This window comes from Asticcacaulis tiandongensis, assembly GCF_006475605.1.
Classification (GTDB): domain Bacteria; phylum Pseudomonadota; class Alphaproteobacteria; order Caulobacterales; family Caulobacteraceae; genus Asticcacaulis; species Asticcacaulis tiandongensis.
This window is the reverse complement of record NZ_SSBC01000010.1, coordinates 1-57,671: the sequence shown is the minus strand read 5'-3', so window position 1 is coordinate 57,671 and position 57,671 is coordinate 1. Positions and strand designations below refer to the sequence as shown.

General features: G+C 56.6%; 51 protein-coding genes and 1 tRNA gene (1 of these 52 running past the window's edge). 23 read left to right on the top strand and 29 right to left on the bottom strand.

The genetic code is table 11. The features are described from left to right. Window positions 1-353, bottom strand: the 5' portion of a protein-coding gene (locus E5201_RS04265) for an ABC transporter ATP-binding protein (protein ID WP_140984771.1). It extends 1,504 nt beyond the left edge of the window; 353 of the gene's 1,857 nt are visible here — the first part of the coding sequence; it begins with the start codon at window positions 351-353; its stop codon lies off the left edge, out of view. Window positions 354-631: 278 nt separating this feature from the next. Here E5201_RS04265 and E5201_RS04260 point away from each other — a divergent pair, with 278 nt between their 5' ends. Next, the gene (locus E5201_RS04260) at window positions 632-1,249 is read left to right on the top strand and encodes a fused DSP-PTPase phosphatase/NAD kinase-like protein (RefSeq protein WP_246050575.1); all 618 of its coding nucleotides are present in this window, start codon (window positions 632-634) and stop codon (window positions 1,247-1,249) included. Window positions 1,250-1,405: 156 nt separating this feature from the next. On the opposite strand, the gene E5201_RS04255 is transcribed toward E5201_RS04260, so the two are convergent. Genes E5201_RS04255 through E5201_RS04245 form a run of 3 tightly spaced genes read right to left on the bottom strand, consistent with a single transcriptional unit; the run spans window position 1,406 to window position 3,836 of the window. Continuing rightward, complete coding sequence (locus E5201_RS04255) at window positions 1,406-1,636, bottom strand: DUF4170 domain-containing protein (protein ID WP_140984769.1); 231 nt, start codon at window positions 1,634-1,636, stop codon at window positions 1,406-1,408. 12 nt (window positions 1,637-1,648) lie between these two features. Next, entirely contained in the window at window positions 1,649-2,455 is an 807-nt protein-coding gene (locus E5201_RS04250) for an inositol monophosphatase family protein (protein WP_140984768.1), read from the bottom strand. Window position 2,456: 1 nt separating this feature from the next. Further along, window positions 2,457-3,836: a TldD/PmbA family protein gene (locus E5201_RS04245; RefSeq protein ID WP_140984767.1), complete on the bottom strand. Its 1,380-nt coding sequence runs from the start codon at window positions 3,834-3,836 to the stop codon at window positions 2,457-2,459. Between the two features lie 161 nt (window positions 3,837-3,997). On the opposite strand from E5201_RS04245, the gene E5201_RS04240 reads away from it, so the two are divergent. The 6 genes from E5201_RS04240 to tipF all read left to right on the top strand — a co-directional run bounded on the left by E5201_RS04240 (window position 3,998) and on the right by tipF (window position 10,687). Next, a complete protein-coding gene (locus E5201_RS04240; RefSeq protein ID WP_140984766.1) occupies window positions 3,998-5,932 on the top strand; it encodes a putative bifunctional diguanylate cyclase/phosphodiesterase in 1,935 nt (644 codons plus the stop codon). A 40-nt stretch (window positions 5,933-5,972) separates the two neighbouring features. Beyond that, complete coding sequence (gene xseA / locus E5201_RS04235; RefSeq protein WP_140984765.1) at window positions 5,973-7,514, top strand: exodeoxyribonuclease VII large subunit; 1,542 nt, start codon at window positions 5,973-5,975, stop codon at window positions 7,512-7,514. A gap of 48 nt (window positions 7,515-7,562) precedes the next feature. After that, the gene (locus tag E5201_RS04230; protein ID WP_140984764.1) at window positions 7,563-7,778 is read left to right on the top strand and encodes a DUF2093 domain-containing protein; all 216 of its coding nucleotides are present in this window, start codon (window positions 7,563-7,565) and stop codon (window positions 7,776-7,778) included. Window positions 7,779-7,816: 38 nt separating this feature from the next. Then, a complete protein-coding gene (locus tag E5201_RS04225; protein WP_246050393.1) occupies window positions 7,817-8,614 on the top strand; it encodes a M23 family metallopeptidase in 798 nt (265 codons plus the stop codon). A gap of 165 nt (window positions 8,615-8,779) precedes the next feature. Continuing rightward, window positions 8,780-9,274: a response regulator gene (locus E5201_RS04220; RefSeq protein ID WP_140984762.1), complete on the top strand. Its 495-nt coding sequence runs from the start codon at window positions 8,780-8,782 to the stop codon at window positions 9,272-9,274. A 108-nt stretch (window positions 9,275-9,382) separates the two neighbouring features. After that, on the top strand, window positions 9,383-10,687 hold the full coding sequence (gene tipF, locus E5201_RS04215) for a flagella assembly cyclic-di-GMP phosphodiesterase TipF (RefSeq protein WP_140984761.1): 1,305 nt from the start codon (window positions 9,383-9,385) through the stop codon (window positions 10,685-10,687). Between the two features lie 11 nt (window positions 10,688-10,698). Here tipF and E5201_RS04210 read toward each other — a convergent pair whose 3' ends face one another. Beyond that, window positions 10,699-12,246, bottom strand: a complete 1,548-nt coding sequence (locus E5201_RS04210; RefSeq protein ID WP_140984760.1) for a tryptophan halogenase family protein — start codon at window positions 12,244-12,246, stop codon at window positions 10,699-10,701. A gap of 247 nt (window positions 12,247-12,493) precedes the next feature. Between E5201_RS04210 and E5201_RS04205 the strand changes: the two genes are divergently transcribed. Next, complete coding sequence (locus E5201_RS04205; protein ID WP_140984759.1) at window positions 12,494-13,735, top strand: ROK family transcriptional regulator; 1,242 nt, start codon at window positions 12,494-12,496, stop codon at window positions 13,733-13,735. A 3-nt stretch (window positions 13,736-13,738) separates the two neighbouring features. On the opposite strand, the gene E5201_RS04200 is transcribed toward E5201_RS04205, so the two are convergent. The 5 genes from E5201_RS04200 to E5201_RS04180 all read right to left on the bottom strand — a co-directional run bounded on the left by E5201_RS04200 (window position 13,739) and on the right by E5201_RS04180 (window position 19,205). Continuing rightward, a complete protein-coding gene (locus tag E5201_RS04200) occupies window positions 13,739-14,245 on the bottom strand; it encodes a hypothetical protein (protein ID WP_246050392.1) in 507 nt (168 codons plus the stop codon). A 66-nt stretch (window positions 14,246-14,311) separates the two neighbouring features. Next, entirely contained in the window at window positions 14,312-15,775 is a 1,464-nt protein-coding gene (locus E5201_RS04195) for a carboxylesterase/lipase family protein (protein ID WP_246050391.1), read from the bottom strand. Between the two features lie 41 nt (window positions 15,776-15,816). Continuing rightward, window positions 15,817-16,743 carry an ROK family protein gene (locus tag E5201_RS04190; protein ID WP_140984757.1) on the bottom strand — a complete coding sequence of 309 codons (927 nt, stop codon included), beginning with the start codon at window positions 16,741-16,743 and terminating at the stop codon, window positions 15,817-15,819. Window positions 16,744-16,838: 95 nt separating this feature from the next. Further along, window positions 16,839-18,191 carry a sugar MFS transporter gene (locus E5201_RS04185; protein ID WP_140984756.1) on the bottom strand — a complete coding sequence of 451 codons (1,353 nt, stop codon included), beginning with the start codon at window positions 18,189-18,191 and terminating at the stop codon, window positions 16,839-16,841. 279 nt (window positions 18,192-18,470) lie between these two features. Continuing rightward, window positions 18,471-19,205 carry a TVP38/TMEM64 family protein gene (locus E5201_RS04180; RefSeq protein ID WP_140984755.1) on the bottom strand — a complete coding sequence of 245 codons (735 nt, stop codon included), beginning with the start codon at window positions 19,203-19,205 and terminating at the stop codon, window positions 18,471-18,473. Between the two features lie 197 nt (window positions 19,206-19,402). Here E5201_RS04180 and E5201_RS04175 point away from each other — a divergent pair, with 197 nt between their 5' ends. Together E5201_RS04175 and E5201_RS04170 are read left to right on the top strand one after the other, a co-directional pair. Next, complete coding sequence (locus tag E5201_RS04175) at window positions 19,403-20,608, top strand: pyridoxal phosphate-dependent aminotransferase (RefSeq protein WP_140984754.1); 1,206 nt, start codon at window positions 19,403-19,405, stop codon at window positions 20,606-20,608. 35 nt (window positions 20,609-20,643) lie between these two features. Next, window positions 20,644-21,738 carry a glycosyltransferase family 4 protein gene (locus E5201_RS04170; RefSeq protein ID WP_140984753.1) on the top strand — a complete coding sequence of 365 codons (1,095 nt, stop codon included), beginning with the start codon at window positions 20,644-20,646 and terminating at the stop codon, window positions 21,736-21,738. Here E5201_RS04170 and arfB read toward each other — a convergent pair. Next, a complete protein-coding gene (gene arfB / locus E5201_RS04165; RefSeq protein ID WP_140984752.1) occupies window positions 21,716-22,147 on the bottom strand; it encodes an alternative ribosome rescue aminoacyl-tRNA hydrolase ArfB in 432 nt (143 codons plus the stop codon). The genes E5201_RS04170 and arfB overlap by 23 nt on opposite strands. Window positions 22,148-22,220: 73 nt before the next feature. Further along, on the bottom strand, window positions 22,221-22,691 hold the full coding sequence (locus tag E5201_RS04160) for a Dps family protein (RefSeq protein ID WP_140984751.1): 471 nt from the start codon (window positions 22,689-22,691) through the stop codon (window positions 22,221-22,223). Between the two features lie 278 nt (window positions 22,692-22,969). Between E5201_RS04160 and nadA the strand changes: the two genes are divergently transcribed. From nadA to nadC, 3 genes are all read left to right on the top strand, one after another. Beyond that, window positions 22,970-24,094 carry a quinolinate synthase NadA gene (gene nadA / locus E5201_RS04155; RefSeq protein ID WP_140984750.1) on the top strand — a complete coding sequence of 375 codons (1,125 nt, stop codon included), beginning with the start codon at window positions 22,970-22,972 and terminating at the stop codon, window positions 24,092-24,094. 114 nt (window positions 24,095-24,208) lie between these two features. After that, window positions 24,209-25,738 carry an L-aspartate oxidase gene (locus tag E5201_RS04150; RefSeq protein ID WP_140984749.1) on the top strand — a complete coding sequence of 510 codons (1,530 nt, stop codon included), beginning with the start codon at window positions 24,209-24,211 and terminating at the stop codon, window positions 25,736-25,738. Then, window positions 25,738-26,586 carry a carboxylating nicotinate-nucleotide diphosphorylase gene (gene nadC / locus E5201_RS04145; RefSeq protein ID WP_140984748.1) on the top strand — a complete coding sequence of 283 codons (849 nt, stop codon included), beginning with the start codon at window positions 25,738-25,740 and terminating at the stop codon, window positions 26,584-26,586. The genes E5201_RS04150 and nadC overlap by 1 nt, the downstream gene beginning before the upstream one ends. A gap of 5 nt (window positions 26,587-26,591) precedes the next feature. On the opposite strand, the gene E5201_RS04140 is transcribed toward nadC, so the two are convergent. Then, entirely contained in the window at window positions 26,592-27,668 is a 1,077-nt protein-coding gene (locus E5201_RS04140; RefSeq protein ID WP_140984747.1) for an acyltransferase family protein, read from the bottom strand. A 348-nt stretch (window positions 27,669-28,016) separates the two neighbouring features. Here E5201_RS04140 and E5201_RS04135 point away from each other — a divergent pair, with 348 nt between their 5' ends. The 8 genes from E5201_RS04135 to E5201_RS04100 all read left to right on the top strand — a co-directional run bounded on the left by E5201_RS04135 (window position 28,017) and on the right by E5201_RS04100 (window position 39,082). Continuing rightward, on the top strand, window positions 28,017-30,344 hold the full coding sequence (locus E5201_RS04135) for a glycosyltransferase family 4 protein (protein ID WP_246050390.1): 2,328 nt from the start codon (window positions 28,017-28,019) through the stop codon (window positions 30,342-30,344). Window positions 30,345-30,417: 73 nt separating this feature from the next. After that, window positions 30,418-31,710, top strand: a complete 1,293-nt coding sequence (locus tag E5201_RS04130) for a glycoside hydrolase family 130 protein (RefSeq protein ID WP_140984745.1) — start codon at window positions 30,418-30,420, stop codon at window positions 31,708-31,710. Window positions 31,711-31,795: 85 nt separating this feature from the next. Continuing rightward, window positions 31,796-32,797 (top strand): SDR family oxidoreductase, encoded by a 1,002-nt coding sequence (locus tag E5201_RS04125; protein ID WP_140984744.1) that lies wholly within the window; start codon window positions 31,796-31,798, stop codon window positions 32,795-32,797. 11 nt (window positions 32,798-32,808) lie between these two features. Continuing rightward, the gene (ku, locus tag E5201_RS04120; protein ID WP_140984743.1) at window positions 32,809-33,708 is read left to right on the top strand and encodes a non-homologous end joining protein Ku; all 900 of its coding nucleotides are present in this window, start codon (window positions 32,809-32,811) and stop codon (window positions 33,706-33,708) included. Window positions 33,709-33,711: 3 nt separating this feature from the next. Continuing rightward, on the top strand, window positions 33,712-36,261 hold the full coding sequence (gene ligD / locus E5201_RS04115; RefSeq protein ID WP_140984742.1) for a DNA ligase D: 2,550 nt from the start codon (window positions 33,712-33,714) through the stop codon (window positions 36,259-36,261). Between the two features lie 147 nt (window positions 36,262-36,408). Beyond that, on the top strand, window positions 36,409-38,037 hold the full coding sequence (locus E5201_RS04110) for an ABC-F family ATP-binding cassette domain-containing protein (protein ID WP_140984741.1): 1,629 nt from the start codon (window positions 36,409-36,411) through the stop codon (window positions 38,035-38,037). Window positions 38,038-38,068: 31 nt separating this feature from the next. Then, the gene (locus E5201_RS04105; protein WP_140984740.1) at window positions 38,069-38,410 is read left to right on the top strand and encodes a DUF2322 family protein; all 342 of its coding nucleotides are present in this window, start codon (window positions 38,069-38,071) and stop codon (window positions 38,408-38,410) included. A gap of 117 nt (window positions 38,411-38,527) precedes the next feature. Continuing rightward, window positions 38,528-39,082 (top strand): DUF4334 domain-containing protein, encoded by a 555-nt coding sequence (locus E5201_RS04100; protein ID WP_140984739.1) that lies wholly within the window; start codon window positions 38,528-38,530, stop codon window positions 39,080-39,082. Between the two features lie 19 nt (window positions 39,083-39,101). Here the strand turns inward: E5201_RS04100 and E5201_RS04095 are convergent, their stop codons facing one another. From E5201_RS04095 to E5201_RS04070, 6 genes are all read right to left on the bottom strand, one after another. Then, the gene (locus tag E5201_RS04095) at window positions 39,102-39,701 is read right to left on the bottom strand and encodes an NADPH-dependent FMN reductase (RefSeq protein ID WP_140984738.1); all 600 of its coding nucleotides are present in this window, start codon (window positions 39,699-39,701) and stop codon (window positions 39,102-39,104) included. Window positions 39,702-39,711: 10 nt separating this feature from the next. Next, window positions 39,712-40,770 carry an ABC transporter substrate-binding protein gene (locus E5201_RS04090; RefSeq protein WP_140984737.1) on the bottom strand — a complete coding sequence of 353 codons (1,059 nt, stop codon included), beginning with the start codon at window positions 40,768-40,770 and terminating at the stop codon, window positions 39,712-39,714. A gap of 86 nt (window positions 40,771-40,856) precedes the next feature. Then, a complete protein-coding gene (locus E5201_RS04085; RefSeq protein ID WP_140984736.1) occupies window positions 40,857-41,288 on the bottom strand; it encodes an RrF2 family transcriptional regulator in 432 nt (143 codons plus the stop codon). Between the two features lie 89 nt (window positions 41,289-41,377). Next, the gene (locus E5201_RS04080; protein WP_140984735.1) at window positions 41,378-42,175 is read right to left on the bottom strand and encodes a sulfurtransferase; all 798 of its coding nucleotides are present in this window, start codon (window positions 42,173-42,175) and stop codon (window positions 41,378-41,380) included. Window positions 42,176-42,186: 11 nt separating this feature from the next. Continuing rightward, entirely contained in the window at window positions 42,187-43,578 is a 1,392-nt protein-coding gene (locus E5201_RS04075) for an NtaA/DmoA family FMN-dependent monooxygenase (RefSeq protein ID WP_140984734.1), read from the bottom strand. A 9-nt stretch (window positions 43,579-43,587) separates the two neighbouring features. Continuing rightward, on the bottom strand, window positions 43,588-44,742 hold the full coding sequence (locus tag E5201_RS04070; RefSeq protein ID WP_140984733.1) for an LLM class flavin-dependent oxidoreductase: 1,155 nt from the start codon (window positions 44,740-44,742) through the stop codon (window positions 43,588-43,590). A gap of 174 nt (window positions 44,743-44,916) precedes the next feature. Here E5201_RS04070 and E5201_RS04065 point away from each other — a divergent pair, with 174 nt between their 5' ends. After that, on the top strand, window positions 44,917-45,888 hold the full coding sequence (locus tag E5201_RS04065) for an aldo/keto reductase (protein WP_140984732.1): 972 nt from the start codon (window positions 44,917-44,919) through the stop codon (window positions 45,886-45,888). Between the two features lie 47 nt (window positions 45,889-45,935). Here the strand turns inward: E5201_RS04065 and E5201_RS04060 are convergent, their stop codons facing one another. From E5201_RS04060 to E5201_RS04020, 9 genes are all read right to left on the bottom strand, one after another. After that, window positions 45,936-47,246, bottom strand: coding sequence for an MFS transporter (locus E5201_RS04060; protein WP_140984731.1), 1,311 nt, complete (start codon window positions 47,244-47,246; stop codon window positions 45,936-45,938). Next, a complete protein-coding gene (locus tag E5201_RS04055) occupies window positions 47,246-47,578 on the bottom strand; it encodes a tautomerase family protein (protein ID WP_140984730.1) in 333 nt (110 codons plus the stop codon). The genes E5201_RS04060 and E5201_RS04055 overlap by 1 nt, the downstream gene beginning before the upstream one ends. Before the next feature lie 11 nt (window positions 47,579-47,589). Continuing rightward, window positions 47,590-48,582, bottom strand: a complete 993-nt coding sequence (locus E5201_RS04050) for an ABC transporter ATP-binding protein (protein ID WP_140984729.1) — start codon at window positions 48,580-48,582, stop codon at window positions 47,590-47,592. Continuing rightward, complete coding sequence (locus E5201_RS04045) at window positions 48,579-49,580, bottom strand: ABC transporter ATP-binding protein (protein ID WP_140984728.1); 1,002 nt, start codon at window positions 49,578-49,580, stop codon at window positions 48,579-48,581. Before E5201_RS04045 ends, E5201_RS04050 begins: the two co-directional genes overlap by 4 nt. Beyond that, entirely contained in the window at window positions 49,577-50,404 is an 828-nt protein-coding gene (locus E5201_RS04040; RefSeq protein WP_140984727.1) for an ABC transporter permease, read from the bottom strand. The genes E5201_RS04045 and E5201_RS04040 overlap by 4 nt, the downstream gene beginning before the upstream one ends. 4 nt (window positions 50,405-50,408) lie before the next feature. Then, on the bottom strand, window positions 50,409-51,473 hold the full coding sequence (locus E5201_RS04035) for an ABC transporter permease (protein WP_281280200.1): 1,065 nt from the start codon (window positions 51,471-51,473) through the stop codon (window positions 50,409-50,411). Between the two features lie 10 nt (window positions 51,474-51,483). Continuing rightward, window positions 51,484-52,515 (bottom strand): aldo/keto reductase, encoded by a 1,032-nt coding sequence (locus tag E5201_RS04030; protein WP_140984726.1) that lies wholly within the window; start codon window positions 52,513-52,515, stop codon window positions 51,484-51,486. A gap of 135 nt (window positions 52,516-52,650) precedes the next feature. Continuing rightward, entirely contained in the window at window positions 52,651-54,855 is a 2,205-nt protein-coding gene (locus tag E5201_RS04025; RefSeq protein ID WP_140984725.1) for a TonB-dependent receptor, read from the bottom strand. A gap of 349 nt (window positions 54,856-55,204) precedes the next feature. Then, complete coding sequence (locus E5201_RS04020) at window positions 55,205-56,797, bottom strand: ABC transporter substrate-binding protein (protein WP_181404536.1); 1,593 nt, start codon at window positions 56,795-56,797, stop codon at window positions 55,205-55,207. Window positions 56,798-57,125: 328 nt separating this feature from the next. Between E5201_RS04020 and E5201_RS04015 the strand changes: the two genes are divergently transcribed. Beyond that, the gene (locus E5201_RS04015; protein WP_140984723.1) at window positions 57,126-57,311 is read left to right on the top strand and encodes a YodC family protein; all 186 of its coding nucleotides are present in this window, start codon (window positions 57,126-57,128) and stop codon (window positions 57,309-57,311) included. Between the two features lie 234 nt (window positions 57,312-57,545). On the opposite strand, the gene E5201_RS04010 is transcribed toward E5201_RS04015, so the two are convergent. Then, window positions 57,546-57,622: transfer RNA gene (locus E5201_RS04010), tRNA-Met, on the bottom strand. Window positions 57,623-57,671 lie beyond the last annotated feature (49 nt).

The following is a 57,671-nucleotide window of genomic DNA, read 5'->3' as shown; positions in this document are numbered from 1 at the left end:
CCGACGCGATTGACAGATGTGGCCAGCCCCAGTTGTGCCCCCAGCCGGAACAGCGTGGCGGCGATCATGATCACCGGCACCCACAGCAACGGATTGGCTGACACAAAGGCCGGTACATCTGAGGCAGCCGGAGAGCCGCTTTCACCAAACAAAAGCTCGACACCGGGCTTAAGGCACCAGATCAGAAACTGCGTTGTGACGACTACGCCCAAGGCGCACACAAAGGCCAGACTGAGATAGCCCCCGAAGGCCGTCAAATAATCACGCCATACACGATGTATGATCGCCTTTGATGTCAGCGGATCGTGCAATACCGGCTCGTCAGCCTGTGTGGCGGGTGGCGTCTGGGTCATTCAACCATACGAAACAATGAAAACCAATGTGACTATATAGGCTTATCACGCCTGTGTTCAAACCTTTTGCGCGGGCGCTCAGCCGGCTTATCCAGAGAAACCCTTCTGGTAGTGATGTTTTCGGGGGTTTGTAATCCCGTCACGAAATAGATATATGAGGCGATCAAGCCGAAGACCAGACACTAAGGACAACCGTAATCGTGAAGCTGATCAAAAAGACAAAAAAGCCGCGTAAGGTGTATGACACAGCCACGGCTTGGGGTCGTTTCAAGACACGCATGGCCTTTTTGTGGGAAGATCACGCCTATCTGCGCCTGAGCTTTACCAATGCGCACTGGATCGACCAAAAGATGCTGCGCACCAATCAGCCCTGGCCATTTCAGCTTAAATGGTTTCAGAGGCACGACGGCATAAAAACCGTCATTAATCTGCGCGGCGGGCACGGCTCTTTTCAGGCCCTTGAGACGTGGGCCTGTCAGCATTTGGGCCTGACACTCGAGAAATTCACCGTCACGTCTCGTGACGTCCCTTCTGCCGAAGCCATTCTGGCGGCAAAGGCCTTGTTTGACCGCATTGAATATCCGGCCCTGATGCATTGTAAATCGGGTGCTGACCGCGCAGGCATCATGTCCGTACTTTACCGACACCTGCATCTCGGGCACCCCATGCGTGAAGCGGTTTCCGAACTTGGCCTTCGCACCCTGCATATGAAGGCCGGTAAAACAGGCGTGCTCGATTACATCTTTGAGCGATATTTCCAGGAAGGCGAACCCGCAGGCCTCACCTTCCTTGAATGGACCCAAAGCCCTGCCTATGATCCGGTGCAGATCAAGGCCGATTTCAAGGCCTCATGGTGGGGCACATTGCTGACCGAAAAAATCTTCCGTCGCGAATAGCAGGTCCTCGCGCTCAAACAGCGAAGCGGTAACGCATAAAAATACTCCCTGTACCCGTGTTCGTTTCGCTCCATGCCACCCCCTCATCGCAAAGATAGGGAGGGGAGAAGGATGCGTTAACCTCTGGGCAAATGGGTGCAGGGCCTAAGGCCCTGCTCAGTCGTTGGCGGGGTTAAGCAGCTTGTGTGCGTGAATGACATAATAGCGCATCAGGGCATTATCAACGGTTGATTGCGCCTTTGAGCGCCAGGCCTTTTTCGCTTCTTCATAGCTGGCATAGGCTCCGACGAACTCGACCGCCGTCAGGTCTTTAAAGCTGGTTGATGTTGGGGCAGACAGTTCGCCCCCAATGACGAGATGCAGGAGTTGCGGGGTCGTTTCGGTCATGTTCGTACTCCTTCAGAGGGTTTCCAGATGCGCACAGCGTCTGAGAATTTCGGGATAGAGAATTGAATTAGAACAGATCAAAGAGGTTTTCAGCGTATCGCTACGGTTGAAATCATAACGCTGGCCCAGATGGTTGGACACCTTCGCGCCGGCTTCTTCGGCAATCAGGGTCGCCGCCGCCACATCCCAGTCGCGCTTGGGCGTCAGGGCAAGTGTGAAATCAGCCCGTCCGGCTGCCACCGCTACCATGCGATAGGCAACGGACGGACGCGAAGACATTTCTATCTTCGGCCAGTCCTCTTTCCAGATATCGCGGAAAAAGATGCGGCCATCACCGATACCCTGTGCATATTCCAGTTCAGCCGTCCGGGTGGCCCTGACCGGTTCGCCATTAAGCCAGGCCCCGCCCCCCAGAGCGGCGCTGTACATTTCCTGTGCATCCGGCGCGTAGACGACCGCGGCCACCGGCCTGTGATCGCGCACCAGCGCCAGCGCAATGGTCCAGTAAGGGCTGCCCTTGGAAAAGCCGATGGTGCCGTCAATCGGATCGAGCACAAACAGATTATCGCGCTTAAGACGATCTTCGGTATCGGGGCTTTCCTCACTTTGCCAGCCATAGTCGGGCCGTGCCTCAAGCAAGGCTTCCTTCAGCCACAGGTTAACCTCAAGATCGGCATTGGTAACAATCGACCCGTCCGACTTATAGCTGATGATCAGCCCCTGAGCCTTAAGATGTTGCGCCAGTGCCCCTGCCCGTCGCGCCTTATCCACCAGCAGGGCCAGTTCGGCATTCAGGTCATGTCCGGGGGCGTAAGCCATCCTATTTCCCCCCAAGGCTGAGGCTATCGACCAAAATAGACGGCGTATCGAGCGTGCCACGTATCTCAAGATCGCTCAGGGGTTCAAGACGGCTGAAAATATCAATCAGATTGCCTGCCACCGTCAGTTCATTGACCGGATACTGTACTTCGCCGTTCTCGAACCAGAAGCCGGAGGCACCGGCCGACCAGTCACCGGTATCTCCATTAACACTGGGTCCGAACATCGAGGTAATGATGACGCCCTTGCCAGCGGCGGCCTGAGCATCAGCGAGTGACCGCTTACCCGCCTCAAGCACCACATTATGCGCCGATACCCCTGCCGGATTAGCCAGGGATCGCGAAGCATGCCCGGTGGAGACCATCCCCAACTGGCGCGCACTGGCTGTGTTGAGCAACCAGGTCGTCAGCACGCCGTTTTCGATCAGGTGCCTGACGGATGCCGTCACCCCTTCATCGTCATAATAGCCGGAGCCCAACCCCCGCACCCGCAGGGGATCATCGATGATGTTGATTTGTGAACCGAATACGGCCTGCCCCAGACGATCTTTCAGATAGCTGGAACCGCGCGCCACCGAAGGGCCGGAAACAGCCCCAAGAAACAGCCCGATCAGGGATTTAGCCGAACGGGCCTCAAAAATAACCGACGCCTTCTGTGAATCAATTTTGCGCGCGCCTAACGCCTTCATAGTGCGTTCGCCCGCAATGCGTCCGGTGTCTTCCGGGGACGGCAAATCCGCATAATGACGGGTCGAGCGCCCCTCACCGTCACGTTCCATCCCGCCATTGGCATCGGTGGCGATCAGACGCGCCGACTGGAAAAACAGGCTTGAGGCCTGCGCACCGGAAAACCCGTCAGACGTCTGCATAAACCAGCGTGACTGCACCCGTCCGGCACTGGCACTATCGCTTTGCAGGGCCTGATCAAGCGCTACGCCTGCGGCTTCAGCACTTAAGGCGCGGTCTTTCAGGGTTTCAGCGTTCAGTTCCGTCGAGTCGAAAATATCGAGGCCATCGGAATGGCCGCTATAGAGCAAAGCCTTGTCTGCCAGACCGGTATAGGCGTCATCGGGCGCGATCCTGGCCATGGCGACACAGCGTTCCACCAGCCGCTCAAGCGTGCGTGGTGAAAATTCGGATACCGACACCACCGCCTGCTTCTGACCGACAAATACGCGCAAGCCCAAATCGGACGTCTCATCGCTTTCGATGGTTTCCACCGCCCCCTTGCGCACACCTATGCTTAAGGAGCGGCTTTCGCCAAATACAGCTTCGGCGGCATCGGCACCGGCTTTGCAAGCGGCGTCGATGACCTGTCCGGTTAACTCAGCCGGAGATGGACGTGAAGATGAGGCGGGGGTGTTATTTTGCGTCTGCAGCATAAACCCTATGTAGGCCCCGCTTGCCCGACAAGGCAAGTCTCATCCGCAACAAAATTACATCGCACTTCTGCCTGTCATAAAGTTATCAGATCGGATTAGCATAATATTCATGGCTTGCTTTTATGCCTAAGACAGAAACCTATTCTTTTCAGGCCCTTTGTATGCGTAGCCGTTCTGTTTTTTCAGCCCTGCTTCCCCCCTCTACAGCCGGTTGGCTCAGCAGAACCTTTAGCATTAATGTCGCCCCTGAAGACGCGGTCGAATTCGACCGTCAGAGCGTCAAGGCGATCCGCCCGTTTGTTCGGGCTGCAAGTCTGTGCATTATGCTCTATTATGCCATTGTCTCGGCGGTTAATCTCGTCTGGGAAGATGGCCTGTCGTTCTGGATATTGAATGTCCTGAGCATACCGGCGACCATAATCAGCGCCCTGCTATATCCCTACATCCAAAAGGCAGACACAGCTCAGAAGCTGCAAATCGCCTCGCTGATCCTGACTATGCTTATGTATGCCAATGCTCTGGGGAACCAGATTGTCTATTACGAAGCCCCCAGTCTGGTCTATTTTGTCCTGATCCTGATTGTCTATGCGATCATGTCTCCCAGCCTTAAGGGCTTCGTGCCCTGTGCGCTTATATCCATAGGCACCATGCTGGTGCTGGCGGCACAGGACAGCCTTAATATGCTGCATCAGTTTCTGTGGATTGCTCTGGCCGGGACTATAGCCTCTCTCGCTCTGGCTACCACCATGCGCATGAACCTTTTACGGACCGTCCATGCGCGTCTGATTGCCGAAAAAATGGCTCAGCATGACGCCCTGACCGGCCTGCCCAATCGCCGCCAGTTCTTTGATGAACTGAACCGCAGGATACGCAAGAAAAACCCGTTCGATCTGGTGGTCATCGATCTCGATGGCTTCAAACCGGTCAATGACGTCTACGGTCATGCCACGGGCGACCTGTTGCTGATCGAGGTCGGTCAGAGACTTCAGCATATTTGCCGAGAACGGGGACTGGTTGCGCGACTGGGCGGAGATGAATTCGCCCTTATCCTCAATCCGCACGATTCTGATGACAGCCTGCATCAGTTCACCAGCCACCTGTGTGACACTCTGCGCGAAACCTATATCCTGAGCGGCGGGATACAGGCGCGGATTTCAGCGTCTGCCGGTTATCTGCATGCCGACACATCCAAAGGCCATTCCGGCTCACAGCTTCTGGAGCGGGCTGATTATGCGCTCTACTATGCCAAGCAGAATTTACGCGGCGCACCGGTGTTATTCACCGAACGCCACGAAGCCGAAATGCGTGATTTCAGCCTCATCGACCAGACCTTGCGCGCTTGCGATCTTGAGGCCGAGCTCTATGTTGTTTTCCAGCCACAATATGATCTGGTCAGGCAGAAGACAATCGGTTTCGAGGCGCTGGCGCGATGGCAAAACCCAAAGCTCGGTGAGGTTTCGCCCGATGTTTTTATTCGCGCCGCCGAACGCTCCGGTCTTATCAGCGATATAACTCAGCGGCTTTTACATAAGGCCTTTGCCGCCGTTCAGGACTGGCCGGAAGATGTCAGCATCTCATTTAACCTGTCAACGCGAGACCTCCGCTCTGCCCGCAGCATTACCCGCATCTGCCAGGCGGTTACCCAAAGCGGCATCACGCCGCGGCGTATTGAATTCGAAATCACCGAAACGGTTATGCTGACCGATTTTGAACCGGCTCTGGAAGCGGTCAATCGCCTCAAGGCCTTAGGTGTGCGCATTGCCCTTGATGATTTCGGTTCGGGCTATTCAAGTCTTGGCTACATACATCAGTTGCCGGTCGATAAGATCAAGATTGACCGCACCTTTGTCACCCAGCTTCTGAAACATGACTCCGCGCGCAAGATTGTGCGGGCGATCTTAAGCCTGTGTAGCACGCTTGGGCTTACGCATGTGGTTGAAGGGGTTGAATCCGAGGCGGAATGCGAACTGCTGCGCAAAAACGGCGCGCGCTTTATTCAGGGCTATCTGATCGCCCGCCCCATGGCCTCAGATCAGGTGTTGGGATATTTGCGCACAGAGGGAATACAGATGCCCCAACTCGCTGACGGAAGATAGCGGACTGGACAGACCTAAGCGGGCAGGCTTAAACAGGGCCATGCCCAATGACCTGATCCCACCCGCTTCTGATGGTTCCGCTTCTGGTGGAAATGCCCCGCCCTATTCGGTTTCCGAACTGGCAGGCGCGTTAAAGCGTACGATTGAAACTACCTATGATCACGTGCGCCTGCGGGGGGAAATTTCCAAGGTCACACGCCATTCATCAGGCCATGTCTACCTGACCCTTAAGGACGACCGCGCTGCCATTGACGGAGTCATCTGGAAAGGCAATGTCAGCCGTCTCAAGGCCCAGCCCGAATCGGGCCTTGAGGTCATTGTCACTGGCAAAATCACCACCTTTCCGGCCTCATCGAAATATCAGATAGTCATCGAATCGCTTGAGGCCGCCGGTATCGGTGCGCTGCTGGCCCAGCTTGAGCAGACCAAAAAGCGCCTGCACGGCGAAGGTCTTTTTGCCAATGAGCGTAAAAAGCCCCTGCCCTTCGCGCCACAAACCATCGGCGTCATTACATCTCCGACCGGCGCCGTCATTCGCGACATCCTGCACCGCATCCGCGACCGCTGGCCCTGTCGTGTCATTGTCTGGCCGGTGATTGTGCAGGGCGATGGGGCAGCACCTCAGGTTATCCGCGCTATTCAGGGCTTTAATAGCGGCGAAGCCCCCAGACCCGACGTGTTGATTGTCGCACGTGGCGGCGGCTCTGTCGAAGACCTGTGGCCCTTTAACGATGAAGCTCTGGCCCGTGCGGTCGCCGCATCCACTATTCCGGTCATTTCCGCCGTAGGGCACGAAACGGACACCACATTGATCGATTATGTGTCCGACCGCCGTGCACCTACTCCTACGGGCGCTGCCGAAATCGCCACACCGGTGCTGAATGAACTGAGGGGCTTCCTGCTTGATCTTGAGCGCCGCCGTCTGGGATGTTTTGAGCGCTATCTGACCCAGCGCCGTGAGCGCGTGTCCCTCCTGAGTCGCGCATTGCCTAAGCCGGTTGAATTGCTTGAGGCCGCCCAGCAAAGGCTTGATTATGTCAGCCATCGTCTGGGGGGCGGCTTGCTTAAAAATCTCAACGCCCACGACAATGTTTTTGGTCGCATTTCCGGCAGGCTTAATGCGTCCCTGCTCGAACGCCCGCGCCTCATCAAAACCGAGCGCCTGACGACGCTATCAGCCCGTCTTGAGGCGGCAACCACCCGCAAGGTGTCTCATGCCCGTCAGCAGGCGCGTCTGCCTGATCTTGAAATACGCCTTCAGGCCGCCTTCCGGCGTATGCTGGAGCAGAAGTCCGAGCGGCTTAAACGCCTTGAGCAGTTGCGCCTGAGCCTTGACCCTGATCGCCCCCTGAACCTCGGCTTTGCCCGCGTCAACCGGAAAGGCGGAGGGCTTGTGACCTCACCGCAAAAGGTCGAGACCGGTGATGTGCTCGAACTGACCTTCAAAGGCAATGCCACGCTTGAGGTTACAGCAACCGAAGGGGCAACCTCGCCTAAATCAGGCCCCCCCCCCAAACCGGCCCCCAAACCCGCTGTTTCGAAATCCCCCGATAAAGCGCCGGATCAGGGCACCCTGTTTTAACCCCCTTTTGTCCTTGAACCTTAAGGTTTCGGGGCTTATCTTATCCTTATGAATATGCACACGCCAACACCCCTGCCTAATCAGGCCACCCTCCATTATGGCGACGGCGAATACGCCGTTCTGAAACCTGGAAAATTTGTCATTTGCGCCGTCTCCGGCAAGCAAATCCCGCTGGAGGCCCTGCGCTACTGGGACCCGCGCGCACAGGAAGCCTATGCCGGCCCCGAAGAAGCCACCCAGAGATGGAAGAGCCTGAAGTCCTGAAGCGCGCACCTCATCTCAATCGGCGACATCTGTGCCTGATGGCTGTTGCGGCAGCTACACCGGCGGCCGCACGGGCTGACCTGTTCAATTTCAGACGCTTCGATCTGAGGGGGCGGTTTGTTCAGGGCGGCTACGCCAAAGGGACGGCGGAACCACGGCGTGAAATATGGGTTGACGGTAAGCCGCAAGGTCTTACCTCTGCAGAAGGCCATTTCATTATAGGCTTTGATCGCGACGCCCCGGAACTCTGTACGCTTGAGATCAAGGGCGAGAAACCCCTGTTCATTGATATTGATAAGACGGAATACAGCATTCAACGTGTGGATGGCCTGCCGCCATCAACCGTTACCCCTTCAGACCCTGCCCTTTTGCAACGCATTGCACGCGAGCGCGCGCTCAAGGACGAAGCCTTCGCCAGCCGTGAAGATGCCGACTGGTTTATGGGTCGCTTTTCCAAACCGCTTGAGAAATATCGCATTTCAGGTCGCTTTGGTAATCAGCGCATTCTGAACGGCGAACCGCGCAGCCCGCACTACGGCATTGATCTGGCGGCGCCGACCGGCACGCCGGTATTCGCCCCGCAAACCGCGCGTGTGGTTCTGGCGGAGCCTGATCTGCATTTCGAAGGCGGACTTATCCTGCTGGATCATGGGCAGGGTCTGATTTCAATGTATCTGCACCTGTCAGCTATTGATGTGAAAAAAGGCGACATCGTCCCAAAGGGTGCGCAAATCGGTCGCGTCGGTGCCACAGGCCGCGCGACAGGTCCCCATCTGTGCTGGCGGCTCAAATGGCGGGATCGCGCCCTTGACCCGTCCCTTATGTCCGGTATCTGACAACCGCATACGCTCCGGATCGTTTTCTTATTCTTCATACCCGTTTTAGGCTTGATCCCCATGCCGCTTTTGTCGTAAGCGCTGAAGGATAGTAAGCGTACACAAAAACAACGCCTTTATACAAAAACCGCCTTATCAAGCGCGGTTGTCAGGTTTTCCTATCCTATGGCCGATTACGGGACTTTGAAAATCCTGCTGATTGAAGACAATCAGCACATGCGGTCTATAGTCACCGCCATCCTGAAGGGATCAGGCATCCGTGACGTCCGCGATGCCAGAGACGGTGCCGAAGGGCTTGAGATACTGCGGCAGTATCCGGCCGACATCGCTCTGGTTGATTTCAATATGTTCCCGATTGATGGGGTCGAATTTACCCGCATGCTGCGCAATGCCAGTGATTCGTCTAATCCCTATCTGCCGGTCATCATGATCACCGGTCATTCCGAACGCTCCCGCGTCGTCGAAGCTCGTGATGCCGGTGTCAATGAGTTCGTGGTCAAGCCGCTGACAGCACGCGCCCTCCTCAGCCGTATCGACACCATTATCATGCGCCCCCGCCCCTTTATCCGTTGCAGTTCCTATTTCGGGCCCGACCGGCGACGTAAGGCCGACCCTACCTATGGCGGGCCGTTCCGCAGGTCCACCGATCAGGCCGCGTAAACCATCTGTTAACAAAGCTTAACAAATGATTGGCGCGAGAGACAAATCGCCCCATAGTCGATCCAAGCGATTCTGCCCGCCACATGCGCATTTCGGGAAAGCGGCTCCATGGCCAGACTGACCTCTGCCCTGCTAATGGGTACCTATCTTGTCCTCTCCCTGTTCGTCGCCACCATGCTGTGGCGCGGCGGATCGGATATTGGGGCCTGCATAGGTGCCCTGTTTGGTACGCTGGGCCTGTCGATAGCCTTTCATAGCCTTGTCACCCAATATCTGTCCGAGCGTCGGCTGCGTAAGGATATTGATCTGGTTCGTGATGCCCACCGCCTGATGGTCGATGCCATAGACAATACGCAAAAAGATATGATCGAACTGGCTGATCGCGTCCAGAATCAGCGGGTTACCAACACAGATGAACTGACCGGCGAAGTAAAAATGCTGGAAAATCTGGTGATGAAGCTCGGCGAAAGCATCGAGGATCGTCTGGCCGACTGGCGTACAGGCACTGCACAAGCGGCCCCTGCGGCCCTGTCTCAGGCGCCGCTGTCGCGTCATGAACAGCAGGCCTTGGCCCTGATTGAAACGGTACGCGAAGCCCTGATCCAGAATCGCGTTGACCTTTATCTGCAGCCAGCGGTTTCGCTGCCTCAGCGCAAGACCCTGTTCTACGAAAGCTTTTCGCGTCTGCGCGATTCAACTGGTCGTGTTTTGATGCCCGCTGAATATCTTAGCGTGGCCGAGCCCGAAGGTCTGGTACCGTCTATAGACAATCTGCTGCTGTTCCGTTGCGTGCAGATCGTACGTCGTCTGGCCAAGCAGGATCGTCGTATCGGTATTTTCTGCAATATCTCGCTCACCAGCCTGCGTGACGAGGTATTCTTCCCGCAGTTTCTTGAATTCCTCAATGAAAACCGTGATCTGTCCGATTCACTGATCTTTGAACTGGGTCAGGACGCTTTCAATTCACGCGGCGCACTTGAAGCGCGTCACATGGCGCGACTGGCCGATATGGGCTTCAAGTTCTCTATCGATAAGGTCACCAGCATCGATTTCGATCTGCATGACCTGCAACGCTCCGATGTGCGCTATGTCAAAATCGGTGCGGACATGTTGCTTGAGCAGTTGCTGAATATCGAAGGCAAACCGACATTAAGGTTCCTCAAGGACATCCATGCCGGTGACTATGCCAGCCTGCTGTCGCGTTATGGCATCGACATTATTGCCGAGAAAATCGAATCCGAGCGCCAGGTCGTCGATATTCTCGATCTCGATATTGCCTATGCGCAGGGACATCTTTTTGGCGAACCGCGCGCCATCAAGGAACAGGTTCTGGCTGAAACCGACCCGCCTGCCGGTTTCCTCAAAGCCACCCTGCCCCCGGCCCAGAGACGGCCTGAGAGACTGCGTGCATGAGAGGTTGGGGCCTAAGCCTTCTGAGGTGACGGCGGCGCAACAAACGGTGCCGGACAGTATTTCCTGAGGAATTCATCCAGCGTCGGCATCTGATCACTGGTTTCGGCACAGACCCGACGCATATAGTCCAGATGCTGCTTCATGCGTGCCCCATCCAGCGTATTGGCAACAGGATCATAGGCCTTGGGCATAAGCCCCTGCCCCAGCATGATCGCCACCCAGTTTTCCTCACGAAACACCGTCTGATCCGGATAGATGGCCAGGCCGCGTTCGCGGAACAGGTCAAATTTGAATTTCAGACTGTCGGGGATATCCATGTGGCGGACATAGTCCCACAGGGCCTCTCCCTTACGCTCATTGAGCACATAGTGAGCCATGACGAAATCCCTGACTTGTTCAACCTCGGCAACCATGATCTCATTGTAGAGCTTAGCCGATGTTTCATCGATTTTAGCAATCGGAAAGGTCGCCGCCAGCTTGATCAGGCCATGCTGGATCAGGTGGATGGTCGTCGATTCCAACGGCTCAAGGAAACCAAGGGAAAGGCCGATCGCTACGCAGTTTTTCACTCGCGCCACGCGACGTCTTCCGGCGGTAAAGCGCAGGAACCATGGATCGACCAGTGACCGCCCCTCAAGACTTTGTACAAGAGTATGCGCGGCTTCATCCTCGCTGATCTCAGCGTCATTGAACACATAGCCCGTGCCGGTGCGGTGCTGCAGCGGGATACGCCATATCCAGCCCGCCTTTTTGGCCGTTGCCCGCGTATAGGGCGGCGGTGGCCCGACCCGCTCATCGGTGGTCGCGACAGCGCGGTTACAGGGCAGGTAATGCGACCAGTCCTGAAAATTGACGCCCATCGTCTGCCCCAGCAGAAGCGACCGGAAGCCCGTGCAGTCAATAAACAGATCGCCCTTGAGTTCGGAACCGTCCGTCAGCACCAGATGGCTGATGGTGCCATCATGGGGATCAAGCTCGGCAGTCTTGATGGTGCCCTCAAGCCGCCTGACGCCCCGCGCCTCGGCAAAGCCGCGTAGGAACTGGGCATAGAGGTTGGCATCGAAATGATAGGCATAGTTGACATTCGGCACACCAGAGCGCGGATCATTATTTGGTAGCCGGAACTTGCCCTTATAGGCCGCCTGAGCGGATAGGGAATAGTCCGAAATATCGGCCTTAAGCCCCGCCTGTCGCGCCCTCAGCCAATAGGCATGAAAGGACACCCCGTTAATCGGCGCACCAAAGGCCCCGAACGGGTGGATATAGCGATGGCCTTCGCGCTGCCAGCCGACAAAATCAATGCCCAGCTTAATCGAACCTTGCGTCCGGCGCATGAAATCGGCTTCATTTACGCCCAATATCTGATTGAAGAAAATAATCGGCGGAATGGTCGCCTCGCCCACCCCTACGGTGCGGATATCCGGCGACTCGATAAGGGTGATGCGCATAGGACTGGCGCTGCCCTCGGAATTGAATATCCGCGACAGAAACGCCGCCGACATCCAGCCCGCTGTTCCGCCGCCGACAATGACAATATCCTTAATTCCGGTTTGAGCCATGCCCTGTTACCCTGTCCCGATATTTATCTTTCCGAACAATGGAAGCAAAAACAAGCAGATGTCAAATCGACGACAACAAACCGTCGATTTATAATTTTAAATATATTTAATCAACTGAGCCTTGTCAGATGACTTGAAGCTAAGGGCGAAATAGCTTACATGCCGTAAGAAGAAGCCACAGAATTATTTTATAAATGGCTGAATTTGTTACCCTGAAACGCTATAGTGACAACAGGAAGTTCACGTAATGAGTGCTGATGAACGCCCGAGCGCCGGCCAGACAGCCATACGAGCTGTGACCTATGGCGAGGGACTGTCCGGCACCAATCTCGAACGCGCGGGCGACCACAATCAACGCGTAACCTTACAGGCTATTCGCGCCAATGGCCCCGTCACCCGAGCCGATCTGGCGGAAATCACGGGCCTTACCGCGCCAGCCATCGCCAATATTACGCGTCGCCTGCTTAATGAGGGCATGATCCTTAAGGCCGGGCGTTTACTGGGCGGACGCGGTCAACCGGCCACCAAGCTGGTGGTTAATCCGAACGGCGCCTTTTCTATCGGGCTGAATATTGACCGCGACCACATCACCATTGTGGCGCTCGATTTCACCGGACAGGTACGCGCCCGCCAGAGCCGCGAAGTCCATTTTGCCATGCCCGACGAGGTGGTGCGCTTCGTAGAGTCCGCGCTGACGCAAATCCGGGCTGAAAAGGCCATCGATTTTGACCGACTGATCGGTATGGGCATAGGCATGCCGGACGATCTGGGCCGCGTGCGTTTACCGAACCGGCCCGAAGCCTATGAGGTCTGGTCGGATATTAATATATCTGAACTGTTCGCCCCGCTCGTCAATGTGCCGATCATTCAGGAAAACGACGCTGCCGCTGCTTCCATCGGTGAGATGCAGTTTGGTCATGGCCTGCAAACCCATAGCTTTATCTACACGCTGATCAGCGCTGGTCTGGGGGGCGGGCTGGTGATCAATGGTCACTATTTCCGCGGTGCTGATGGTCGAAGCGGTGAAATCGGCTTCCTGCCGGTATCGGTGATGTCTGACGACGGACACAAAACCGCGACACTTCAGGATGAAGTCTCCCTCTCGGCGCTTTACGCCCGTTTAAACGCCGCAGATATTCCCGTATCCACACCTCAGGATCTTGAGGGCCTTTCGGGCAAAGGGTTGACGGTCATTGATCAGTGGATTTCAGATGCGGCCGCGCATCTGCATGCGCCCTTCCTGACCTTAAGCTGCGCCATCAACCCTGAGGCCCATTATATCGGCGGCCGCGTTCCCGCCGCGTTTCTGGAAGAACTGTGCGCCCGTCTGAATGCGGCCTACGGGCAATTGTCGGATACCCGTATTCCGAAGATTGCCGAGGTCAAGCGGGCAGCTCTGGCGGTCGATGCCGCCGCACGGGGTGCCGGTATACTTCCGTTCAATGAACGCTTTCTACCGACACGCGAAGCTCTGATGAAGACGGCTTAGAGCCTACTGTAGCAACACCAGATTGATATAGTAAGACGGCTGAGCGTCCGCCGTTTTATTATTGATGAAGATCGTGTCGAAATCACCTGTAATCTTCAGGTCTTTTAGCGCCACATCATATCGCACCCATTGCCCCTTTTTGGCTTTGAGCGTCACTTCTGCGCCATAATCCTTTTCGCCCAGACGTGCACTCAGCTTAAGTTCCTGACGCCCCTTATCGCCACCGTGCAGCAATATGGTCAGGGTCGTATAGGCATCCCCCTTAACCGGCGTACCGGTCTGGAAAGCAAACGCATTCCAGCCTTCCATGGTGACCTTGACCGGTTTCTGTCCGTCAAAATCCACGGTTTCCTGTTTTGACCACCCCCCAATCCACCAGCCGGATTTAGGCCCGTCGGCATAGATCAGTGTGGGCTGAGCCTGAGCCACCGCCCCAAAGCTCAAACCGCCAAAACCGAGAGCAGCAACACCGGCCATCACATGTCGCCGGTTAATATTCACTGTTGTCATGGTCTTCACTCCCCTTGTTAATGCCGGTCTATATTGTCCGGTCATGAAATCCCTTGCGGGAACTCTCTATGGCTTGTCGAGCCAGTTGCATACAGGCGACCTTAGTCTGTGCGCAGCTTTGGGTCCTTCGGCAGTGAAGGCCATGTAGGTTTTATCGTTGCCATAGACCGGCCACACGGCACCTGTGGCTTCCGGTGTGCCGGTTTTAGCAAAAGCGACCCAATAGTCACGCAGGGGCGGCCATCCTGCTCCTCGTGGCGCATCGAAGACGAACGGCAGTTCAGACCCATGCCTGACCGGGCCGGTTTCATCCGGCCGATGCACCTCAAGCTGATACAGATAGGTCGGGCCCGTATGATGGCGCGCTACCCAGTCCGCCGGACAACGGAAATTAACGTCGGTGGCAATGGCCAATCCGGCAACGCCATATAACGGATCGTACTTTTTGCCTAACAGGCCTAGGCCATAGAACCTCATCGCCCTGTTGGCATGATCTCCGTAAGCCTCTCTGACCATAGCCCGCCAGGCAGGCAAGCCCCCCTCTTCACCGCCAAATTCGCGCGCTGATACACCGATAATCAGCGGTACCTTTGCCTGCGTGCCTTTTCGGAAAACGATTTCCGGTGCTTCCGGCAGGACCTTTCCATCCACAGTTGCCTGAAGCCAGATAAAGCCTTTATCGTCAATCGGCGGCTGAAGTTCATCTGCGGCGGCCTGAAGCGTTTTCGCGTCAGCCTGACGCAAATCTGACAGGGCCGCTGCACCATCAGGCGCATGAGCACTATACCGGGCCGCCAGTGTCGCGCCCAACGCCTCGTTTTCTGCCAGCGTGCGCACAGGCAAACCAAATTGCGGCAGGCCGGATTGCATGATTGCCTTATGGAACAGGCCTTTGGCTTTGGGTGCGCTCAGCAAAAGGCCGACATCCTGCGATCCGGCACTATGACCAAACAGGGTGACATTTTCAGGATCGCCGCCAAAGGCCGCAATATTCGCCTGAACCCATTTAAGCGCCGCAATCTGATCCATCAGGGCATAGTTACCTGAATATCCGCCCTGTTCGGCACTTAGCGCCGGATGGGATAAAAATCCGAACACACCCAGACGATATTGCACACTGACCAGCACCACGCCCGTTTCCGGTATGGCCGAATAGACCTGCCCCGTCCCCGCACCGGCGCGATTAGCCCCGCCATGAATATAGACCATGACCGGCAAAGGCTTTTCCGGTTTTAAATCCGACGTGGCGACCTCAAGATAAAGGCAGTCTTCGGAACTGGTTTCGGCGTCTTTTGCGTTCCAGCCATAGGAGACCTGCAAACAAGGCGCCGCACTGTCACGTGCTTCCCGCAACCCTTGCCATTTTTGCGGCGGCTGAGGCGCCTGCCAGCGTAAGCCCTCGGTCGGTGGCGCGGCAAAGGGAATGGCTTTGAAAATATGTACCCCGTTGTCACGGGTCTGGCCTTCAATAAGCCCTTCGGTCACGTGTACACGCGGCGTTTCAGCCGCCGCGAGTGGGGGTAAAAGCATAAGGAGCAAACCTGTGACCCAGCCCCGCATGCCCATTCCCCTTAATCGTTCTGCGCCCAGAGATAGGCTGCGCCCCGCACGCCGGAACTGTCACCCCATTGTGCCGGTACGAGCTTCGCGTCCCACGTATCCGAAAAGACATAGGGGCGGATAAGATCGGGCAAGCGCTGATAGATTTCCGGCACATTGCTCAGGCCGCCACCAAAGACAAACACTTCGGGGTCAAGCACATTGATCAGGGCCGCGAGGCCGCGTCCCAGCCGCCCAAGCAACCGGTCAAAGGCGGCCTGAGCCTCCGCATCACCAGCCCGCATGGCGTCGATAATAGCTTCGCTTTTGAGGTCGCGCCCTGAAACTTCGCGGAAATCACGGGCAAAGCCGGAACCGGACACCCATTCTTCCATCGTACCATAAAGCCCTGACCAGCTGCGCGGGCCTGGCACCTCTTCGGGATTTGGCCAGGGCAAGGGCATGTGGCCCCATTCACCGGCGATGCCATTGGCCCCTTCGACAAGTCGACCATTAATCACCAGACCACCACCGCAACCCGTGCCGATAATGATGGCGAAAACGCTTTGCGCGCCTTTGGCAGCACCGTCCACGGCTTCGCTCAAGGCCAGACAATTGGCATCATTGGCCAGACGAATCGGGCGACCCAGCACCTTCTCAAGGTCTTCCCGAAAGGTGCGACCATTCAGGTATAAGGAATTGGAATTGCGCATGAGTCCCGTGCGCGGGGATACAGAACCGGGCGAGCCTATGCCCACGCTGCCGGTTACGTTTTGTAATGAAGGGTCTGCGGTACGGGCCTCGGCCTCAACAGCCAGAACCAGATCACGGACAATGCATAAGGCATCGTCATAGTTACCGGGGTTGGCTTCCCGCTTACGGGCCAGAAACTTTCCGTCACGGGAAAGCGCAGCGGCTTCAATCTTGGTGCCGCCGAAATCAACGCCGATATAGAGCATTTCACATCCTGAGCGCGGGGTATAGGCGTTTATTATGTAAGCACTTAGTACCGGCAACCCCGCCCCCGCAGCAGAGGTTGCCGGCCCTTAGTCTTTTAGTGTCCTGACGACACGCCCTCTTCGATGGCATGGGTCGGGGCCTTAGGTGCCGCAAACGCAAACCACAGAACATAGACGTAGCACAGCAGAGGCGCGATGAAACCGAACGAACGGCTGCCGGTCAGGTCGGTAATGAAACCGAAGATCAACGGCAGAACGGCCCCACCAACGATGGCGCAGACCAGAAGACCGGACGTTGCCGAAGTCGGCGCCGTCGAGCGTTCCAGAGTCAGGGTGAAGATGGTCGGGAACATGATCGAGTTGAAGAAACCGATCAGAACCGCCGCAGCCCCCGGAATAATACCAGTGGTCAGAGGCAGGTTAACCCCAAGCAGGTTGACCGTCGAATTCAGGTCTTCGGGTACAAGCGCATTGGTGCCGATAACCACAGCCGACAGTGCAATGGCACCGACCGCGAAGATACCGAGCAGGACATAGCCCTTGACGAATTTCAGCAAGGCCGAACCGAAGAAACGACCGATCATAGCGAACAGCATATAGAAGGTGATCAGCTTACCGGCGTCCTGAGCGCCAACAGCCAGAACGTTCTTTTGCTCAAGGAACAACAGAAGGTTAAGCGAGATAGCCACTTCGGCACCAACATAAAGGAAGATACCAATAGCGCCGAGATTGGCCCATTTCGAAGTCAGAGCCGAGAACGGTGATACCAGTGTGCCCATTTTCGGGGCCGCGTCGGTAATACGCTGACGGATAAGCCAGATGGCACCGATAAAAACAGTCAGGGCTACCGCAATCAGCAGGTACACATTGTTCACGAAGCTGAAGGTTTCCTGACGCAGGGCTTCGGTGACAACGACGCCTTCCTGATAGATATCGCCTTTCAGGAGGAATACAGCCCCGAAATACATACCGCAGGCGGCACCTAGTGAGTTAAAGGCCTGGGACAGGTTAAGACGGAAGTGCGAATCCTTTACATTGCCCAGAGAGGCAATGAGCGGGTTGGCCGCAACCTGCAAAAGCGTAACACCGGACGCCATGGTGAACAGGGCGACAAGGAAGACAGGATAATACTGCACCTTGGTGGCGACGATCGCCAGCAAACAGCCTGCAACAATCCCGCCAAGCCCCAGAATGATAGACTTGGCGTAGCCGAATTTCGACAGGAAAGCGGCTGACGGGAAAGACGCGATCCCGTAGGCAATAAAGAAAGCGAAACCGGTCAGATTGGCTTCGACATTGTTAAGCGTGAATACGGTCTTCATCGCCTTCAGCAGCGGATCGAGAAGATTCGTTACGAAAGCCCAGATGAAAAATAGCGCGGTGACGTATATTACAGCGAGCACCAGGCCGCTGCCGCCACTCTTTGCGGTGCTTGAAGGTTCAGACATGTACCCTACCTGTAGGTTATGGTGACTAAGAGGTTATCTTTAGGCCCGCACCGATTAAATAAATCAAATTTCAAAAAACGCGTTTTGCCGCATTTTTGCAATCGAAAAATGAACCGGGCGATCTTTTTTTGCATTTGCGAGTCAAATTTAGCATAAAGCTTTTGATTTGTCTGACAAAATTACAGCCTCAATAATCACAGAAATGACAGCGATGTCATCAAGTTTCTGCAAAGAGGTGTAATCTCAGATAAAAATTTTCTCCGGCCAGAGGTCGGCGAATCAGGCGCGATTACGACGCCAGCGCTCCACCAGATGACGTGCCCCGATCACAATCCCCAGCCATATTACCGCAATCAGCAGGATCAGAAGCCCCACCTTCCAGTCACCACCGGCTGAGATATGCGCCAGCGAAGACCCAAACAACGCCACCAGCACATTTTTCGGTATAACCCCCAGGGCACAGCCACTGAGAAACGCCCAGAACGATGCGTGGGACACGCCAAAGGCCATATTAACGACAATAAACGGCCCGGACGGCACATTGCGGATAATAAAAGACGCCATAAACGCGTTCTTGCCGATATAGGCCGACAGGCGATTTAGGCTGCTGCCGCCAATCTTTTGCAGGGTTTCCGCCCCGATAATCCGGCCCATATAAAAGGTCACGGCGGCAGAAACTATGGTTGCAACCCAGCTATAGACAAAGCCCCACCACGGCCCGAAGGCTACGACACAGGCAGCAATCAGAACGAACTGCGGCACACCGATAAAGGCCGAGAGGGTAAAAACCAGAATGACAATAAATACGGCCAGAGGCGACTGGCGGTATTCGGCCATCCAGTGTTCAAGGGCGTGCGTCGCCTCAACGCCCCACTCTGTGCGCCCGATCAGGAAAACCAGTCCCACAAGGGCAAAGAGCGCCAGAGTCACCCATACGGCACGCACGGCCTTGGCATCCAAAGTCGTGACAAAGGTGCTGATGCGCCTCCACAAAGGTTCAGAAGGTTGCGTCATAGGGGCCTTGTGCGGCACCCTTGGCAAGAAATCAAGACGACATCTGCAACAGCAACGCCAGAAAGCGTCTCAATCATCACGTCCTGAGAAAATGTCGCAAATCCGACAAGAAATCCATCAGACAAGACTCGACAAACCGGCATGTGCGCGTAAAGAGAGTGCCAGTTTCCTCAATCGCTATTCAAAAAGTCCTGACCATGACCTTTTCAGAATCCGCCACGCTTAAGCGCGTAAAGCCCTCCCCCACGCTTGCCGTGACCGCCAAGGCCCGCGAACTGGCCCGCGAAGGTAAGAAAGTTATTTCGCTTGGGGCCGGTGAGCCTGATTTCGACACACCGGAAAACATCTGTGAAGCCGCCATCAAGGCCATCAAGCGCGGCGAGACCCGCTACACGGACGTCGACGGCATTCCTGAACTGAAGGCGGCGATTGTAGAAAAGTTCAAACGCGAAAACGGCCTGACCTACAAGACGTCGCAGGTATCGGTATCACCCGGCGGCAAGCCGGTGATCTATAATGCCATGATGTCCTCGCTCAACGCAGGCGACGAAGTCATCATTCCAGCGCCTTACTGGGTCTCCTACCCTGATATGGTGCTGCTGGCCGGTGGTACGCCGGTTATCGCCGTCGGTGAACTTGAGACCGGTTTCAAGCTAAAGCCGGAAACCCTTGAAGCCGCCATTACGCCGAAAACCAAGTGGCTGATCCTCAATTCACCGTCGAACCCGACCGGTGCCGTCTATACGGCTGACGAACTGAAGGCGCTCGGTGAAGTGCTTAAGCGTCACCCGCAGGTCTGGATCCTGACTGACGACATGTATGAGCACCTGCTCTATGACGGTTTTGAATATGCCACCATCGCTCAGGTCGTGCCGGAGCTTTATGACCGCACCCTGACCATGAACGGTGTTTCAAAGGCCTATTCGATGACCGGGTGGCGTATCGGTTATGCCGCGGGTCCTGAGCCTCTGATCAAGGCCATGTCCAAGATCATCTCGCAATCAACCTCTAACCCCTGTTCTATCGCCCAGTGGGCTGCCGTCGAAGCCCTGAACGGGCCGCAGGATTTCATCCCTGAGCGCGCCGCCGTATTCCAGAAGCGCCGTGATCTGGTGGTTGCCGGCCTGAATGCCGCCGAAGGTATTTTCTGCCCCAAGCCGGAAGGCGCCTTCTATGTCTATCCGTCCATTCAGGGCCTTCTGGGCAAGACAGCACCTTCGGGCAAGGTCATTGAAACCGACGAAGACTTTGCCGCTGAACTGCTGCAAACCGAAACCGTCGCTGTGGTGCATGGCGCGGCTTTTGGTCTGTCGCCCTTCTTCCGCATATCCTATGCGACGTCCGAAGCAGTACTGTCCGAGGCCATCGAGCGCATTCAGCGCTTTGCCGCCAGCCTGAAATAGTCTGTTTTCGCGCTACATAAAACAAGGCCGCCCGAATGGTTGAGATCTGGCTATTACCGCCCTCACTCCTTCTGGCGGCTTTTTTTATATCGGCCATTGTGGCTGCCTGCCTGACGCCCCTGATCATCAAGGGCGGGCCAATTGATGTGCCCCGTGAACGCGGCGCGCACCATAACCCTACGCCCACCAGCGCGGGATTGGCGGTTATGGCCGCGACGGGCCTGACACTGGCAGGCCTGCTTCTGGTTTTTCGGCTCCACCCCGTGAGCGATCCGGTTTATTCCGGCCTGTTCCTTCTGGGGTTTGCGGCCCTGATGGGCATGTCCGGCGCGGTAGATGATGTGCTGGACCTGCCTGCAAAAGGGCGCCTTCTGTTTCAGGTCATGGTCTGTATTGGTTTTGCCTGTCTGTTTCCGGTAAGAGATCTGACGTTCGGCGGCGGCGTAATACTTCATCTGCCGCCTCTGATTGGCATCATGGGAACGGCGGCCTGGCTGATACTGGGCATCAATGCCATTAATTTTATGGATGGCTCCAATGGCCTGGCTATCGGCACACAGATCATAGCCATTCTGGCGTTTGCCTTCCTGATCATATTGCTTGCACCGAGTTCCGTATCCGGTCTGATGCTTGGCGGTGTTTTGCTCGTCTTAGTGGCGTCTGCCGGTGGTTATGTCGGCCTGCTGCCTTTTAATCTGCCGCTGGGCCGGGTGTTTCAGGGGGATGCCGGTTCATTATTTGGCGGTGCCCTTATTACCGGCACCACCGTCATTCTTAAAAATCATGATATCGGCTCTGTCTGGCTCGGCGGGTTCATTCTGGCACCGCTTCTGGTCGATGTTGTCCTGACCCTGATCCTGCGCCTGAGGCAGAAGAAAGACCTTTTCAAACCGCATAAGGATCATCTCTATCAGCAATGGCTGATAAAAAAGGATCCCAGCCACCTGCGCCTGTCGCTGATTGTCTGGGGCCTGTGCGGTGTCTCAAGTCTGGTGGGCGTCTCGGCGCGCCTGATCGATCATTACAACGGCAGCGACATCCGTTTTGCCCTGCTGGTGTGTGTTCTGATTCTATACAGTGCAGGCTGGCTCCTTATCCGCCGACACCTCAGTCGTCTTCCGGATCGTTGACCTTCTGGCGGTTTGATTTGACGGTCGCACGAATAGACTTGGCCACCAGTCGCCGCTTTACCGCACCGTAAGTCGGCTTGGTTTTGATGCGTGGCGGCGGCGGCGGGGCGGCGGCCTTCTGCACAAGCGTCACAAACCGTTCGCGCGCTTCCTTGCGGTTCATATCCTGCGTGCGATGGGTTTGCACAAACAAAACCAGCACACCTTCCTGTGTGACGCGCCGCCCACCGAGCGCAATCAGGCGGGTCTTAACCTCATAGGGGATGGTCTGGTTTTCCCAGATAGAAAACCGCAGTTCAACCGCCGTAGATACCTTATTGACGTTCTGCCCACCGGCACCAGAGGCACGGACAAAGCTTTCGCTGAGTTCGGCTTCGTCGATGGAAATTCTGGGGGTAATGAAAATCATGCCGGTGCCATAACAGAAAAGCGCCCGATCTGCAGGGCAAATCGAGCGCTTTGTTCTATTCTGGCCATCACGATCAGGCGTCGAGTGTCGCCTTGATCATCCACAAATGCTTTTCGTGGGCGGTCAGGCGCTGCGTGGCCAGATCAGCCGTCGATACATCTCCGGCCTCTTCGGCGACCTCAACGAGATTTTTCAGTGTGGCAATAACGGTTTCATGACCGCTCTTGAGGTCTTTAAGGAAATCATCCGCCGTGCCGGTCGGATCGCCGTCCTTAATGGAAGTCAGATTACCCAAAGCGCCTGTACCTTGCGGGGCAATCGCACCCAGCGCGCGGATGCGTTCGGCAATATCATCCACCGAGGTCCAGATTTCGTTATACTGCTCTTCGAACAGGAGGTGCAGGCTGCGGAAACTGGGGCCGCGCACATTCCAGTGATAACCATGGGTCTTCTGATAAAGCGTAAAGGTATCAGCCAGAACCTTGGACAGTTCGTGGGCGACTTTTTTGTCGTTATCAACGGCAGAGGCAGCGGACTTGGACATAGGCTTAATCTCCTGAAAAGCTTGATGTCCTGTATATGAGCACCCCTCTATAAAGATGCAATATCATAATCGGCAGTTCATTGATCCTGAAAGCACCCACGCCGTTACACCCAATGGCGGCACACATATGTGAAGGTTTTTTTAGCGATAACTATTGCAATCAGCGTCGCAGGGTATATTTTAACACCACCTTATGCTCAATTTTAGCATAAGTCAGCGGCAAGGCTTAGGCTCAACCGCTCATGAGTATCTTTGGCGGCCAAAAGGGAGACGCCGACATGTTGCAAACGCTTAATCCGGAACGCGACGTAGTAAAGCAAAAGATCCGCTCACTGGCTTTTACGCCAGAGGTGGAACGCGCGACCGAAACTATCTATCAGCGTCTCAAAGGCAAGATATCGCCGATTGAGTGGCAACTTCAGGCCCCCCTTATTGCTGAGATCAACCGCCTCAAGCGCGAAATGAACGCGGTCATTCTGGCGCACAACTATATGACACCGGACATTTTTCATGGCGTCGGTGACTATGTCGGCGACAGTCTGGGGCTGGCGCGCGAAGCGGCCAAGTCAAAGGCGTCGATCATCATTCAGGGCGGCGTGCACTTCATGGCCGAGACCTCGAAGATTCTGGCACCGGAAAAAAAGGTTCTGATCCCCGATCTGCGGGCAGGCTGTTCGCTGGCCTCAAGCATCACCGGTGAGCAGTTACGTCAGATTAAGGCCCGTTACCCCGGTCTGCCGGTGGTCACCTATGTCAATACTACCGCCGATGTGAAGGCGGAAACCGACATCTGCTGCACCTCGGCCAATGCCGTGCAGGTGGTTGAACATATTGCCCGTGAATGGGGCGTGGATCGCGTCATCATGTGTCCCGATGAGTTTCTGGCCCGCAATGTCGCCCGTCAGACCCATATCGGCATCATCGCCTACAAAGGCGCCTGCGAAGTGCATGAACGTTTCACCGCCGACGATATTGCTGACGTCCGCAAGGCGCATCCCGGTGCGGTGGTTCTCGGCCACCCTGAATGTCCACCCGATGTGATTGCCGCCTGTGACTTCACCGGATCGACCACGGCCATGGCCGATTACGTGACCGACAACAAGCCGAAGCAGGTGGTGCTGATCACCGAATGCTCGATGGCCGATAATGTGACCGCTGATGCGGGACCTGATGTGGAATTCCTGCGTCCTTGCAATCTGTGTCCGCACATGAAGCGCATCACCCTTGAGGGTATCTACCACTCTCTGGTGACCGGCACGCATGAGGTGGAGGTTGATCCGGCCATTATCGATAAGGCCCGTGAATCGGTGCAACGCATGATCGATATGCCGCCGCTTAAGGTGCCCGCCCGCTATGACATGATCAAGGCGCGTCACCATGTCGATGTGGAACTGATTTCTTAAGCAGTGGCACAGCCCCTGCACCCGTTAGCCCCGAGGTGTAACGACCTGTCTCGGTGCCTGTTCATTGTGGGGCCGGTTCGGCAGGCCCCAGCCCATATACTAAAAGGCGCTTAAATGCCTGAAACCTATATTCATAATGGCCCGCTGGTAATCGGTGCAGGGCTTGCCGGTTTGTCCGTAGCCCTCAATACAGCGCCGCATAAGACACTGGTGCTGGCGCCTGTGGCACTGGGCGTTGCCTGTTCCTCGGCCTGGGCGCAAGGCGGCATTGCCGCCGCCCTGTCGCCTGAGGACAGCCCCGAAGCCCATGCCACCGACACCATCAATGCCGGTGCCGGTCTGGTGGATGAAGAGGCCGCGCGGCTTTTGACGCAACTGGGGCCGGATACCGTGCGCCGTCTGAATGAACTCGGGGCACCGTTTGATCACAATCCCGACGGTAGCTACGTCCTGAACCGCGAGGCCGCACATGGTCTGGCGCGGGTGGCGCGTGTCGGCGGGGATCTGGCGGGCAAGGCCATTCTTGAGGCCGTGACGACCAAGGTTCTGGCAGCGGATCATATCACGGTCTGGGAGGGCGCAATCGCCTACGGCCTGATCCGTTCGGATCCCGAAACGGTCATTGGGGCCATTGTCGAATATGAGGGCCGCCTCATCCACGTCTTTGCCCCAGTGGTCATATTGGCAACCGGTGGCGCGGGCGGGCTTTATGCCGTCACCACCACCCCCGCCAAGCTTCTCGGTGAAGGCATGGCCATGGCGGCTCTGGCGGGGGCTGAGATTGCTGATCCTGAATTTGTCCAGTTCCATCCGACGGCACTGAAATATGGCGATCCCTCGCCACTGGCCACCGAAGCCCTGCGTGGCGAAGGGGCGGTGCTGGTGAGCAAGGATGGCTATCGCTTTGCCTTTGATGACCATGCGGATGGTGAGTTGGCGCCACGTGATATTGTGGCGCGGGCCGTATTTCGCGCCGATGCCGAACTTGGGGGCGCGTTCCTTGATGCCACCAAAGCTATTGGCGAACACTTCCCGCACGAATTCCCGACCGTTTTTGCTGCCTGCATGAAGGCCGGTATTGACCCGCGTGTTGAACCCATTCCGGTCGTGCCGGCCACCCATTACCATATGGGCGGCATAGCCACTGACCTTGAGGGGCATACGTCGCTTAAGAACCTGTTTGCCGTTGGTGAATGCGCCTCAACCGGTGTGCACGGGGCCAACCGACTGGCGTCCAACTCATTGCTTGAGGCCGCTGTTTTTGGTGAACGTGTCGGTCACATAGTTAGCGAAACCCTGATCGGCTTTACACCTGATCCGGCTTCGGCTCTGGTGCCTGGTTTGCCGCCGCAACTGCCGCCTGAGGCACTTCTGGCCTTGCGTCAGGCCATGAGTCAGCACGCCGGTGTGATCCGCGACGAAGCCGGTCTGACCGCGCTTCTGCAATTCATAGACAGCCTGAAAACCACGCATGGCCCTGCCCTGCCTTTGATTGCTGCACGGTTGATTGCCGAATGCGCCTTGCAAAGACGTGAGAGTCGGGGTTCTCATTACCGCAGGGACTACCCCCAAACGGCAGACAGGGCTGAGCGCAGCTTCGTCCGCCTGAAAGAGGGACGCATCGAGGAAAGGGAGCCTGCCTGATGTATATTACCGGTTTGCCTGACATTCTGCTTGAGCCGATCATCCGCGACGCCTTGCGCGAAGACCTTGGACGCGCCGGTGACGTTACCGCAGCGGCCGTTATTGCGCCCAAGGCCCGGTTTCAGGCCGAGTTCCGTTCGCGCGCGGCAGGGGTCAGCGCCGGTATCGATTGCGCGCGTCTGGCCCTGAGTCTGATGGATCCGCAGATACGTTTCGAGATCGTCAAACCCGATGCCAGTCCGGTCGTAGCCGGTGATGTCATTGCCCGTGTTGAGGGCAATGCGCGGGCCATTCTGGCGGCGGAACGTGTGGCGCTGAATCTGTTGTCACATCTGTCGGGTGTGGCGACGCTCACCAAGACCTATGTGGATGCGATTGACGGGCTTCCGGCGAAAATAGCCTGTACACGCAAGACCTTACCGCTTTTGCGGGCCTTGCAGAAACATGCCGTGCGCTGCGGTGGCGGGTTTAACCATCGCTACGGTCTGGATGATGCTATCCTGATCAAGGACAACCATATCGCCATTTGCGGTGGCGTCACCAAGGCGCTGGAAAAGGCCAAGGCGGCGGCGTCCCATACCATGAAAATCGAGCTTGAGGTCGATAGCCTTGATCAGTTGCGCGCCGCCCTGCCCTATGGGCCGGACGTGCTGCTGCTTGATAATTTCAGCCTTAAGGAGCTGGAAGAAGCGGTGAAGCTGGCCAAGGGAAAAGCGGTGCTTGAGGCGTCTGGCGGCGTCAATCTTGAGACGGTGCGGGCCATTGCTGAGACAGGGGTTGACGTGATTTCGGTCGGCGCTTTGACCCATTCGGCCACCGTGTTTGACATCGGTCTGGATGCGGCCTGATAAGGCTATAACAGACGGTTGATGCGGTCGCTCAAAGGCTTGTCGATCAAGGCATCGAACAGGAAAGCGAAGACAACCGCTCCGGTAAATACGCACCACCACAGCCCCCATTGGGCCGCTTCGGTCAGGCTGAAACGGTTAATGATGATCTGTGCGATTCCGAAACCTAAGGCTCCGGCAAAGGAATGGGTGATAAACAGCGACAGGGACATGCGGCCCATGCGTCGCGTCAGGCTGTTTTCGCGAAACGTCACGGCGGCGGACAGGACGATCCCCAGACCGAGCAGGCCGAGGATAAAATTATCCAGCCATATCTGACGCGGATAGCCCGCCAGGATGACAATAAGTGCGAGGGTCACCATGATCAGGGCCGCATAGCTTCGGCGATTGAGGGTGAAACCGGCACTCAGGCGTTCAAGCAGGCTGCCGATAATAAATATCGGAATGCCGCGTAGCAGGCCCCAGCGAAAAGACAGATCAACCAGACTGCCGCTCGCCCACAAATGTGCCAGAGCCACTCCGCAGCCCCAGACGGTCGCCAGAAGTAAAATCCATTGCCAGCGCTTAAGGGCATAGGCCTTTGCGGCATAGAGGCTGAACAGGACATAGCAGACCACGAGCACAGACAGCGTCCACGTCGGCACGTTCCAGGCTTCGATGTCGGTCACGCCCCACGCATAAACAAAAAAGAGCTGATAGAGGAAAAGGTCGGCTTCGCGGTGATCCGGCGGCATACCGGCAGCCGTGGCCATAAACACCAGAGCCAGCAGGGCAAACAGCATGATCGCATGCACCGGCCAGAAACGCGCCACCCGTTTGATAACGAACTTTACCCGACTGATGCGCCCGTCATGGAGGCGTTTGCCATAGGCGCGACTGAGGATAAAGCCTGACAGAAGCAGGAAAAAATCCGTCGCCAGCCAGCCCTGTTTAAATACCGGCAATATGTCGCCCAAAGGCGTCGGAGCGCGGACACCGAAGTGAAACAGAAGGATAAATCCCGCCGCCAGAAAGCGCAGAACGTCAAGACTGGCGCCCCCCGGACGCGGTGTCAGGGGCGGATTTGGCGGGTTCACGATCATATGATTGAGCCTAAGTTATGCCGGTTAAGATTCCCTGTTTTGCCCCATATTTTCGCCGGACAAGGGCCTATCGGGGCTGGGGGTGGCTGAAAAATCAGGGAAAAACAGGGAAAATGTGCGAAATAATGCAAAAAACAATGCCCGAAAACACCCCCCAAAAACCGGTTTCCCCCCCGCTGTTCGGCACGGCATTTATGTAAGGAATCCATCTTCCGAACTGTAATTTTATACATGATCAGACAGGGTCGCCGCAACCTCTCCCAAATCAGGTTCGCCAAAGGTGCTTACATGTATGAAATCCGTGACTCCCTGATTTTGTCCCCGTCAGACTCTCACAGGTTAGACCGTGTGGACACACATCTGTCCCCGCCCCCCGTGTCGGATAATCGTGACGTCCAGCTTAAACATATTGCCATCATGGGCAATTTCCCGCCCCGCCAATGCGGGCTGGCGACCTTTACCCGTGACATCCATGCCTGCCTGCATGAGGCCCTGCCGGAAGCGCAGATCGATGTCATTGCGATGAACGACAAGGGCCTTGAATATGACTATCCCGAAGTCGTCACCCATCAGATAGCGCAGGAGGATGGCGACGCCTATCATCGGCTGGCCGAAGACCTTAACCGGCGCGGCGTACAGGCGGTCTTTGTTCAGCATGAATTCGGTATTTACGGCGGTGACGCCGGTGCGCATCTGATCAAAACACTGGAGCGTCTGGATGCACCGGTCATAACCACCCTGCATACGATCCTTGAGACGCCGAATGACACGCAAAACCGTGTCATGCGTGACCTTATCCGGTTGTCGTCGCGGCTGATTGTCATGTCGCGCAAGGGCGCAGACATTTTACAGCATGTCTATCAGGTGCCTGCGACCCAGATTCATATCATTCCGCATGGCGCGCCGTCGCGCCCCCTGTCCAATACGGCACCGTTCAAGGCCGCTCTCGGCTTTGGTGAGCGGATGATTCTGACGACCTTTGGCCTTTTGTCGCCGAACAAGGGCATCGAGACCATAATCGAGGCCCTGCCCGAAATCGTTAAAACCACACCCGAAGCGTTGTATCTGGTGGTCGGTGCCACCCATCCGCATCTGGTAGCCCATGAGGGCGAAGTCTATCGTGAGGGGCTTCTCAGTCGCGCGCGGGAACTGGGGGTTGAAAACAATATCCGTTTCATCAATCGTTTCGTCGATGACGCCTATCTGATTGATATTCTTCAGGCGACCGATGTCTATGTCACACCCTACCTGACCGAAACCCAGATCACCTCAGGTACACTCAGCTATGCGCTGGCATTGGGATGTCCGGTAGTTTCCACGCCCTACTGGCATGCCGCTGAAGCCTTAAGCGGTGGCGTCGGGGTCCTGTGTGGCTTTGGCGATAGCCGCGCCTTTGCCACGGCGATTTCCGACCTGTTGCAGCATCCCGAAGACCGTCAGGCCCTGTCGCAAAAGGCCTATGATAACGCCCTTCCGTCACGCTGGCCGTCAGTGGCTCAGGCACTGGCGGATACGGCCATCAAGGATATTCGCGACAAAAAAGCCCTGCCACCCCGTTCACAGACACCCCTTTCAACTTCCTCCCATTCCCCCATGCCCCCCTCCATGCCCCGTTCGTCTGCGCCGAAAAACCGCCTCTATCTCACCCGTGCGCCGTCATGGGGGGCTATTGAGCGGATGAGTGATGATTGCGGCATATTCCAGCATGGCAAATATCGCCTGCCTGACCGGTCGCACGGCTATTGTACCGATGATAATGTGCGTGCGCTTTCACTTGTGGCGCGGCAGTCGCTGTGGGTCAGTGAGAACCGTAACCGCGATGCGCTGGCCTACAGATATGCGGCCTTTGTCAATCACGCCTGGTGCCCGGAAACCGGACGGTTCCGTAATTTCATGTCCTATAGTCGTGCCTGGCTTGACGAAGGTGGATCGGATGATTGCTGTGCACGTGCGCTTGAGGCCTTGTGTGATGTCATCCGCTCTGACCTGCCTGAAGACCTGAGGCTGTGGGCCAGAGAACTGGCACAGCGGGTCGCTACCCATGCCGGAGACTGGGCGTCACATCGCGCACGGGCCATTGTCATTCGCGTCCTGTCTGACCTCAATGCCGATCTGGGTGACCGTAAGGCCACCGAAGCCCTGATTGGTACGTGCGCACAGTCTCTGTATGCCGGTTTCCAGCACCATGCCCGTGACGGACACACATGGATGGAGCCACAGCTGTCCTATGACAATGCGCGCCTGTCGGCCGGTCTGCTGATTGCCGGCAACCGCTATCAGAACAGCGGCATGTGGCAGGCGGGCATGGACAGCCTGCGCTGGCTTATGGATATCCAGAAAGGACAGCCCGGTGGCCATTTCCGTCCGGTTCCTACCACCCATTTTGACAAGGATACGGGGACAAACCCGATCTATGACCAGCAGCCGCTTGAGGTTCAGGCAAGCATCGAGGCCTGTCTGATTGCTTTCAGGCTAAGCCACGACCGCTTCTGGAAGCACGAAGCCCATCGGGCCTTTGGCTGGTTTTTCGGAGATAATGATCAGGGACTGCCTCTGGTTACGGCAGATGGCGGCTGCTTTGATGGCTTAACGCCTGAGGGCTGCAATCACAATCAGGGGGCGGAATCACTTCTGGCCTATCATTTGAGCTGGACCGCGCTGATGGATGAGGCCTGATTGACGGCGCCTTATGTTTATTGCCCCCTGATCTTTGTTACCTCATGACTATCCTGATCATCAAGGAATGCTGATGCCGACACTTAATCATTCACCCATCATATTGCGGGCCGACCCTGAGCGCGTTGTCCTTCGGCCTTTCAGCATATCGCTTGAGGCGCAAAGCACCGCGCAGGGCAGCATGTCACGGGCGGCAAGGGTATGCCGGTCGTTGATGACCCTGACGCGTGAGCAGTGTCTGACGGAACTGGAGAGCGTTAATCGTGATTTTCAGGGCCGTCATTTGCAGACGCGCCAGATATTTCTCGACCGGTTTAAGCAGATACAGGAGATGATCGGTGATCTGGAGGGTCTGGACGAGGATCATCAGGCGCTGATCGGGGCCTATTTTTCCCATGAATACAGTTTTGAAGCCGCCGCGGTCATGAACCCGTCGGTCGTCGCCCATCCGGATCAGAGCGGCCTTAAGGACGGCGAGGTGCGGTTCATCCTGTCGATCCGTACCGTCGGGGAAGGTCATATTTCGACCATCTCGTTCCGTAAGGGCGTTTTTCATGGCGACGGCAGTCTGAGCCTGTTGCCGGAAAGTGATTTCTTTGTTGCCGCCAGTCCAAGCCATAGTCCGGCGGTTGGCGGGCCGATCGAAGTGCGTCGCCACGAAAGCTGCAATATCAGTTCGACCGTTATTTTTCCGGTTACGCGTGCTCAGTCCAACGGGCTTGAGGATCTGCGGATGGTGCGCTTTACCGATGAGGACGGCGAGGTGCATTATATGGGCACCTATACGGCCTATTCCGGTCGGGAGATCGGGTGCGAACTGTTTGAAACCGATGACTTTACCCGTTTCCGCCTGACGCCGTTTCGTGGCGCGGCTTCGCAGCACAAGGGGCTGGCGCTGTTTCCGCGCAAGATAAATGGCCGTTATGCGGCTATCGGACGGCTTGATCACGAAAGTCTCTATTACATGGAGACGGACGACAAGACGGTGTGGAACTATGGTGACCCCATCATGAAACCGGAAGCCCCCTGGGAACTGATCCAGATGGGGAATTGCGGTTCGCCCATTGAGCTTGAGGAAGGCTGGCTGGTGCTGACGCACGGTGTCGGAGCCATGCGGCGCTATTCGCTGGCGGCGGCCCTGCTGGATAAGGAAAATCCGCGCAAGGTGCTGGCTCGTTCCAAAGTGCCGCTTTTGTCGCCTTCGGAAGAAACGCGTGAAGGATATGTGCCGAATGTTGTCTATACCTGCGGCGGCATGCGCTGCGGTCAGTGGATTTTCATCCCGTATGGCGTCGCCGATTCCTCGATCCGTTTCATCTCGCTGACTGTCGCGGATATGATGAAGCATCTGAACTATACGGGGTAATGTTTATATCGCTTCGAACCTGACCAACGGCAATTTTACATCGGCACGCCTATGATGGTGACATTCGCTCTCAGGAGGTAATGTTATGTCTGAACCCAATACCGTAGGTTACAGCCTGAAAACCAAGGCCGAAATCGGCGCGGCAAAGGATCGTGACCTTCAAAGCGAAGTCGATGCGCTGGATGCCGCTTTGGACAACGAGCCTCAGTCAGAGGCCCCTGTGGCCCAGACAGGGGCGCGGCCCTATCCGGTACCGCCCCTGCCCGCACAGCATTTGCCGAAGCCGGGGATTGAGGCCGATTTGGAACTTCAGCCCATGTATGATGCGCCCTATTATAAGGGTTCGGAGAAGCTGAAAGATCAGGTAGCGCTGATTACCGGCGGCGATTCCGGCATTGGACGGTCAGTGGCTATTCTCTATGCCCGCGAAGGCTGCGACGTGGCGATTGTCTATCTGGATGAGCATGAAGATGCTGAAAAGACGCGTCAGTTGGTTGAGGCCGAAGGGCGGCGCTGTCTGCTGATTTCGGGCGATGTGGCTAAACGCGACAATTGTTTCGCCGCCGTCAGCCAGACGGTCAGCCACTTCGGTAAGCTGGATATTCTGGTCAATAATGCCGCCTTTCAACTGCATACCGAACGCTTTGAAGACCTTAGCCCCGAACAGTTCGATCGCACGCTCAAGGTCAATCTCTATGGCTATTTCCATATGGCGCAGGCGGCGACGCCGCATCTGCCGGAAGGCGGGGCGATTATCAATACAGGCTCGGTCGTCGGCCTTAAGGGCAGTGGCGAGCTTCTGGATTACGGCATGACCAAGGGCGGCATCCATGCCTTTACGCGATCTTTAGCGGCGCATCTGGTTGAGCGCGGCATTCGCGTCAATGCGGTGTCGCCCGGGCCGGTCTGGACGCCGCTCAACCCCGCTGATCGTCCGGCAGAAGAGGTGGCACAATTTGGCTCACAGGTGCCGATGAAGCGTCCGGCTCAGCCTGAAGAAATTGCGCCAGCCTATGTGTTTCTGGCGTCGAAGCAGTGCTCAAGCTATATTACCGGCGAAATCCTGCCGATTATTGGCGGATACTGAGGGGATGTGAGATGGCCTTACGTCCCTACTGGAGCGGTAATTTGCGTATGTCACTGGTCAGCCTGCCGGTGGGTATCTATTCGGCGCTCAACCGGTCACGCACTATTCCGCTGCGTGAAATCTATCGCAAGACGAAGCAGCGTATCCGGCACCAGAACGTCACCGAAGACGGTACGGTGGTGGATCGGGACGATATCGTCAAAGGCTATGAGGTGGAAAAGGGCGAATATGTCCTGATTGATCCGGACGAGATTAAGGACCTCAGGATTCCGTCATCGCGCACGCTGGAGATCGTGCAATTCGTCAGTTCCGACGAAATCGACGATCTCTATTTTGACTCACCCTATTTCGTTGCGCCGCAGAAATCCGCAGATGAGGATACCTTTGCCATTATCCGCGATGCCTTGAGGCAGACCAAAAAGACCGGTATCGGGCAACTGGCGATAGGCGGGCGGGAGCGGCTGTGTGCCATAAAGCCCTGCGGCACGGGGCTTTTGCTGCATACTCTGCGTTATGAGGACGAGTTGCGTGACAGTGATCCGTTTTTCGAGGACATCACCGCCAAGGCCTCGAAATCCGAAGAACTTGATCTTGCCAAGGAACTGATCCGGCGCAAGACGGCCGAGTTTGATGCCGGTCATTTCCATGACCATTATCGGCTGGCCTTACAGGAACTGATTGATGCCAAGCTCGAGGAACGTGATCCGGTAACCATTGAAGAGGACCGGCCCGCGGCCAAGGTTATCAATCTGATGGATGCCCTGCGTAAAAGCCTTCAGGAGTCAGGATCGGAAGACAAGGCCGAAAAGCCTGCGCGGCGCGCGACAAAAAAGACGCCTGCCGCCAAAGATACCAAGGAACGCAAACCGGCGGCGGCGAAAGCAAAACCTGAGCGGAAAAAGGCGGGGTAAGCCATGGCGGACCGGCTTGAGACCTACCGCCAGAAACGCGATTTCACCCGCACACAGGAGCCTTCGGGCGAGCAATCCTTGCCGGAAGGGCGGCGCTATCTCATTCAGAAACATGCAGCAACGCGACTGCATTATGATCTCAGGCTTGAGACGGGGGGTGTGCTTAAGTCATGGGCGGTGACGCGAGGGCCGAGCCTTAATCCGCAGGACAAGCGTCTGGCGGTCGAGGTCGAGGATCATCCGGTTAGCTATGGCCGCTTTGAAGGCACGATCCCCAAGGGGCAATATGGCGGCGGGACGGTCATGTTGTGGGACGAAGGCACATGGGAGCCGTTAGGTGATCCTGACGAGGGCCTTAAGGAAGGCAATCTCAAGTTCCGTCTGCATGGCCAGAGATTGCAGGGCGAATGGGCGCTGGTGCGCATGAAACCGCGTGCGCAGGATCGCAACCGTAAGGGTGAGGTGCGCCACAACTGGCTGCTGATCAAGCATAAGGACGCCTTTGCCCGAGACGAGGTGGCCGAAAAATGGCTGGAGGATAATGCCTTTTCGGTGATCAGCGGGCGGCGCATGGACGATATTGCCGCCAATCTTAAACCGCCACATGAACGTGCGGTTAAGACTGAGGCGAAAACGGTCAGCAAGACCAGCAAGGCGGCTTTGGCGTTTGTGCCGCCCGCTCTGGCGACCTTATCGCTGGAAATTCCGAAGGGGCGCAACTGGCTGCATGAGATCAAGTTTGACGGCTATCGCATTCAGGCTCTGATCAAGGGCGATGATGTACGGCTTATGACGCGCACCGGCCTTGACTGGACGGCGCGGTTCGCCCCCCTGCCCGATCAGTTAAAAGCGCTGAAGGTGACATCGGCCATATTGGATGGCGAGGTGGTGGCGGTCAATGCCGAGGGGCAGCCGGATTTCAAAACGCTACAGGCGACCTTAAGCGGTGAGATTGAGGCGCCCCTGCAATACTACGTTTTTGACCTGCTGCATCTGGATGGCAAGGATATCACTGACCTGCCCTTAAGTGAGCGCAAGGCGCAGTTGCGTCCGATCATCGAAGGGGCGGAGACGGATAATCATATCAACTACAGTGACCATTTCGATATCAGTGGCGCGAATTTTCAGAAGACGATCTGCGGCCTTGATATGGAAGGGATCATTTCCAAACGCGCCGATGCGCCCTATCGCTCAGGGCGCGGGCGCGAGTGGCTGAAGATCAAGTGTCACCGGCGTCAGGAATTTGTCATTGGCGGCTATACATTACCCACCAAAGGCGGGCGCGGGATCGGGGCCTTGCTGGTCGGTTTTTATGAGGATGGGCAATTTATCTATGCCGGAAAAGTGGGTACGGGCTTTACCCAGACCTCATCCCTGAGGCTAAGGCAGCAGTTGGAGGCCCTGCCTGCCGAGGCTTCGCCTTTTGTCGATGTGCCTGCCGCCTTTCGGCGCGGGGCACGCTGGGTCGAGCCACGGCTGGTGGCCGAGGTGCAGTTCGCCAACTGGACCAGCGAAGGACGCATGCGGCATCCGTCTTTTCAGGGTCTGCGCGAAGACAAGCCTGCCGCCGTCATCGGTCGGGAGTTGCCATCGCCTGAGGGCAAGGCAGAGGTAAACGCGCCTCCAAAAGGAAAGACATCCATGTCAAAGAACGCTAAAGCCGAGATCGGCGGCATAGCCATTTCTAACCCGCAGCGGATTGTCTATCCCGATATCGGCCTGACCAAGCTGGAGGTGGCTGAATATTATTATTCGGTGGCTTCTGTTTTGCTGCCTCATGTCGCGGGGCGGCCTGTATCGGTGATCCGCTGCCCCGAAGGCATGGCTGAAGACTGCTTTTTTCAGCGGCATCTGGCGGGGGCCAATATCCCGCACATCCATGATACCGGCATCAAGGTGACCGGACGTAGCGACGGCTATGTGATGATTGAGGATGCGGCGGGTCTTATATCACTCAGTCAGTGGGGCGTTTTGGAAATTCACCCCTGGGGCTGCATGGCCGAAGCGCCTGACCTTCCGGACCGGATCATCTTTGACCTTGATCCCGATGAGGCCGTGGAATGGGCGGAGGTCGTCACAGCAGCGCGTGAAGTGCGTCTGCGTATGCAGGAATTCGGACTGAAAAGCTTTGTCAAAACCACGGGCGGCAAAGGATTGCATGTGGTCATTCCCATCAAACCCGAACATGGCTGGGATGACATCAAGGCCTTCAGCAAGGCCATTGCCCAATCCATGGAACATGACACGCCGGATATCTATATTGCCCGTGCGTCAAAGGCCGCGCGTAAGGGAAAAATCTTCGTCGATTACCTGCGCAATGACCACACAGCCACAGCGGTGGCCCCCTATGTCGTACGCGCCAGAGACGGCGCGCCGGTCGCCACGCCCGTCGAATGGGACGAATTATCAGAAACGCTTACGCCTGCGGATTTCAATGTTCGCACTATGGCGGCGCGTTTGAAGACCGTTAAGGGCGATATCTGGGCCGATATGCTGACGGTGAAACAGTCGCTGTCCGCCAGGATATTACGGGCGCTGAATATCGGTGATTAGCGCCGCGTTTGGGTGTTTCTGAACGGATGGCTATGAACATGCTTCCCAAATCTGCCTTACACCTGTAGACCCCTGACCAACCGCACGGGCGCGCCTTGTCGTGAGACAGATGGTCCGCTCAGGCTTCCTTTCAGTCAGTAAGAACCCATGATCCGTCTCGATAATATCAGCAAGCAAAATGGCCACCAGATTCTGTTTATCGATGCGTCGATGAACATTATGAAAGGCGAAAAGGTCGGGCTTGTCGGACCAAACGGGGCGGGTAAAACGACCCTGTTCCGCATGATCACCGGTCGGGAGCAACCTGATGACGGTCAGGTGCTGATCGATCCCGGCATGACCATCGGCTATTTCAGTCAGGATGTCGGCGAGATGTCGGGCCAGAGCGCTGTCTCCGCCGTGATGGACGGGGTCGGCCCCGTCAGCGCGCTGATGGCCGAGATGGCAACGCTTGAGGCCGGTATGGTTGATCCGGATCAGGCCGATCAGATGGACGCCATTATTGAGCGGTATGGCGAGGTGCAGGAAAAATTTGAGGAACTGGACGGCTATGCGCTTGAGGCGCGCGCACGGGAGGTGCTGGCGGGCTTAAGCTTCAGTCAGGAACGCATGGATGGTGATGTCGGGCTGTTGTCCGGCGGCTGGAAGATGCGCGTCGCCCTCGCCCGTATTCTGCTGATGCGGCCGGACATGATGCTGCTCGATGAACCGAGTAACCACCTTGATCTTGAGAGCCTGATCTGGCTTGAGGCCTTCCTCAAATCCTATGACGGGGCCTTGCTGATGACCTCGCACGATCGGGCCTTCATGAACCGCATTATCGGCAAGGTCATCGAAATCGATGCCGGTTCGCTGATTACCTATTCGGGGGATCTCGATTTCTTTGACCAGCAGCGTGCCCTGACCGAAAAGCAGCGTCAGGCGCAGTATGAGCGCCAGCAGGCCATGCTGGCCAAGGAAATCAAGTTCATTGAACGCTTCAAAGCGCGGGCGTCGCATGCGGCGCAGGTTCAGAGCCGTGTGAAAAAGCTCGACAAGATTGAAAAGGTCGAAGCCCCTCGCCGTCGCCAGAACATTCAGTTTGAGTTCCGGTCGCCGCCGCGTTCAGGCGAAGATGTGCTGAACCTGCGTCAGGTGCATAAAAGCTATGGCAGCCATACCATCTATGACGGACTTGATTTTCAGGTGCGTCGTAAGGAGCGCTGGTGCGTGCTTGGGGCCAATGGCGCGGGGAAATCGACCCTGCTGAAACTGGCGGCCGGAACAGAGACGCCGGATCAGGGTAAGGTCAGCATCGGCGCCAGCGTTAAGATGGGCTATTTTGCCCAGCACTCGATGGATTTACTAGACGGCGAGGAAACGATTTTCGAGTCGCTCGACAGCAGCTTCCCTCAGGCCGGTCAGGGGGCGCTCAGGACGCTTGCCGGATGTTTTGGCTTTTCAGGGGATGATGTCGAAAAGCCCTGTCGCGTCTTGTCGGGTGGTGAAAAAGCCCGGCTGGTGATGGCCAAGATGTTATTCGATCCGCCGAACCTTCTGGTGCTCGATGAGCCGACCAACCACCTTGATATGGCGACCAAGGAGATGCTGGTTGCGGCACTGGCCGATTTTGAGGGGACCATGCTGTTTGTGTCGCACGACCGGCATTTTCTGGCGGCCTTATCGAACCGTGTGCTGGAACTGACGCCTGAGGGGGTGCACAGTTACGGCGGCGGCTATAGCGAATATGTCGCCCGCACCGGTCAGGAAGCACCGGGCCTGCATCCGGGCGGGTAGCTTTCTTAAATTATAATCAGGAATGAGACAGATGACACAGATAAAAGCCGGTTCGTCGTTTAAGGAAAACCTGCAGAAGTTGCCGTCTATTGAGGGACTGCAGCGCATTGAACTGAGCGACAAGACCGGTGCTGTGGTCGCAACCATCGAGAATGCGCCGGGCAAACAGGGTTCGCTGGCCGTCTATCAGTATCTTAAACACTGTTTTGGTACGCTTGATGCGCAGGCCGCCCGTCACGGACTGGAGATATTCGCCGAGCACACAGCGGATGCCCGCAACCGTCCCGGTGCCCATCCCAATGTCGATATGCTGATAGCTGTCGCCGAGGGTGGTGAGCCTTTGGACATTGGCCTGATCGCAAACAAGGGCTGATCACCGGTTGGGTTTGGCAAATTTACCCGAAGTTTGCAGATAGCTCTCCAAAGCCGCCTTTAGAAACCACTTGCGCTTGCGTTAAGGTTTTCAGAGAACGGCTGATGGAGGGCATCAATGCTGCCTGAGTGGCTAAGGACCTGGCAAACGACCCCTTTGGATACCGCTGCGGGGTTAAGGCATTTTGACAGCTTGCCCGCGGTTCAGGTTTCAGAACTGAACGGCGACTGGCTGGGCTCAGGGTTACACACTCAGCACCCGCTTGATGGCTTGCTGGAACGGTATGGGTGGTACGGTAAAGCCTTTCATACACCGGAGGTGGTTGATCCCCTTCTGTTTTCCGTATCCGGTAAGATAGTCAGGGTTGATCCGGCACGGGTTCCCTTAGGTCTGGCGCTGAAAATGCCCCGGCTGGCTCGCCATCCGGTTATGTATGGGCTTTTCAAAGTGCTCCATCCGCTTATTCAGACATCCAGACCAAGGGCCCGCCTTCGCCTCGTCGTCTATCGCGGCGCTACAAGTGCGGCGATGATTTATGACCATCAACCGATAACAGATCATTTTCGTCGGATTGATGAACGCCACATTCTGGGCCTTATGGACTTGAGGGGCGCCTTGCCGTTTTTCTTTCTGCTGAGCGCGGGGCCGCCGCTTATATCTATCACCAGGTAGCCTATACCTGCAGGTAAGACTATTCGGCGAAACTACGCTGTTTATGCAGCAGATGAAACTCTACCATCTGACGCGCCTGCGTCCGAATGGCTTCTTTCAGCGAGTTGCTCAGTATCTGGCCCTGTTCGTCGAAAATAACCGGATTGTTGACGGCAACCCCTATCGGCGTTGGCCAGCCTCTCAGGGCGTGTACAATATCGCGCACCCCTGAGAGGGTTGCCCCTGCCCCCTGACCGCCACCGGCGGTCACCACAATGCCCACCGGACGGCCATCGAGATAGGGACGCGCATCGGTACGCAGGTCTGAAATCAGATCGATGGCATTTTTGACCAGCCCCGTAATGCCCCCATGATAGGTCGGGGTGGCGATAACGACCCCGTCCGCTTCCCTGATGGCCGCCAGAAAGGCTTCCTGCGCGGGGGTGCGACAGGGATCGACCGGATCATAGTGCGGCAGGGCCGCCAGATCACGTCCGCTAAAAAGGCGGGTACGCGCCCCCAACTGCGCCGCCTCATCGAGTACTGTTTTAAGCAGACGCTCGGTTTGTGAATCCTGGCTCAGGGCACCGCCAAAACCAACGATAACCGGCGCCGTGTGGCGAGCGTAAGATAAGGACATAGATTTTCTCTCAATGGTCACGAAGTAGACTCGACTGAACCAGCGGCGATGTATTAATCCATGCGCCGACATCGAAGCGGATCTCAATCAGCCCGAACCTGTGCAGAAAATCGACCTGATCCTGCAAGGCGGCCACCCGCGCCGAATTGAGCTTGATATCAAAAATATGTTCCAGCCTGGGGCCGTAGCCACGCCGGACACTTTCTGGTGTGGAATCGGTGTCTTCGGCCAGAATCTCGACCACTTCGCGGGGATGTTCCGACGCCCATTGCCCTGCCACTCTCAAGGCCTTCAGATAGCGTGTCACAAGATCCGGATGATCATCAAGCAAATGCCGATGCACAGTGAGCAGACGGGGCGTGCCGTTGTTGACGCGCAATTTCGGATCATCCAGCGCGTTGATATCGAGAACCACCTCAAGATTATGCGCCTGCTGAAGCTGTATCGCCGCCGCACCACGGGCATAGATGACATCGATCTCGCCGCGCAACAGCGCCTCTTCGGTGACACGCGAGCCATTATCCCCGCGCCGGGCGTAGGGCTGAAAGCGCAGATCAGGCCCTTTTATCCGGCTTAAGATAACATCCTCAAACGTAAGACCGGCCAGTTTCAGCGCGGTGTCAAAGCCCCGCAGGGCCATGGCCTGCCAGACATCAACCTCGGCAGGGGTATGGGACAGGCCCAGTCGCTTGCCTTTCAGTGCACCTATACCCTGCCCGTCAAATCCGAGACCGGGACGCGCCAGAAGCACCTGCACCTCATCGACCCAGGTCAGGCCGATGACAACCGTATTATCATATCCGCGCTGTGCCAGATTACGCGCCCGGTTAAAAATCGGGAACACGTTCCCGCCTTCGCGTACCAGTGTCTTGATGTCATGGTGGAAATGCTGGGCGCGCAAGGTCACATCCCGCGCCTCTTTCAGGGGTTTCAGCTGAAAGCCGGTACCTTGGGTATATTTTCCCAGAAAATCCTGCCTATGGGCAAGGGATGTCGCGGTAGGCACCGGCCCGCTGTAGAACCAGAGCGTATCCGAAGGCACCAGCGGAATGGTCGAATGATAGGTCATCACAGTTATCCTTGAAACTGTTTTATTTCCTATCAATTAAGTCTGAATTTGCAATCCAGAAAAAGTAGCGTCAGGCACTATCGATCCTAAACTATGCCAAGTTGCGGTTGACTCACCGCGTCACCAAGTGTTGTACGATCAAGAACGTCCGAGGCTTCGCGACGGACACGGGCCATGATGCGCCGCAGTTCACAGGCCTTTTCGTCACGGCAATCCTCGCACCGTTTATAGAAATGCTGGCTGACACAGGGCAAAAGCGCCAGCGGCCCATCGACCACGCGCATGATCTCGCCGAAGGTAATCAGTTCTGCCGGACGCGCCAACCGGTAACCGCCCGTCTTACCGCGCAGGGCTTCGACAAATCCGCCCTGACGCAGTTCGGACATGATCCCCTCAAGAAACTTGCGCGGAATGGTCTCCTCGGCCGATATCACAGCCACCTGCTTTGGCACGACCGTATCCTGACGTGCCAGATTGATCATAGCCTTAAGTGCATAGCGGCAGCGTTGAGAAATCATAAGAAGAAGTGGCCCTTTGATGAATCACAATCCCATATGGCCGCAGTTGTATCAAAAAGCCAGCCTCAATTCATAGTCGCATAGTATGATCAGAGAGAAACCGCTTTGCCATAGGCTACCGGACGGGACGCATCGGCGCTCCAGCCAGACCATGAAGCGACATAGAGCGGTGGGATAATCCCCAGTATGGCCAGTGCCGCCGCATTATGCGCTGCAGAGACACCCGCGCCACAGCTTACACCTATGTCATCGCGCTCCGGATAAAGTTCAGCCAGTGCCTCATCCGACAAAAATGTCCCGTCCACGTCCAGATTACCGGACGCCGGAATATTGACGGCACCGGGGATGTGCCCGCCGGTTTTGGCTTCCGGGTCACCGTTAAAGGCTTTTGAGGCGCGCGCGTCCAGCAGACGCCCCTGACGGGCATATTCCGCTGCCTCGTCGGCCTCAAGTATCGGCAGATGGCCCGCGCCAAGCACGGCCTGCCCCTGCCTGTTCGGTGGCTCAAGCGTCGTCAGTGGCAATCCCGCGCGTTCGGCCGCCGCCAGACCGCCATCAAGCAAACGAACCGTCTTCAGTCCGGCCCACTTCAGTGTCCACCAGCCGCGCGCGGCCTGAAGATCTCCCTTATCATCATAGAGGACGATGTCGCTGTCATCATCTATGCCCCAGTTACGGACACGGTCCTGAAACACGACAATGTCGGGCAAGGGGCGATTGCCCCTCACCCCGCCGCCCGTACCGGCAAAGGCGATAGCCGAAACCGGCACAGCCCCGGCAATGCCCTGAGTGCGGCCCGTCTCATCGGCCCCCACATCAATCAGGATAACGGAGGGCAAGCGGTCTTTCAATTCCGCCGCCGTAATCAGAACGTCCTGTCGGCTCATCGCAATGCTCCCTATTCAGCTGCAACGACGGTGCGGGTCAGGCTGTTGGCCGGACGTTTGAGGCCCAGATGATCACGGAAAGTCGGGCCGGAATAGTCACGGCGGTAAAGACCGCGATTCTGAAGGATCGGCACGACCAGATCAGCAAAGGCGGATACCGTATCCGGATTATAGGCGGGGAAAATGTTGAAACCATCACAGGCCCTGGCTTCGAACCAGTGCTCGATATGATCAGCGACCTCTTTCGGATTGCCGACAACACCGCCGCCCTGACCGGCAGCGGCAATGATCAGATCACGATAGGTGATGCGATTAGCCCCCGTTACATCACGGCGTGTCCGCTCGGTAATCTGGGCAAACAACTTTTGGCCGTCTTCATTGGCTTCTTTCAGCACCAGCGGATCGACCACCTCATCTACGCCGCGCCCGATCACGTCAACGCCTATGGTGCGGGTGACGTTCGACAGGTTCCGCTTGCCCCGCCCCCCCAGCGCCCCATACCGACGATGTTCTTCAGCGGTATCTTCGGAGTCGATCTGGATGAAACTGTTGAGCTGATCGTAAATTTTCACGGCCTCTGCGGTCGTCGGCGCTACAATCGGCGTCATACCGGGCAGGATGGCAATATCGTCTGCGGAACGACCATGTTTTTTCGCCCGTGCCTTGATATCATCGTAATAGGCCTTAGCCGCCGGAATGTTCGGTCCTGCGGCAAAGATCACATCGGCATCGCGTGCGCCCAGCTCACGTGAGCGGTCAGAGGTGCCGGCGTGCAGAATGACGATATGCCCCTGTGGAGGGCGTTTGACCGCCAGAGGGCCGTTAATATTGAAGAAGCGACCCTGATGGTTGATCGCCCGTGCACCTGAAACCGGATCGGCGTCATAGGCGTCCTCATCCCACGAATCCCACAGCTTGCGCGTCACCTCGACAAATTCATCGGCCCAGTCATAACGCTTTTCGGTGTCCCAGTGTTCATCGCGACTGAAATTGGCGGCAGCGATTTCATCGGCACCGGTCACCAGATTCCACGAAGCCCGTCCACCGCTCAGGTGATCAAGCGACGCGGTAAGGTGCGCAATATTATACGGGTCATAATAGGTCGGGTTTGCCGTCACCACTATGCCGATATGACTTGTCGCCGCCGCCAGCGACGCCGCCGACACAAACGGTTCAAGGCGCGACATCTGCGACGGATTGGTCGTCTGCAAGGCCGGATCGGACGCCAGACGATCCCCAAGGAACAGGAAATCGAATTTAGCCCCTTCGGCGATTTGCGTCACCTTTTGCAGGAATTCTATATCGAAAGGCGCGGTTTCATGCGCGGTCGGCATACGCCATCCCGACGGATGGGTGCCATTGGCCCAGAACATGAGGCCGAAATGAAGCTGACGGTTGGACATGGTGGTTTCCTATACTGCCGCCTTGAGGTCGGCGCGGGTCGTTAAACGGTTGGCAGGACGATCAAGGCCCAGATGGTCGCGCAAGGTCGCCCCGTCCTTCGGCTCGGCCCAAAGACCGCGCGCCTTGAGTTCCGGCACAACAAGCTCGACGAAAGCCTCAAGCTGCGTTGGCAGGAGCGGCGAACGGATATTGATGCCGTTCACGCCACCGGTTTCGGCCAGGGCTTCGATCTGGTCGGCAATCTGTTTCGCGTCACCCGCGATGACATATCCGTCTGCCGATTGGCCTGCCCGCGCATTAAGGTCGGCCAAAAGCGCTTTGGCGGCCTCTGGCGTAGCGGCAAGCACGGGTATGACATCCGCAAACAGGCGTACGCTGTCTGCTGCGCGGCCAGCCGCCTTTACCGCTTCGCGCATTGCATCGGCGCGGTTACGAATTTCGGCGGGCGCATGGCTTCCGAGAAAAACAAGATCGGCCTGCGCCGCGATAGCATAGGACAGATCAGACGTGATTTCATGGGCCACCACCACCTGACCCTGCGGCGGACGGGCGACATTGAGCGGCCCCTTGATACGGAAGCGCTCACCCTCGTGATGTATCGGATGAATCCGGTCGCCATCAACATATTCGCCGGTGGCCTTGTTACGGATGAAGGCGTCATCTTCCCATGAATCCCACAGCTTGCGCAGGATATCCAAAACCTCGGCGGCACGGGCGTAATGCACCTCAGGCGTGGCTTCGGTCTGGCTGTAGTTACGCGCCGCCGGATAGGAAGCCCCGCTCGTCAGTTCCCAGCCTGCGCGACCGTGTGTCACATGATCAAGCGATGCCGTCAGACGCGCCAGATTGAACGGCTCGAAATAGCTGGTATTGCCCGTGACCACAAACCCCAGACGCTTTGTGCGCGTCGCCAGAAACGATGCCGTCGTAAAGGCTTCGGTACGCGCCAGAGCCTCCGGCGCATGGGCCGCAGCCCTGGCTTCAGGAGCCAGTTGATCCTGAAACCGTATGAAGGTGAAACCCGCCGCCTCAACCGCTTGCGTCTGGGCGGTAATTTGGGCCGGATCAAACGGATCATGCCGGCTATCCGGGTGACGCCAGGCTCCCGGATGCGCGCCGTGAGGGGTGTAGGTGAAACCAAAGTGCAAAGGCTTAGTGGTCATGGATAAGCACCGCGAAATGAGGATGAGGGGAAGAAAGCGGCGTGCCGTTGACGGCTAAACCTCTAAATGGGAACGGGGACACAAAGGCCGCTTGTTCCGTTTATGTGACTGTGCTAATCCTCAATCCATATCAAGTCAATATGATTTAAACTGACTTATTGGAGAAGCAAAACTATGTCAAATCTTGGAAAATTTACCGTCACTAAACAGGGTTTCGGCGCCATGGGCCTGTCCCACAACTATGGCCATGCCGATGAGGCCGAATCCTTGCAAACCCTTGCCCGTGTTATTGAACTGGGCATCAACTTCATCGATACGGCCAATGTCTATGGCAACGGCCACAACGAAGAACTGGTGGGCCGCGCCATTAAGGGCCACCGTGACCGTCTGATTATCGCCTCCAAGGTCGGCATTGTCGGCGGCAGCGAATCTCAGGAAGGCGCGGAAGGCAAGCGGGTCAATAATGCCCCCGCCTATACCCGTCTTCAGGTCGAAAAGAGCCTTAAGCGGCTGGGGGTAGAACAGATCGACCTCTATTATCTGCACCGCATCGACAGCAGCCTGCCGATCGAGGAAGCCATTGGCGGTCTCGTTCGCCTGAAGGAAGAAGGCAAGATCGGTAGCATTGGCCTTAGCGAAGCGACCGCCGATACCATCCGTCGCGCCCATGCGGTACATCCGATTACCGCCCTGCAAAGCGAATATTCACTCTGGACACGTGATGTCGAAAGCGAAATCCTGCCGACCGTGCGCGAACTGGGCATCGGTTTCGTGCCGTTTTCACCGCTTGGGCGCGGCTTTCTAGCGGGCGCTTCCGCACCGGTAGACGATCAGGATGTCCGACACAAGCATCCGCGTTTTCAGGAAGAGGCCGTAAAGGTCAATGCCGCGCGTCGCGCCATCATTGAAGACATCGCCCAACGGCTTAAGGCCACCAGCGCCCAGGTGGCTCTGGCGTGGGTGCTGTCGAAAGGCACCGTGCCTATCCCCGGTACGCGCCATGTCAAACACCTTGAATCGAACTGGGCGGCAAACGATCTGGTACTTGAGGCCGATGTTGTCGCTGAACTGGAAGAAGCCTTCCCGCTTGGGACTACGGTCGGCGCAAGGTTCCCCGAAACCGCTCCGGCACAAGGGCCTTCCTAGTCCTTTCCCAAGAAAGAAAAAGCCCGCCGTCACTGGCGGGTTTTTTTTCATGCTGCCTCTTTCAGAGAGCCCGTGTCCTTTGTCTTTGCATGAGGCGCGCCATCATCAATACGGTCAATACCCCTTAGCGACGGGAACAGGAAAAACCATATCCCGCCGACCGCCAGAACGCCTGCCCCGCCGATGACAGCCGCCGGTGCAGCACCGACAAACGAGGCGACAAAACCCGCCTCCATATCCCCCAGTTCATTGGCGGCACTGCCAAAGACCATATTGGCCGAACTGACCCGCCCGCGCATATCATCCGGCGTCGATAGCTGCACCAGCGACTGACGGATACAGGCCCCGGTCATGCGCGCCCCGCCCATTACCGTCAGGGCAATGATCGACAGAATATAAGAAGACGACAGCCCAAAGACGATGATCGACAGGCCAAAACAGGCCAGCGCCACGAACATCCAGCGACCGACCCGCCGGTGCATGGGCCGAAAGGCCATAAAGGTCGCCGCCGCCACGGCCCCTACCGCCGAGGCGCTGCGCAAGACACCGAAACCGGCTTCCCCGACATGGAGGATTTCGGTGGCGAAAATCGGCAAAAGCGCCGTGGCCCCACCAAGCAATCCGGCAAACAGATCCATTGTCGTTGCCCCAAGGATAAGGGGGTGGCGACCGATATAGGTAATCCCGCCCAAAAGGTGCGCCAGTCCCTTATTATGCTGGTCATTACCCTTGCTGCGGGTGCGCACCAGTGTCGCCAGCACAAACGAGCCGACATAAAATCCTGCAGCCACGCCATAGGCGGTGGCTTCGTTGGCCAGAAAGATAATCAGACCCGCCACCGACGGCCCCACTATGCCCGCCAGTTGAAAGGCCGATGAGTTCCACGCCACGGCATTGGGAAAATCCTGACGCGGCATGAGGTGCGGCATCCACGCCTGCGCACACGGAGCCGAGAAGGTTTTTCCCACACCGAAAATGGCCGCCGCCAGATAAAATGGCACCGGCGAGGTCACACCCTTAATGGTCAGGGCAACAAAAGACAGAGCCGACATCATGAGTACCAGCTGAAACAGCCGGTAAACATTGCGACGCTCAAACCGGTCAGCCGCCTGACCAGAGGGCAAGGTCGCCAGCAGCGTCGGCACGAAGACCGCCACACCGACCAGCCCGAGTGCCATCGGGTCACGCGTCATGGCATATATCTGCCAGCCAAGCGTCGGCAGCATGATATTGGTGCCAAGATTATTGGACATCCGCGCCAGATAGAACCAGCGGAAATCACGTGAGCGGAAGGCGGCAAAGGCGTCGGTGCGACCGGAGGACCGCGCGTCCGGTTCCGCACCGCCTGAAGCGGACATTAACTCCAGTTCTCTTTGGGCGATTCAATCAATATGACCTTCACATCATCTTCCGGCACGCCCAGCCTGCCCAGATTGCGCTTTAGCGCCGCATACAGGGCCTGCTTCAGTTCAGTCGTGCGACCGGAAAAGAGCGTGACCTGAAGCTCGGTATAGCGCGGCCCGTTGTCCGGTGCCGTGGCGTAATGGTGCGCAGGCAATTCGAGCAGGCGAATATGACGCGCCTGAGGCGGTGTGCCTATGCTTTCGGTCAGTGCCGTCTGCACGGCGTCAAATAGGGCTTCGGGGTCTTCGATCCAGCCTTCGCGGGTGGACACAAGCGTTGAGGGCATTTCAGATTTCCTTAAGAGTAAACAGGTTCCGGCACAGGCTGCACGGCGGGTTCTGCGGGTTCGGGCACCAGATGGCAGGCAACCTGATTACCGCCTTCGGCACGACGCAATTGTGGAACGCTTTCGCGGCAACGGGCCTCGACCAGCGGGCAACGCCCCTGAAACGGGCAGCCCTGTGGGAGGTGCAGATTACTGGGCAGTTCGCCTTGTAACAGCGGTTTGTCCACCGCGCGCGGCGCATCCGGATCATGGGCTGGCGCGGCATCAAGCAGGGCACGCGTATAAGGGTGCTTTGGGGATTTCCAAAAGCTGTCGCCGCGTCCCTGTTCGACAATGCGCCCCAGATACATAACAATCACCCGATCGGCGATATGTTCAACCACCGACAGATCATGCGAGATGAACAGGAACGACACACCGAGATCACGCTGCAAATCCCCCAGCAGGTTGATGACCTGCGCCCGTACCGACACATCCAGCGCCGATACCGGTTCATCGCAGACAATCAGTTTCGGATTAAGGGCTATGGCGCGCGCAATACCGACACGCTGACGCTGACCGCCGGAAAATTCATTGGGATAGCGGTCAAAACTGTCTTTCGGCAGACCGACCCGTGCCAGAAGTTCTTCGGTATGCTGGCGAGCGTCACGCTTCGACCAACCATTGAGGCGCAGCGGCTGGGAAATGCTCTGCCCCACCGTGTGACGGGGATTAAGCGCACTGGCATTATCCTGAAAAACCATCTGAATCTTCGGACGCACAGGTTTAAGGCCACGGGCATCCAGATGGGTAATATCCTGCCCTTCCAGACTGATTGAACCTCCGGTTGAGGGTACGAGTCGCATAAGGGTCTTACCGAGGGTTGATTTCCCGCAGCCGGATTCCCCGATCAGGCCCACGGTCTCGCCTGCGGCTATATCAAGATCAAGGCCATTCACCGCGTGCACCACCCCATGCGTAGTCGGCAGATGGACTTCCAGATTACGAACAGACAATAGCGTCATGCGACCTCTCCGGTTTCCGTCAGCCAGCAGGCCGTGTCATGCAAGGGGCCGACAGAACGGCGCTCAGGCGTTAGCTGGCGGCAAATGGCCCGAGCCTGCGGGCAGCGGTCGGCAAAAGCGCAGCCCGTCCGCGCCTCACCATAGGCGGGCACCAGACCGGCAATCTCAGGCAGGCGCATCCCACGTGGGTGATGACGGGTAAGTGCCAGAAGGCCCTGCGTATAGGGATGGCGCGGGTTGCGAAAAATCTCACGCACCGGCCCCTCCTCAACAATGCGTCCGGCATACATCACCGCCACGCGGTCGGCCATTTCCGCTACCACACCAAAATCATGGGTGATAATCAGCAAAGCCATGCCGGTTTCGCGCTTTAGCCGTTGCAGCAGTTGCAGCACCTGCGCCTGAATGGTGACATCAAGCGCCGTCGTCGGTTCATCGGCGATCAGAAGGCGCGGTTGTGAGGCGATGGCCATGGCGATACTAACCCGCTGGCACATACCACCCGACAAGCGGTGCGGATATTCCCTGAGACGGGCTTCGGGATCAGGAATTTGCACCAGCCGCATAAGCTCAATGGCACGGGCGTGCAGGGCCTCACCTTTCAGGTCGCTATGGGCGGTGATGGCTTCGCGGAGCTGTGCGCCTATGGATATGACCGGATTGAGCGCGCTCATAGGGTCCTGTGAGATCAGGGCGATCTCCCGCCCGCGCAGGGCATTCAGTTCACGGGCCTTAAGCGTCAGTATATCGCGCCCGTCAAGGCGCACTTCGCCCCCACTAACACGGGCGCGCCCCTTGGGCAAAAGCTGCATCAAGGACAGAGCCGCCAGCGACTTGCCACAACCGGATTCCCCGACAATGGCCACCGTCTCGCCGCGCCGGACAGACAGATCAAAGCCGGTGACAATCGGCACTTCGCCGCGTTTGGTACGCACAGAGGTCGTCAGGCCGCGTGCCTCGATAAAGGGCGTATCCACCGCAAAGGTTTGCGCATTCATCTGCGGCTCCCCGGATTCAGGACATCATTCAGGCCATCGCTAACCAGACTTAAGGCGAAGACCGTCAGGACAATGGCGGCGCCGGGAATGGCGCAGACATACCAGGCCGTACGGATCAGGCCCCGCCCCTCGCCCACCAACCGCCCCCATGTGGAAACCGACGGATCGCCCAGCCCGAGAAACGACAGGCCTGACTCCACCAGAATGGCACCGGCAATAGACAGGGTAGACACGGCGATGACCGGCGCTATGGCATTGGGGAGGATTTCGCCAAAGATCAGGCGGGCGTCAGTCATGCCCATGGCCCGTCCGGCCAGCACAAAATCCCGTTTGCGCCAGGCGAGAAACTCAGCGCGTGTCAGGCGGGCAATCGATTCCCATGAGACGATACCTATGGCAAGCACCACAAAGATAAGCTGTGGCCCTACGAACGAAACAATAGCCAGCAAAAAGACAAGGCCGGGAATGGTCTGAAACAATTCGATCAGACGCCCCGCCAGACTACCGATCACGCCGCCATAATAGCCCGCCAGCGCCCCTATGGTGACGCCGATCAGTATGGCCGTCGTCGCGGCGGCCACACCGATCAGAAGTGTTGTCCGCGTACCATGAACGATCATGGCCAGCATATCCCGCCCCAGCGCATCCGTGCCGAAAGGGTATCCGTCCGTCAGGGGCGGCTGGAGCGCCGGTGCCACAATCCGTAAGGGGTCACCGGGAAACAGAAGCGGTGCAGACAGGGCAATTAATCCGATCAGCCCAAGGATAGCCAGACCTGCGGTCGCCAGCCGGTTTTGCGTGAAACGAAGAAAGACATCGGTCATCGGCCTACTCCAGCACGATGCGCGGATCGAGCCACGCATAGACAAGATCGACCACCAGATTGACCGTAATGACGACCAGCGAACTGAGGATGATGATGCCCAGAACCATCGGATAATCGCGGGCCACAACGGCGTCATATAGCAGGCTGCCGATACCGGGCCAGTTAAACACAGCCTCAATCACGACCGACCCCGACAGCACGGAGGCAAATTGTAATCCCAGCACCGTCACAATGGGCAACAGGGCATTGCGGAAAATATGGCGCAGAATCACCGTACCTTCGGACAGCCCTTTGGCACGTGCCGTCTTAACGTAATCTGCCGTCGCCGCCTGAAGCATGGCCGTGCGCGTCACCCGCAGATAGATTGCCGACTGATGCAGGCCCATGGCCAGAGCTGGCAGCAGAAGATGATATCCGACATCAAGCAGATTACCGAAAAACCCGTAATCGGCTCCGATAGTTCTCATGTCACCTATCGGCAGCCAGCCAAGCGTCACGCCGAACAGGACAATCAGCATGATCCCGAGCCAGAACCCCGGCGCGGCAAACAGGAATACCCCCGTCATCGACAGGGCGCGATCAATAAAACTGTTGGGCCGCGACGCCGCTACGGCCCCTGCGGATACGCCGGCGACAAGGGCCACCAGAATACCCGAAATCATTAGCAACAGTGTCGCCGGAAGATGATGAAGAACCGCTTCAATTACCGGCAGGTTTTGCCGGTATGAGAAACCGAGATCGAACTGCGCTACAGCCTTGAGGTATTTGAGATATTGCACCCAAAGCGGCTGATCGAGCCCATAGGTCACGCTGAGGCGATCAATCATCGCCTGATCCGACACCTGCATTTCCGATGACATGATCTCGACGAAACTGCCCGGTGCCGAATGGATGAGAAAGAAGGTGCCGGTAATAATCGCCAGCATCAGCGGCAGGACGTGGGTTACCAACCGCACTACAAGCCGCCTCAGCAGAATCACCGGGCGGGAGGTGACCTTCGTCCTGACCGCGCCGTCAAAACGCAGTGGATCGGAAAAGGGACTCGGAAGAATGCGGTGGGATGCCATGAACTGCGCCTCAGATTCCGGCCTCTGCACCCTGAGCAGCGGCAAAAGCGGCATTGGCGGCAATATTGTGCGAAGCGACAGTTTCCCGCCCGAACTGGGGCGGCTGCGCCTTATAGGGAGCCTCAAGCAGGCCGATTTCCTCATCCGTCAGCACCAGATCAACCGCCGCCACGGCATCCTCAAGGTGATGTGGCTTGGTGGCACCGACAATAGGTGCCGTAAGGCCCGGTCGTGTCAGAAGCCAGGCCAGACCGATCTGCGCCGCCGGAACGCCACGCGCTTGGGCCACTTCGAGGACACGGTCAATGACAGCCTCGTCTTCGGGACGGGCAAAGTCCTTAACCACCTTGGAACGTTCCGTGCCGCGGCGGCGTGAACCGGTCAAAAGACCGCGCGCCAGCGGGCTATAGGGGATGACGCCCACACCCTGATCGATGCACAGGGGGATCATTTCCCGCTCTTCCTCACGATAAAGGAGGTTGTAACGGTTCTGCATGGTGACGAATTTGGTAAAGCCATGCACTTCGGCAAGATGCTGAAGCTTGGCGAACTGCCAGGCATACATGCTTGAGGCCCCGATATGCAGAACCTTGCCGGCCTTAATGAGGTCGTGCAGCGCCTCAAGAATTTCCTCAGGCGGCGTTGTCGTATCGAGACGATGAATCTGGTACAGATCGATATAATCGGTCTTCAGACGACGCAGGCTGTCCTCAACCGCATGACGGATGTGCTTGCGCGATAATCCGCGCTGGTTCACATCCTTGCCCATCGCGCCATAAACCTTGGTGGCGATAACCACCTCGTCACGTCGCACCCCAAGGGCCTCAAAGGCATTGCCATGAATGGTTTCTGCCAAACCTGTGGAATAGGAATCGGCATTGTCGAAAAAATTAATGCCCAGATCGAGGGCCTTTTTATAAAACGGCAGCGCTTCGGACTCAGGCAACGCCCACGGCATCCAGTCGGTCGAACCATAGCTTGAGCAACCGAAGGCGATGCGTGACACCTTGGTGCCGGTCGGTCCGAGATTAACATATTTCATAGTCGTTGAATCCTATTTACGGAGTGCGCTCCCTGACGCATCCCGCATTGATAGACGCGCTGATGCAAAAGTCTATCGATTTAATATGAATTAAGCCGCGCATGAGACTAAACTCTGCGCGGCTTTTTTAGTGGGTCAGTAGGCGTAGCGCAGACGGACAAACCATGTGCGCGGATCGGAATAGGTGGTGGCGTTGAGCGAGGTCACGCCATTGCCTCTCGCGCCGCCCGTATCATATTGTTCATCAAGCAGGTTACGTACCGTGAGCGATACCCGCCAGTTCTGCGCATTCTCCGGCACAAAACTGGCCGACAGGTTGACGAGATCAACCGCTTCGGCCGCAGCGCTTTCGGTATTCGGGCCATCGGTATAATATTTGGAACGCTGGATATATTCCGCCCCTAAACGATACTGGCCGAACGTGGTGATCGGCAGCACATAATCCACCGACAGGAAGTGCGACCATTTCGGTGCATTCTGAACCTGCTTGCCGACAAAGGTCGCCGTGTTCGACGCCGCCCCGCCTGCCGTCAGCACTTCGGAGTCGAGATAGCTGACATTATAAAGCCAGGTCAGGCCGCTCAATGGTCGCCAGGTGGTCTCAAGCTCGAAACCTCTGGTTTCCACCTCGCCCAGATTGATACGGTGGCTGACGTCGTTTTCATCCCGCGCCGTCGCCTGATAGCCTTCAACCTCATTATGGAAGATCGCCAGATTGGTGCGCAGGGTGCGATTGAAGAAATCAGCCTTTACACCGCCTTCAATGGCCACAACATATTCAGGATCATAAGGCAGGCCTGCAGCTTCCTTGGAGTTGGCGCGCCCGTCAAAACCGCCCGCCTTGAAGCCCTTGGACCAGGTAAGATAGGCGGCAATACGCTCAGAAGCCTGCCAGTTTATCCCTACCTTGGGCGTAAAGGACGTCCATGTCTTATAGTCACGACGTATAGTGTAGGGCACCGGCAGATACTGGCCGCCAGCGTTGCGTTCATCGCCGGTAAAGGTAAAGTCATGCTGCTCTGAGGTATAGCGTCCCCCGACAATCACCTCTATAGACGGCGTCCACTGATAGGTCAGCTGACCGTACACCGACTGGTTCTTTGTCTTTTCGCCCGAATCCTGAAGCGTCATACGCTCATGAAGGAATTCACTGCGATAGGGCAAAAGCGCATGGGTCGCATTGGGAGAATAGCCCGTGCGATAGGAGCGGAAATTATCAAACAGGAAGAACAGGCCACCGACGACATGCAGGCGCTCACCGCTATAGAGATACTGGAATTCCTGCGCCCAGTTCTCGTTGCGGTGGTTGGAAAAGGTCTTGTTGATGGTGGTGGCGCTGCCGTCCTGATCGTACCATCCCGGCTGCTTAAAGGCGCGCGTCGAGGTAATCGATTTGAGGACAGTATTTTCATTAAGCTGGTAGGTTGCCCGTAACGACACCCCGCCCAGTTCCGTCTTGTTGCTGATCAGAACGTCTGAATAGTTCACGCCCTTGTCGATCACGCCGCCGGGCTGAAGACGGCTTTGCTTCGGTGTCGGATCGCCATTATCTTCAAAATAGTCAGCAGCAAACAGCAAAGCCAGCCTGTCAGTCACATTATAGTTCAGCTTGAAGCGTATAGAGTCCGTCTGCACATCACCGACATATTGCTTGTTAGTCACGTTATAGACAAAGCCCTGACGCTCGCGGTGTATGTAAGAGATACTGGCCGCCAGCTTATCCTTGATTATCGGGCCCGAAATGCCGGCCCGCAGGATATTGGCCGAATAGTTGCCGCCACCGATTTCCAGAAAGGTTCTGAGTTCGTTATCAGGCAACCGCGTCGTCACCTTAATGGCACCCGCTGACGAGTTACGGCCATAGAGCGTGCCCTGAGGCCCCCTTAGTACCTGAATATCCTCAACATCATTCAGTTCGAAGGTGCCGCCAATGGGCCGCGAGATATAGACATCATCGACATAGGTGCCGACCGTCTGATTGGCGATCGAATCCGATTCCCCCACCCCGCGAATATAATAGCTGGTCTGCGAATGCTGAAGCGCGACCGGTGCCGCCAGACCCGGCACACGCGTCACCACATCACGCAAATTTTCAATCGCCCGCAGCTCAAGCACTTCGGGTGTCACGACCGTAATGGCAATCGGCGTTTTCTGAAGACTGGCGCGACGGAATTCAGCGGTGACAACCACCTCCTGAATCTCTTCGGCATCCGCTACAGCACCGGCATCATCCGTTGCGTTGGCGACAGATACACCTTGCGTCAGAACAGACAGGCCGATGGCCAGACTCAGGGTAAGCGCGGTCGAACCCGCCCAGCGGGATTGAACAGCCCGTTTCATACTTTTCTCCAATGGAAACCGGCGTGCGTTCTCTGCGGAATCTGCGCCGGACGTTATGTGCAAATTGTGGGGAGGAACAATCGGACGCGCCCTTCAGGCACTTTGATGTGTTTGAACACTCTCGACCGGAGGCCAGAGCCTCAAATCAATTCCATAATCATATTTAATTGATATGAATTAAAATGAAAGCGCAAACGCGTAGTCGGAACGCATTATTTCCTATCAAATTAGTTTAGTATTTTTAAATCAACCCCTGTAGATGCCAACCATCCCCGTTCCTGACGCCGTCGGTGCGCAGGAAGATCGCCCCAAACCGGCCAGCAGATCGCGGCGATCCAGGGTTATGGTCTTAATCCTTCCACACATCGCCCCATGAATCCGCCGCAATCTGCGCGGCAGGGGAATCGAAATGTACCGTTTTCTGAGCGATAATATGCGTCGGCCATTCGATCAGCGGCACCAGCGGCGCGTCCTCAAGAATAATGCGCGCCACCTGATCGATGTCAGCCTTACGTCTTATAGTATCGGTTTCCTGCTTTATCCGATCGAACAAGGCATCAAGCTTCGGATTGGAATAGCGTGAACTGTTACGGAAAATCAGCCCCTTGCTGATGCCTGCGGTTCCAAACACCAACGGCAGATCGGGGATGGGATCATTATAGGTGCCACCACCCTGACTATAGGCCACGTCAAAATCATAATCCGTATAAAGCGCTTTCAGTGAATTGGCCCGGTCCGGCACCTTAAGCGTGGTCGGGATGCCCAGATCCTCAAAGACCTGTTTCAGATAAGCCCCCGCCTTGCCATTTTCCTCCGACCATCCCGATGCCAGCAAACTGAGCGTAAAGCGCTTGCCATCAGCTTTTTTGGAATAGCCGGCCTCATCAAGCAAGCGTCCGGCCAGCGCCGGATCAAAGACGTAGGTCGGGACATCCGGATTGAAATATAGCTTATTGGTCGACAGAATCGGACTGATCGCGGGCTTGGCCAGACCATAATAGACCGTCCTGGCGATAAACTCCCGATCAATGGCATGTAACAGGGCGCGGCGAACCCGCACATCAGATACAACCGGATTTTTCGTGTTGAAATGAAGCCCCAGAGGCGCACCCTGATCCTCAAACTGAACGTTCAGATTTGGATTGGCCTTCAGCCGTTCGATGTCCCCAAGTGGTGCCGGATTGGAGACGCCGACATCCAGTTCTCCGGTCTCAAAAGCCGCCGCACGCGACGCCGGCTCACGCCACCAGCGGATAATAAGCTTGTCGAGCCTCGGCTGACCGGCCACCCAATAGTCGGGATTGCGCACGAATTCGGCAAACGAGCCCCGCACCCATTTCGAAAATTTCCATGGGCCTGTACCCACCGGTGCATTATTGACCGGATTGAGCAGGATATCGGTTCCCGCATACAGGTGTTTAGGCAAAATGTAGTTCGTCAGATCACCAAACAGATAGCCAACGCTAAATTCCGGTACGGGCCGGTCAAAATGGACCGTGACCTCATGCGTCCCCGTCGCTTCAACGCCACTCAGGAAATCGAGAATGGTCTGCGGGAAAAACGGCTTCCAGTACTCCGTCACCGTCCACACCACATCGTCTGAAGTGAACGGCTGACCGTCGTGCCACTTAACATTAGCGCGCAGTTTGATTGCCACCGATCTGGCGTCATCCGCCAGAGCCCAGCTTTCAGCCAAAATAGGGGTAAAGCTCTGATCGGCATTATATCGTACCAGACGTTCCAGCACCTTGGAGCCGGAAAAGCCAGGCCCACCGCCACCGCCGCCCGGTGCAAAAATCGTGTGCGGTTCAGGGTAGCCGATTGTTGCCGTGAGCGTCTTTGACGCGCCGTTACCGTTCGCAGGTGGCCTGCCGCAAGAGGCCAGCAAGGTTCCGGCAGCCGTGAGGGGAAACAGGGCAAGAAGGGATCGACGTGACAGCATGATAACTCCATAAGCAGCGCACCCCATGGATTATCATATCAATTTGATATGTAAACTACTCACCAATCCCTGCGATCACGCTCGGCGTAAGTTTGAACATATTTTTCATTTAAATCATATACTTAATTAAGCATGTGCTAACGCTCAATTAATTCTCTAGTCTGAAATTAGCCCAACTATTCTTTCCTAGCTTTATAAAACTTCGTTAACATTCCAATATGATATGAATTTAAGCCAAACCCGATAACACCTGTCTGCCACTTACCAATTGAAAATTTGCATCCTGAGATTCAGTTATTTCGCAGCCCCATACTCAGGAGTTAGAAAAATGTCAGAGGCTTTTACCGTAGGCGATAAGGTGCAGCTAAAATCAGGCGGGCCGGTGATGATCATTGAAAACATAGATGCAACCTTAGGCAAGGTATCCGTTGAATGTATCTGGTTCGATGGAAACAGCGAAAAAAGGTCATCCTATTTTGATTACACTCTGGAAAAAGCTGCATCCGATAAATAGCGAAAAAAATAGGCGCGTCACCAAGCAGGTGAGTGACGCGCGATTTGCTCGTTCCCCACGGACTGGGGGCTTGGGGGATGAGACCGAGAAACTTTGTTTTAGCGGATAGCCATGCGGCACCCGTCTGTCGGGCAGTCATTCTATCGACAAACTTTATATTAGACGTAAGCCACGGCCCTCAAACGCAGAAAAGCCCGCTTTTGCGGGCTTCTAGGATATTGTTTTCTGAGATAATGGTTGCGGGGGCCAGATTTGAACTGACGACCTTCAGGTTATGAGCCTGACGAGCTACCGGGCTGCTCCACCCCGCGACACTTGTAACCGGTTTGAGAGCGCTGCCCGGTTATGTTTTTGGTTTTC

Coding starts and splice junctions, on each gene's coding strand:
- E5201_RS04260 (WP_246050575.1), top strand. CDS start 632: ATGGCCTTTTTGTGGGAAGATCACGCCTATCTGCGCCTGAGCTTTACC.
- E5201_RS04255 (WP_140984769.1), bottom strand. CDS start 1,636: ATGACCGAAACGACCCCGCAACTCCTGCATCTCGTCATTGGGGGCGAA.
- E5201_RS04250 (WP_140984768.1), bottom strand. CDS start 2,455: ATGGCTTACGCCCCCGGACATGACCTGAATGCCGAACTGGCCCTGCTG.
- E5201_RS04245 (WP_140984767.1), bottom strand. CDS start 3,836: ATGCTGCAGACGCAAAATAACACCCCCGCCTCATCTTCACGTCCATCT.
- E5201_RS04240 (WP_140984766.1), top strand. CDS start 3,998: ATGCGTAGCCGTTCTGTTTTTTCAGCCCTGCTTCCCCCCTCTACAGCC.
- xseA (WP_140984765.1), top strand. CDS start 5,973: ATGCCCAATGACCTGATCCCACCCGCTTCTGATGGTTCCGCTTCTGGT.
- E5201_RS04230 (WP_140984764.1), top strand. CDS start 7,563: ATGAATATGCACACGCCAACACCCCTGCCTAATCAGGCCACCCTCCAT.
- E5201_RS04225 (WP_246050393.1), top strand. CDS start 7,817: ATGGCTGTTGCGGCAGCTACACCGGCGGCCGCACGGGCTGACCTGTTC.
- E5201_RS04220 (WP_140984762.1), top strand. CDS start 8,780: ATGGCCGATTACGGGACTTTGAAAATCCTGCTGATTGAAGACAATCAG.
- tipF (WP_140984761.1), top strand. CDS start 9,383: ATGGCCAGACTGACCTCTGCCCTGCTAATGGGTACCTATCTTGTCCTC.
- E5201_RS04210 (WP_140984760.1), bottom strand. CDS start 12,246: ATGGCTCAAACCGGAATTAAGGATATTGTCATTGTCGGCGGCGGAACA.
- E5201_RS04205 (WP_140984759.1), top strand. CDS start 12,494: ATGAGTGCTGATGAACGCCCGAGCGCCGGCCAGACAGCCATACGAGCT.
- E5201_RS04200 (WP_246050392.1), bottom strand. CDS start 14,245: ATGACAACAGTGAATATTAACCGGCGACATGTGATGGCCGGTGTTGCT.
- E5201_RS04195 (WP_246050391.1), bottom strand. CDS start 15,775: ATGCTTTTACCCCCACTCGCGGCGGCTGAAACGCCGCGTGTACACGTG.
- E5201_RS04190 (WP_140984757.1), bottom strand. CDS start 16,743: ATGCTCTATATCGGCGTTGATTTCGGCGGCACCAAGATTGAAGCCGCT.
- E5201_RS04185 (WP_140984756.1), bottom strand. CDS start 18,191: ATGTCTGAACCTTCAAGCACCGCAAAGAGTGGCGGCAGCGGCCTGGTG.
- E5201_RS04180 (WP_140984755.1), bottom strand. CDS start 19,205: ATGACGCAACCTTCTGAACCTTTGTGGAGGCGCATCAGCACCTTTGTC.
- E5201_RS04175 (WP_140984754.1), top strand. CDS start 19,403: ATGACCTTTTCAGAATCCGCCACGCTTAAGCGCGTAAAGCCCTCCCCC.
- E5201_RS04170 (WP_140984753.1), top strand. CDS start 20,644: ATGGTTGAGATCTGGCTATTACCGCCCTCACTCCTTCTGGCGGCTTTT.
- arfB (WP_140984752.1), bottom strand. CDS start 22,147: ATGATTTTCATTACCCCCAGAATTTCCATCGACGAAGCCGAACTCAGC.
- E5201_RS04160 (WP_140984751.1), bottom strand. CDS start 22,691: ATGTCCAAGTCCGCTGCCTCTGCCGTTGATAACGACAAAAAAGTCGCC.
- nadA (WP_140984750.1), top strand. CDS start 22,970: ATGTTGCAAACGCTTAATCCGGAACGCGACGTAGTAAAGCAAAAGATC.
- E5201_RS04150 (WP_140984749.1), top strand. CDS start 24,209: ATGCCTGAAACCTATATTCATAATGGCCCGCTGGTAATCGGTGCAGGG.
- nadC (WP_140984748.1), top strand. CDS start 25,738: ATGTATATTACCGGTTTGCCTGACATTCTGCTTGAGCCGATCATCCGC.
- E5201_RS04140 (WP_140984747.1), bottom strand. CDS start 27,668: ATGATCGTGAACCCGCCAAATCCGCCCCTGACACCGCGTCCGGGGGGC.
- E5201_RS04130 (WP_140984745.1), top strand. CDS start 30,418: ATGCCGACACTTAATCATTCACCCATCATATTGCGGGCCGACCCTGAG.
- E5201_RS04125 (WP_140984744.1), top strand. CDS start 31,796: ATGTCTGAACCCAATACCGTAGGTTACAGCCTGAAAACCAAGGCCGAA.
- ku (WP_140984743.1), top strand. CDS start 32,809: ATGGCCTTACGTCCCTACTGGAGCGGTAATTTGCGTATGTCACTGGTC.
- ligD (WP_140984742.1), top strand. CDS start 33,712: ATGGCGGACCGGCTTGAGACCTACCGCCAGAAACGCGATTTCACCCGC.
- E5201_RS04110 (WP_140984741.1), top strand. CDS start 36,409: ATGATCCGTCTCGATAATATCAGCAAGCAAAATGGCCACCAGATTCTG.
- E5201_RS04105 (WP_140984740.1), top strand. CDS start 38,069: ATGACACAGATAAAAGCCGGTTCGTCGTTTAAGGAAAACCTGCAGAAG.
- E5201_RS04100 (WP_140984739.1), top strand. CDS start 38,528: ATGCTGCCTGAGTGGCTAAGGACCTGGCAAACGACCCCTTTGGATACC.
- E5201_RS04095 (WP_140984738.1), bottom strand. CDS start 39,701: ATGTCCTTATCTTACGCTCGCCACACGGCGCCGGTTATCGTTGGTTTT.
- E5201_RS04090 (WP_140984737.1), bottom strand. CDS start 40,770: ATGACCTATCATTCGACCATTCCGCTGGTGCCTTCGGATACGCTCTGG.
- E5201_RS04085 (WP_140984736.1), bottom strand. CDS start 41,288: ATGATTTCTCAACGCTGCCGCTATGCACTTAAGGCTATGATCAATCTG.
- E5201_RS04080 (WP_140984735.1), bottom strand. CDS start 42,175: ATGAGCCGACAGGACGTTCTGATTACGGCGGCGGAATTGAAAGACCGC.
- E5201_RS04075 (WP_140984734.1), bottom strand. CDS start 43,578: ATGTCCAACCGTCAGCTTCATTTCGGCCTCATGTTCTGGGCCAATGGC.
- E5201_RS04070 (WP_140984733.1), bottom strand. CDS start 44,742: ATGACCACTAAGCCTTTGCACTTTGGTTTCACCTACACCCCTCACGGC.
- E5201_RS04065 (WP_140984732.1), top strand. CDS start 44,917: ATGTCAAATCTTGGAAAATTTACCGTCACTAAACAGGGTTTCGGCGCC.
- E5201_RS04060 (WP_140984731.1), bottom strand. CDS start 47,246: ATGTCCGCTTCAGGCGGTGCGGAACCGGACGCGCGGTCCTCCGGTCGC.
- E5201_RS04055 (WP_140984730.1), bottom strand. CDS start 47,578: ATGCCCTCAACGCTTGTGTCCACCCGCGAAGGCTGGATCGAAGACCCC.
- E5201_RS04050 (WP_140984729.1), bottom strand. CDS start 48,582: ATGACGCTATTGTCTGTTCGTAATCTGGAAGTCCATCTGCCGACTACG.
- E5201_RS04045 (WP_140984728.1), bottom strand. CDS start 49,580: ATGAATGCGCAAACCTTTGCGGTGGATACGCCCTTTATCGAGGCACGC.
- E5201_RS04040 (WP_140984727.1), bottom strand. CDS start 50,404: ATGACCGATGTCTTTCTTCGTTTCACGCAAAACCGGCTGGCGACCGCA.
- E5201_RS04035 (WP_281280200.1), bottom strand. CDS start 51,473: ATGGCATCCCACCGCATTCTTCCGAGTCCCTTTTCCGATCCACTGCGT.
- E5201_RS04030 (WP_140984726.1), bottom strand. CDS start 52,515: ATGAAATATGTTAATCTCGGACCGACCGGCACCAAGGTGTCACGCATC.
- E5201_RS04025 (WP_140984725.1), bottom strand. CDS start 54,855: ATGAAACGGGCTGTTCAATCCCGCTGGGCGGGTTCGACCGCGCTTACC.
- E5201_RS04020 (WP_181404536.1), bottom strand. CDS start 56,797: ATGCTGTCACGTCGATCCCTTCTTGCCCTGTTTCCCCTCACGGCTGCC.
- E5201_RS04015 (WP_140984723.1), top strand. CDS start 57,126: ATGTCAGAGGCTTTTACCGTAGGCGATAAGGTGCAGCTAAAATCAGGC.